The sequence below is a fragment of the Bacteroides sp. DH3716P genome (assembly GCF_025914115.1).
In the GTDB taxonomy this organism is placed as follows: domain Bacteria; phylum Bacteroidota; class Bacteroidia; order Bacteroidales; family Bacteroidaceae; genus Bacteroides; species Bacteroides ovatus.
Map to the genome: position 1 here is coordinate 748340 of NZ_CP083673.1, position 57671 is coordinate 806010.

50 protein-coding genes (2 of these 50 running past the window's edge) are annotated in these 57671 nt (G+C 41.3%); 38 read left to right on the top strand and 12 right to left on the bottom strand.

Features of this window, described 5'->3' with window-relative positions; genetic code table 11:
• From KQP79_RS02515 to tsf, 6 genes are all read left to right on the top strand, one after another.
• Window positions 1–2239: the 3' portion of a SusC/RagA family TonB-linked outer membrane protein gene (locus tag KQP79_RS02515; RefSeq protein ID WP_234120499.1), read on the top strand. The gene continues 977 nt to the left of window position 1, outside the view; the window shows 2239 of its 3216 coding nt (coding positions 978–3216); its start codon lies off the left edge, out of view; it ends in the stop codon at window positions 2237–2239.
• Between the two features lie 21 nt (window positions 2240–2260).
• Window positions 2261–3955: a RagB/SusD family nutrient uptake outer membrane protein gene (locus KQP79_RS02520; protein ID WP_061447557.1), complete on the top strand. Its 1695-nt coding sequence runs from the start codon at window positions 2261–2263 to the stop codon at window positions 3953–3955.
• Between the two features lie 202 nt (window positions 3956–4157).
• Window positions 4158–4619, top strand: a complete 462-nt coding sequence (gene rplM, locus KQP79_RS02525) for a 50S ribosomal protein L13 (protein ID WP_004297202.1) — start codon at window positions 4158–4160, stop codon at window positions 4617–4619.
• A gap of 6 nt (window positions 4620–4625) precedes the next feature.
• Complete coding sequence (rpsI, locus tag KQP79_RS02530) at window positions 4626–5012, top strand: 30S ribosomal protein S9 (protein WP_004297203.1); 387 nt, start codon at window positions 4626–4628, stop codon at window positions 5010–5012.
• Window positions 5013–5133: 121 nt separating this feature from the next.
• A complete protein-coding gene (rpsB, locus tag KQP79_RS02535; RefSeq protein WP_004297204.1) occupies window positions 5134–5970 on the top strand; it encodes a 30S ribosomal protein S2 in 837 nt (278 codons plus the stop codon).
• A 122-nt stretch (window positions 5971–6092) separates the two neighbouring features.
• Complete coding sequence (gene tsf, locus KQP79_RS02540) at window positions 6093–7085, top strand: translation elongation factor Ts (RefSeq protein ID WP_004297205.1); 993 nt, start codon at window positions 6093–6095, stop codon at window positions 7083–7085.
• A 204-nt stretch (window positions 7086–7289) separates the two neighbouring features.
• On the opposite strand, the gene KQP79_RS02545 is transcribed toward tsf, so the two are convergent.
• Both KQP79_RS02545 and KQP79_RS02550 read right to left on the bottom strand, forming a co-directional pair.
• Window positions 7290–7799 carry a TlpA family protein disulfide reductase gene (locus KQP79_RS02545; protein WP_004308652.1) on the bottom strand — a complete coding sequence of 170 codons (510 nt, stop codon included), beginning with the start codon at window positions 7797–7799 and terminating at the stop codon, window positions 7290–7292.
• 36 nt (window positions 7800–7835) lie between these two features.
• Window positions 7836–8186 (bottom strand): translation initiation factor, encoded by a 351-nt coding sequence (locus KQP79_RS02550; RefSeq protein ID WP_008020449.1) that lies wholly within the window; start codon window positions 8184–8186, stop codon window positions 7836–7838.
• Window positions 8187–8351: 165 nt separating this feature from the next.
• Between KQP79_RS02550 and KQP79_RS02555 the strand changes: the two genes are divergently transcribed.
• The 4 genes from KQP79_RS02555 to KQP79_RS02570 are packed head-to-tail and all read left to right on the top strand — an operon-like array spanning window position 8352 to window position 11163.
• Window positions 8352–9002 carry a redox-sensing transcriptional repressor Rex gene (locus KQP79_RS02555; RefSeq protein ID WP_004297208.1) on the top strand — a complete coding sequence of 217 codons (651 nt, stop codon included), beginning with the start codon at window positions 8352–8354 and terminating at the stop codon, window positions 9000–9002.
• Window positions 9002–9616, top strand: a complete 615-nt coding sequence (locus tag KQP79_RS02560; protein ID WP_004308655.1) for a fumarylacetoacetate hydrolase family protein — start codon at window positions 9002–9004, stop codon at window positions 9614–9616. The genes KQP79_RS02555 and KQP79_RS02560 overlap by 1 nt, the downstream gene beginning before the upstream one ends.
• 38 nt (window positions 9617–9654) lie before the next feature.
• Window positions 9655–10137 carry a 2-C-methyl-D-erythritol 2,4-cyclodiphosphate synthase gene (gene ispF / locus KQP79_RS02565; RefSeq protein WP_004308656.1) on the top strand — a complete coding sequence of 161 codons (483 nt, stop codon included), beginning with the start codon at window positions 9655–9657 and terminating at the stop codon, window positions 10135–10137.
• Between the two features lie 18 nt (window positions 10138–10155).
• A complete protein-coding gene (locus KQP79_RS02570) occupies window positions 10156–11163 on the top strand; it encodes a metallophosphoesterase family protein (protein WP_008641889.1) in 1008 nt (335 codons plus the stop codon).
• On the opposite strand, the gene KQP79_RS02575 is transcribed toward KQP79_RS02570, so the two are convergent.
• Window positions 11153–12016, bottom strand: a complete 864-nt coding sequence (locus KQP79_RS02575) for a hypothetical protein (protein ID WP_004309389.1) — start codon at window positions 12014–12016, stop codon at window positions 11153–11155. The genes KQP79_RS02570 and KQP79_RS02575 overlap by 11 nt on opposite strands.
• A gap of 110 nt (window positions 12017–12126) precedes the next feature.
• Here KQP79_RS02575 and mnmA point away from each other — a divergent pair, with 110 nt between their 5' ends.
• The 8 genes from mnmA (at window position 12127) to KQP79_RS02615 (ending at window position 19907) form a co-directional block, all read left to right on the top strand.
• On the top strand, window positions 12127–13212 hold the full coding sequence (gene mnmA / locus KQP79_RS02580) for a tRNA 2-thiouridine(34) synthase MnmA (RefSeq protein ID WP_004309388.1): 1086 nt from the start codon (window positions 12127–12129) through the stop codon (window positions 13210–13212).
• A gap of 24 nt (window positions 13213–13236) precedes the next feature.
• Window positions 13237–14592, top strand: coding sequence for a S8 family peptidase (locus KQP79_RS02585; RefSeq protein ID WP_004309387.1), 1356 nt, complete (start codon window positions 13237–13239; stop codon window positions 14590–14592).
• A gap of 12 nt (window positions 14593–14604) precedes the next feature.
• Window positions 14605–15837 carry an exodeoxyribonuclease VII large subunit gene (xseA, locus tag KQP79_RS02590; RefSeq protein ID WP_004309386.1) on the top strand — a complete coding sequence of 411 codons (1233 nt, stop codon included), beginning with the start codon at window positions 14605–14607 and terminating at the stop codon, window positions 15835–15837.
• A gap of 60 nt (window positions 15838–15897) precedes the next feature.
• Entirely contained in the window at window positions 15898–16107 is a 210-nt protein-coding gene (gene xseB / locus KQP79_RS02595) for an exodeoxyribonuclease VII small subunit (RefSeq protein ID WP_004314727.1), read from the top strand.
• Window positions 16108–16146: 39 nt separating this feature from the next.
• Window positions 16147–17178 carry a branched-chain amino acid aminotransferase gene (locus KQP79_RS02600; protein WP_255344217.1) on the top strand — a complete coding sequence of 344 codons (1032 nt, stop codon included), beginning with the start codon at window positions 16147–16149 and terminating at the stop codon, window positions 17176–17178.
• A 45-nt stretch (window positions 17179–17223) separates the two neighbouring features.
• A complete protein-coding gene (locus KQP79_RS02605) occupies window positions 17224–17841 on the top strand; it encodes a DUF975 family protein (RefSeq protein ID WP_004309383.1) in 618 nt (205 codons plus the stop codon).
• A 112-nt stretch (window positions 17842–17953) separates the two neighbouring features.
• Window positions 17954–18712 carry a tRNA (guanosine(46)-N7)-methyltransferase TrmB gene (gene trmB, locus KQP79_RS02610; RefSeq protein ID WP_004309382.1) on the top strand — a complete coding sequence of 253 codons (759 nt, stop codon included), beginning with the start codon at window positions 17954–17956 and terminating at the stop codon, window positions 18710–18712.
• 94 nt (window positions 18713–18806) lie between these two features.
• Window positions 18807–19907, top strand: coding sequence for an Mrp/NBP35 family ATP-binding protein (locus KQP79_RS02615; RefSeq protein WP_004309381.1), 1101 nt, complete (start codon window positions 18807–18809; stop codon window positions 19905–19907).
• Between the two features lie 287 nt (window positions 19908–20194).
• Here KQP79_RS02615 and KQP79_RS02620 read toward each other — a convergent pair whose 3' ends face one another.
• The 3 genes from KQP79_RS02620 to KQP79_RS02630 form a co-directional block, all read right to left on the bottom strand.
• Window positions 20195–22108, bottom strand: a complete 1914-nt coding sequence (locus KQP79_RS02620) for a TlpA family protein disulfide reductase (protein WP_015532294.1) — start codon at window positions 22106–22108, stop codon at window positions 20195–20197.
• Between the two features lie 192 nt (window positions 22109–22300).
• Window positions 22301–24118, bottom strand: a complete 1818-nt coding sequence (locus KQP79_RS02625) for a M56 family metallopeptidase (protein WP_015532295.1) — start codon at window positions 24116–24118, stop codon at window positions 22301–22303.
• Window positions 24119–24136: 18 nt separating this feature from the next.
• The gene (locus tag KQP79_RS02630; protein ID WP_004307829.1) at window positions 24137–24502 is read right to left on the bottom strand and encodes a BlaI/MecI/CopY family transcriptional regulator; all 366 of its coding nucleotides are present in this window, start codon (window positions 24500–24502) and stop codon (window positions 24137–24139) included.
• Between the two features lie 397 nt (window positions 24503–24899).
• Here KQP79_RS02630 and KQP79_RS02635 point away from each other — a divergent pair, with 397 nt between their 5' ends.
• Window positions 24900–25463 (top strand): porin family protein, encoded by a 564-nt coding sequence (locus tag KQP79_RS02635; RefSeq protein WP_004307830.1) that lies wholly within the window; start codon window positions 24900–24902, stop codon window positions 25461–25463.
• Between the two features lie 150 nt (window positions 25464–25613).
• Here the strand turns inward: KQP79_RS02635 and KQP79_RS02640 are convergent, their stop codons facing one another.
• The 5 genes from KQP79_RS02640 to mdh all read right to left on the bottom strand — a co-directional run bounded on the left by KQP79_RS02640 (window position 25614) and on the right by mdh (window position 31834).
• Window positions 25614–26873 carry an ABC transporter permease gene (locus tag KQP79_RS02640; protein WP_234120508.1) on the bottom strand — a complete coding sequence of 420 codons (1260 nt, stop codon included), beginning with the start codon at window positions 26871–26873 and terminating at the stop codon, window positions 25614–25616.
• On the bottom strand, window positions 26874–28055 hold the full coding sequence (locus tag KQP79_RS02645; protein WP_015532297.1) for an ABC transporter permease: 1182 nt from the start codon (window positions 28053–28055) through the stop codon (window positions 26874–26876).
• Between the two features lie 2 nt (window positions 28056–28057).
• Window positions 28058–29050 (bottom strand): HlyD family secretion protein, encoded by a 993-nt coding sequence (locus KQP79_RS02650; protein ID WP_008776703.1) that lies wholly within the window; start codon window positions 29048–29050, stop codon window positions 28058–28060.
• Window positions 29051–29156: 106 nt separating this feature from the next.
• Window positions 29157–30620, bottom strand: a complete 1464-nt coding sequence (locus KQP79_RS02655; protein WP_008776704.1) for a TolC family protein — start codon at window positions 30618–30620, stop codon at window positions 29157–29159.
• A 272-nt stretch (window positions 30621–30892) separates the two neighbouring features.
• Window positions 30893–31834, bottom strand: a complete 942-nt coding sequence (gene mdh / locus KQP79_RS02660) for a malate dehydrogenase (RefSeq protein WP_004297234.1) — start codon at window positions 31832–31834, stop codon at window positions 30893–30895.
• A 634-nt stretch (window positions 31835–32468) separates the two neighbouring features.
• On the opposite strand from mdh, the gene KQP79_RS02665 reads away from it, so the two are divergent.
• The 9 genes from KQP79_RS02665 (at window position 32469) to KQP79_RS02705 (ending at window position 48188) form a co-directional block, all read left to right on the top strand.
• Window positions 32469–33059, top strand: coding sequence for an RNA polymerase sigma factor (locus KQP79_RS02665; RefSeq protein ID WP_004297236.1), 591 nt, complete (start codon window positions 32469–32471; stop codon window positions 33057–33059).
• 144 nt (window positions 33060–33203) lie between these two features.
• Window positions 33204–34346: a FecR family protein gene (locus KQP79_RS02670; protein WP_015532299.1), complete on the top strand. Its 1143-nt coding sequence runs from the start codon at window positions 33204–33206 to the stop codon at window positions 34344–34346.
• Window positions 34347–34633: 287 nt separating this feature from the next.
• Complete coding sequence (locus KQP79_RS02675) at window positions 34634–37903, top strand: TonB-dependent receptor (RefSeq protein ID WP_234120510.1); 3270 nt, start codon at window positions 34634–34636, stop codon at window positions 37901–37903.
• Between the two features lie 6 nt (window positions 37904–37909).
• On the top strand, window positions 37910–39760 hold the full coding sequence (locus KQP79_RS02680) for a RagB/SusD family nutrient uptake outer membrane protein (RefSeq protein ID WP_008776707.1): 1851 nt from the start codon (window positions 37910–37912) through the stop codon (window positions 39758–39760).
• 20 nt (window positions 39761–39780) lie between these two features.
• A complete protein-coding gene (locus KQP79_RS02685) occupies window positions 39781–41241 on the top strand; it encodes a DUF3823 domain-containing protein (RefSeq protein ID WP_032849656.1) in 1461 nt (486 codons plus the stop codon).
• Between the two features lie 103 nt (window positions 41242–41344).
• The gene (locus KQP79_RS02690; protein ID WP_234120512.1) at window positions 41345–43558 is read left to right on the top strand and encodes an alpha-N-acetylglucosaminidase; all 2214 of its coding nucleotides are present in this window, start codon (window positions 41345–41347) and stop codon (window positions 43556–43558) included.
• Window positions 43545–45413 (top strand): hypothetical protein, encoded by a 1869-nt coding sequence (locus KQP79_RS02695; RefSeq protein WP_055235504.1) that lies wholly within the window; start codon window positions 43545–43547, stop codon window positions 45411–45413. Before KQP79_RS02690 ends, KQP79_RS02695 begins: the two co-directional genes overlap by 14 nt.
• Window positions 45414–45446: 33 nt before the next feature.
• Window positions 45447–47141: a hypothetical protein gene (locus tag KQP79_RS02700; protein WP_234120514.1), complete on the top strand. Its 1695-nt coding sequence runs from the start codon at window positions 45447–45449 to the stop codon at window positions 47139–47141.
• A gap of 174 nt (window positions 47142–47315) precedes the next feature.
• Complete coding sequence (locus KQP79_RS02705) at window positions 47316–48188, top strand: hypothetical protein (RefSeq protein WP_004315464.1); 873 nt, start codon at window positions 47316–47318, stop codon at window positions 48186–48188.
• 634 nt (window positions 48189–48822) lie between these two features.
• Here the strand turns inward: KQP79_RS02705 and KQP79_RS02710 are convergent.
• Window positions 48823–49692, bottom strand: a complete 870-nt coding sequence (locus KQP79_RS02710) for an NAD kinase (RefSeq protein ID WP_004307836.1) — start codon at window positions 49690–49692, stop codon at window positions 48823–48825.
• Between the two features lie 148 nt (window positions 49693–49840).
• Here KQP79_RS02710 and KQP79_RS02715 point away from each other — a divergent pair, with 148 nt between their 5' ends.
• The 10 genes from KQP79_RS02715 to KQP79_RS02760 form a co-directional block, all read left to right on the top strand.
• Window positions 49841–50557, top strand: a complete 717-nt coding sequence (locus KQP79_RS02715; protein ID WP_149944361.1) for a pyridoxine 5'-phosphate synthase — start codon at window positions 49841–49843, stop codon at window positions 50555–50557.
• A complete protein-coding gene (locus tag KQP79_RS02720) occupies window positions 50554–51270 on the top strand; it encodes a MotA/TolQ/ExbB proton channel family protein (protein WP_004307838.1) in 717 nt (238 codons plus the stop codon). Before KQP79_RS02715 ends, KQP79_RS02720 begins: the two co-directional genes overlap by 4 nt.
• Before the next feature lie 7 nt (window positions 51271–51277).
• The gene (locus tag KQP79_RS02725) at window positions 51278–51694 is read left to right on the top strand and encodes an ExbD/TolR family protein (RefSeq protein ID WP_008776714.1); all 417 of its coding nucleotides are present in this window, start codon (window positions 51278–51280) and stop codon (window positions 51692–51694) included.
• 6 nt (window positions 51695–51700) lie between these two features.
• Window positions 51701–52573, top strand: coding sequence for a cell envelope integrity protein TolA (locus tag KQP79_RS02730; RefSeq protein ID WP_008020484.1), 873 nt, complete (start codon window positions 51701–51703; stop codon window positions 52571–52573).
• A 27-nt stretch (window positions 52574–52600) separates the two neighbouring features.
• Complete coding sequence (locus KQP79_RS02735; protein ID WP_008020485.1) at window positions 52601–53152, top strand: DJ-1 family glyoxalase III; 552 nt, start codon at window positions 52601–52603, stop codon at window positions 53150–53152.
• A 7-nt stretch (window positions 53153–53159) separates the two neighbouring features.
• Complete coding sequence (locus KQP79_RS02740; protein ID WP_008776715.1) at window positions 53160–53819, top strand: 2-C-methyl-D-erythritol 4-phosphate cytidylyltransferase; 660 nt, start codon at window positions 53160–53162, stop codon at window positions 53817–53819.
• Window positions 53820–55916, top strand: a complete 2097-nt coding sequence (gene recG / locus KQP79_RS02745) for an ATP-dependent DNA helicase RecG (RefSeq protein WP_234120516.1) — start codon at window positions 53820–53822, stop codon at window positions 55914–55916.
• A gap of 223 nt (window positions 55917–56139) precedes the next feature.
• Entirely contained in the window at window positions 56140–56604 is a 465-nt protein-coding gene (gene ndk, locus KQP79_RS02750; protein WP_015532309.1) for a nucleoside-diphosphate kinase, read from the top strand.
• A gap of 19 nt (window positions 56605–56623) precedes the next feature.
• A complete protein-coding gene (locus tag KQP79_RS02755) occupies window positions 56624–57493 on the top strand; it encodes a peptidoglycan DD-metalloendopeptidase family protein (RefSeq protein ID WP_004307844.1) in 870 nt (289 codons plus the stop codon).
• Window positions 57494–57615: 122 nt separating this feature from the next.
• Window positions 57616–57671 carry the 5' portion of a DUF1599 domain-containing protein gene (locus KQP79_RS02760; protein ID WP_015532310.1) on the top strand. It continues 487 nt past the right edge of the window, so 56 of the gene's 543 nt are visible here — the first part of the coding sequence; the start codon lies at window positions 57616–57618; its stop codon lies off the right edge, out of view.

The window sequence follows — 57671 nt, forward strand, 5'->3', positions numbered from 1 at the left end:
CAACGGTGGCAATGATAAGTTGAACTACAATATGTCTTATGGTTACTTCAAGGATGAAGGTGCGATGGTATATAGCGGCAGCGACAAACATAACATTGCGCTTAGCGTGAAAAGCGAAGTGAATAAGCGGCTTTCCGTTACAGGACGTATCAACTTCGATTATCTGAAAGTGTATGGAGCAGGTGTTGCCGGAAACGGTACGAATGAAGGCGGAAGTAATGTAGATGCAAAGTTTAATAAAATGGTTCAGATTTTGCAATACCGTCCTACCATTGGTATACGTGGTAATGACTCGGATTTGTTGGCAGGAGAAGACCCTGTATTAAGCGATGCAGACGGAAACGTGATGCAGAATCCGTTGATTGCCGCCGCTGAAGAAAAAGATAATAAGGAAACACGTACTTTGCAAGCCAATGGCGGACTGACTTTCAAAATCATCAAAGGATTGACTTTCCGCAACAATACGGGTATGCGTTATCAGCTTTACCGCCGGGAGCTTTTCTATGGCGACCAATCTATTATGGGAAGACGCAGCGGTATTTACGGCTCTATCAGGAATACGGAGACCGGAAGTTTTCAGACCTCTAACGTCTTGACTTATGATAAACGTTTTCAGAAGAAGCATAAAGTGGTAGTACAATTGGGACAGGAATTTGTAAAACGCTGGACTCGTGTGCTCGAATCCGGTGTCAGTGGGTTGCCTACCGATGAGTTCATTTTGGGAGATATGAGTCTGGGTACTCCATCCGTTGCTTCGTCCGATGAAAACTATGATGATAATCTGCTCTCTTTTTTCGCTCGTCTCAACTATGACTTTACCGATAAGTATTTGTTTTCCGCAACGTTCCGTGCGGATGGCTCTTCTAAATTCGGAAAGAATAATAAATGGGGATATTTTCCTGCCGTATCGGCAGCCTGGCGTGTGAGTGAAGAGGATTTTATAAAGAAACTGAATGTTTTCTCCGACTTGAAATTCCGTATCGGATACGGTTTGGCGGGTAACAACAGAATCGGTAGCTATAACAGCCTTGCTTTGATGTCTTCCATCATCACAGCTATGGGAGATCAGCTTACTCCCGGTTATGCTTCCAAGCAGATACCGAATCCCGATCTGAAGTGGGAAGCGAACAAGACTTTTAATATGGGAGTTGATTTAGGTTTTCTGAATCAACGCATCACTGTTTCGCCCGAATTCTATATAAATAGGAGTAGTAATTTGCTGCTTAACGCCCAGCTGCCTTATTCTTCCGGTTATCAGAGTATGTTGATTAATGCCGGAGAAACGAAGAATGTAGGTGTGGAACTGACTGTGAATACTGTGAATTTCTCTACAAAGAAGTTTAGTTGGAACACTACACTGACGCTGTCGCACAATAAAAATTCCGTGAAAGCATTGACCGGTGAGGCGGTACAACTCTATGAAGCCAGGTTCGGCTTTAACCAAAACACTCATCGTATTGCTGTCGGAGAACCATTAGGACAGTTCTATGGTTACATCACCGAGGGGCTGTATCAGGTAGATGATTTCAATTATGATGCTTCTACGCAGACTTATACATTAAAAGATGGAGTACCTTATCATGGTGATAAAGGGCAGATTCGTCCGGGTATGTGGAAGTTTAAGAACTTGACCGGAGATGATAATGTGATTGATGAAAATGATAAAACGGTCATTGGTAACGCTCAACCGAAATTCTACGGAGGATTGAACAACTCTTTTACTTACAAAGGATTTGATTTAAGTATATTCCTGACTTTCAGCTATGACAATGAAGTACTGAATGCGACCAAACTGGTTACCAGTAAGGTGGGTAGCCTGAACTACAACGCATTGGACGTGATGAATAGCTCTAATCGCTGGATGACTATCAATTCGGATGGACAGAAAGTGACAGATCCCGGAGAACTGGCTGCTTTGAATGCAGGTAAAACCGTAGCCGCTTATCATGATGCTCAACAAGGAGACAATTATATTCATTCATGGGCAGTGGAGGATGCTTCCTATTTGAAACTAAGTAATGTGACTTTGGGATATACATTCCCTAAAAATCTGATTGCAAGGATAGGATTGAAGAACTTGCGTTTGTATGCCACCGGTAATAATCTCTTGACTTGGACCAAGTATTCAGGTTTCGATCCGGAAGTCTCTACGATGAAAAGCGGTTTGACACCGGGTGTTGACTTTGGGGCATATCCGCTTAGCCGTTCTTTTATTTTTGGTCTCAACGTAGCATTTTAATTCTTTAAATACATAGTAATCATGAAAAAGATACATCTATTATATGCCGTATTCGCCCTATTGGCAACAGGATTTTCCTCTTGTGAGGATTTGCTGACGGAAGAACCTAACTCAAAATATGACCGGGACCGCTATTTCGATTCGGAAGATAAAGCGGAAATGGCAGTGATGGGAATATATAGTTCATTGTCGGACTTTAATCATTATGGTTGGTACGAAATGGCCTCTCCCGCATCGGACGATACCTATTATACGGCTCGTACGCAGTCTGACAATCAGGTTCACGATATTGCACATTATCAGCTAAACTCCACGAATACGTGGATTGAAAGTATCTGGAAACTGAAATATGAGGGAATCGACCGGGCTAACCTCACCATTGACGGAATCTGTGGCATGACAGGATACGCAGAAAATACCCGTCTGAAAGCATTGGAAGCGGAAGCTCGCTTTCTGCGTGCTTTCCTCGCATTTGATTTGGTGAGATATTGGGGAGATGTGCCTTTCAAAACATCTTATTCATCATCCTACGAATCTGCTTTTGGTGAACGTGTGGACAGGGAAGTGATTTATGACGAGATTATATCCGACCTTACTTTCGCTAAAAACAATCTGGATTGGGCAACTGCTTCTTCCAGTCCCGAACGGGTGACGCAAGGGGCTGCCCGTGCATTGCTGATGCGTGTATATTTGCAACGTGCAGGATATAGCCTTCAATCGAATGGACAGTTGAAACGTCCGGAGGACAGTAAGCGGATGGAATATTTCGATGCAGTGATAAAAGAGTGGGAGGCTTTTGAAAAGAAAGGATACCATGATTTTTATGATGGTGGTTATGAGGCACTCTTTAAAAGCTACTCGCAGGGGGTACTGAATAATAAGGAGAGTCTTTGGGAGATTGCTTTCTATCATTCACAAGGACGTCGTAACGGTGGAGCATGGGGAATTTATAATGGTCCGCAGGTGGCGGAACCTACCGGAATTTCTGCATCTGAAGCAAATCAGTATATGGGACGTGCCAACGGTTTCTTTATAGTCGTTCCCGAATGGCGTAACTTCTTCGAAGCGAGCGATAAACGCCGTGATGTGGCGATTTGCACCTATCGTTATACCTGGAATGGTACTAAAAAAGAGCATGTAAAAGAAGAAAGAAGTGCAGGTAGCTGGTATGTAGGAAAATGGCGCCGGGAATGGATGCCGAAAGAGTCATGGAACAAGAATATCAATTATGCGGATGTGAACTATTGCCCTTTGCGTTATGCTGATGTGGTATTGATGGCTGCCGAAGCGTATAATGAAACAGGAACAGACAGACAAAAAGCATGGGATTTGCTGAATAGCGTACGTACACGTGCTGAAGCAACTTCTATTACAGAAGCGAATTATGATGAAATGATGAGCGTACGGAAAAAGACACATAACCTCACTTTCATCGATGATTCTACACCGGAAGGAAAGTTCCGTACAGCTCTTTACTGGGAACGTGGCTTTGAACTGGCTTTTGAAGGACAACGCAAATATGATCTGATACGTTGGGGAGTACTGGGAAAGGCTCTGAAACTGTTTGGTGAGATCAGTTCCGTCAATCAGAAAGAGAACAAACCATATCCGGCTTACCGGAATTTTATGGAGGGTAAACATGAACTTTTCCCTATCCCTCTGAAAGAGATACAAAGTAATCCGAAACTCAATGGAATGAATAATAACGGGTATTGAGAAGACTCTCAATAGAATAGGCGACTGGAAAAATATACAAAAATAGTTTGCCAATTCAAAGAAAAGCCGTACTTTTGCAAGCCGATTATTATCACAAAATGATAAGAGATTAATTCATAGCAAGTTAGTATTCCTTTGTCCGGGGAAGACTAATGAGTGGTGAAGAAATTTTTAGTAGTAACATTTAAAAAACAAAATTAGAGTGGATACTTTAAGTTACAAGACCATTTCTGCAAACAAAGCGACTGTAACCAAAGAATGGGTTATCGTTGACGCTACAGACCAAACATTAGGCCGTCTGGGAGCAAAAGTTGCAAAATTGCTGAGAGGAAAGTACAAACCAAACTTTACTCCTCACGTAGACTGCGGTGATAACGTTATCATCATTAATGCAGACAAAGTAAAACTGACTGGTAACAAATGGAATGACAGAGTTTATTTGTCATATACAGGTTATCCTGGTGGTCAGAGAGAAATGACTCCTGCCCGTTTGATCACAAAACCGAACGGTGAAGAGAGATTACTGAAAAAAGTAGTGAAGGGCATGCTTCCTAAGAATATCCTGGGAGCTAAATTGCTGAATAACTTGTATGTTTACGCTGGTAGCGAACACAAACAGGCTGCTCAGAACCCGAAAATGATTGATATTAATTCATATAAATAAGATATAATGGAAGTAGTAAATGCATTAGGCAGACGTAAACGTGCTATTGCACGCATATTCGTAAGCGAAGGTACAGGAAAGATTACTATTAACAAGAGAGACCTTGCAGAGTACTTTCCATCAACTATTCTTCAGTATGTTGTAAAACAACCATTGAACAAGCTGGGTGCTGCTGAGAAGTATGACATCAAGGTGAACTTGTGTGGTGGTGGTTTCACTGGTCAGTCTCAGGCATTGCGTTTGGCAATCGCTCGTGCACTGGTTAAGATGAACGCTGAAGATAAAGCCGCTCTTCGTGCAGAAGGCTTCATGACTCGTGACCCTCGTTCTGTTGAACGTAAGAAACCGGGACAGCCGAAAGCTCGTAGAAGATTCCAGTTCAGCAAGCGTTAATGTGCTGCCTGATAGAGGAATATGTTTAGTATCTAAACTACTGGGACTCTGCTCATAGACTACCCAGCGGTTGGTTTAGAAAAAACAAAAAAGAAAGTAAACGATTTAAAGAAAAAACAAGATGTCAAGAACAAATTTTGATACATTATTGGAGGCTGGTTGCCACTTCGGACACCTTAAGAGAAAGTGGAACCCTGCAATGGCTCCTTATATTTTCATGGAACGCAATGGTATTCATATCATTGACCTCCACAAAACAGTTGCAAAAGTAGACGAAGCTGCTGAAGCTTTGAAACAGATTGCCAAATCTGGCAAGAAAGTTCTTTTTGTTGCTACTAAAAAACAAGCTAAACAAGTTGTAGCTGAGAAAGCTCAATCTGTTAATATGCCTTATGTAATCGAACGCTGGCCGGGTGGTATGTTGACTAACTTCCCGACTATCCGTAAGGCTGTGAAGAAAATGGCTACTATCGATAAATTGACTAACGATGGTACTTACTCTAACCTTTCTAAGAGAGAAGTTCTTCAGATTTCTCGTCAACGTGCAAAATTGGACAAGACTTTGGGATCTATCGCAGACCTGACTCGTCTGCCGTCTGCATTGTTCGTTATCGACGTAATGAAAGAAAACATCGCAGTTCGCGAAGCTAACCGTCTGGGTATCCCTGTATTTGGTATCGTTGATACTAACTCTGATCCTTCAAACGTTGATTTCGTAATTCCTGCTAACGATGACGCTACTAAATCAGTAGAAGTTATCTTGGATGCTTGCTGCGCTGCAATGATCGAAGGTTTGGAAGAAAGAAAAGCTGAAAAGATCGATATGGAAGCTGCTGGTGAAGCTCCTGCTAACAAAGGCAAGAAGAAATCAGTGAAAGCTAGACTCGACAAGTCTGACGAAGAAGCTATCAACGCAGCTAAAGCTGCTGCTTTCATCAAGGAAGACGAAGAGGCTTAATATATAAAATGTGCCAATTTGCTAATGTGCAAGAGTATATTTATACGCTTGTATCTTGATTGGCAGATTGGCACATTTTTTTGTTTCGAAAATTATTATTCATTTAAATAAAGGAAATTATTATGGCTGTAAGTATGGCTGATATTACCAAGCTGCGCAAAATGACCGGAGCTGGTATGATGGATTGCAAAAACGCGTTGACTGAAGCTGAAGGCGATTTCGACAAGGCAATGGAAATTATCCGTAAGAAAGGACAAGCTGTTGCTGCTAAGCGTTCAGAACGTGAAGCTTCTGAAGGTTGCGTTTTGGCTAAAACTACCGGTGACCGTGCTGTTATCGTTGCTTTGAAGTGTGAAACTGACTTTGTGGCTCAGAATGCTGATTTCGTGAAACTGACTCAGGATATTCTTGATCTTGCTGTGGCTAATAAATGCGCTACTTTGGACGAAGTAAAAGCATTGCCGATGGGTAACGGTACTGTACAGGATGCAGTGACTGACCGTAGCGGTATCACAGGTGAGAAAATGGAACTGGATGGTTACATGACTGTAGAAGGTGTATGCACTGCTGTTTATAATCACATGAACAGAAATGGTCTTTGCACGATTGTTGCTTTCAACAAGGAAGTGAACGAGCAGTTGGCTAAGCAAATAGCTATGCAGATTGCTGCCATGAACCCGATTGCTATTGATGAAGATGGCGTTTCTGAAGAAGTAAAACAGAAAGAAATTGAAGTTGCTATTGAGAAGACAAAAGCAGAACAGGTACAGAAAGCTGTAGAGGCTGCTCTGAAGAAAGCTAACATCAACCCGGCTCATGTGGACAGCGAAGAACACATGGATAGCAACATGGCTAAAGGATGGATTACAGCTGAAGATGTAGCTAAAGCAAAAGAAATTATTGCTACTGTTTCTGCAGAGAAGGCTGCACACTTGCCTGAACAAATGATTCAGAACATTGCGAAAGGTCGTCTGGGCAAGTTCTTGAAAGAAGTTTGCTTATTGAACCAGGAAGATATCATGGACGGTAAGAAAACTGTAAGAGAAGTGTTGGCTGCTGCTGACCCTGAACTGAAGATTGTTGATTTCAAGCGTTTCACTTTGAAAGCTGAATAATCAATCAGATTCAAATTCTATGATGTGTCCTTAAAAACGGAACACGTTAACTTAATAGAGGTATTCATTAAGACTCTCTATTTGAAGATACAAGAAAGGCAACTAATTCATAACGAGCTAGTTGCCTTTTCTTTTGATTTGATCTTATCATTCTTTTCCTCAAGAAACTGCTATGTATAACATGAGGCACATTCTTGGGGAGGGTTATTTCAATGCTTTGTCTATTTCCTTCATCAGCTTGTCCATTTCTTCTTTTTTATAACCGACAGTGGCGGATATCACTTTCCCTTCTTTGTCGATTAAGTAACTTCTGGGAATGTATTGACTGGCAAACTTACCTGTGACTTCCCGTTTCGGGTCCGGGTAGAGAGGAAATGTAAACCCTTTGCGCTTGTTGTATTCCGTTAATTGATCGTCGGTATGTTCGCGTCCGATTACTAACATGCAGAAATCTTTGTTGTCCTTATATTTAGGCCAGAGTGTTTTTTGAACTTCAGCCAGTTCGCTTTGGCAAGGACCACACCAAGTAGCGAAAATATTGATTAATACAACTTTCCCTTTCAGGTCCTCGGAGCTTACAGTACCGTTCACTGTTGAATGAAGGGTGAAAGCAGGCATACTATCGCCTACCTTGACGATATCAGCATTGTTGTCTTGTGCAAATGACAACAGTGAGAATAACGCTGCTGCAAAGAATAATGTTACTTTTCTCATATCTTTAAAATTTCTAGTTACAAAATGCTATTTAGTTTAACCTCCTATACCTTTTGTTTTAGAGTATCCTTCTTTAATGAGCAGCTCTATGATTTTGGTTTTGAAATCTCCTTGTACCATAATCTCTCCGTCTTTAGCCGATCCGCCTACTCCGCATTTGCTTTTCAGTAGCTTACCCAGCTCTTTCAAGTCGTTTTCCGTACCTATAAATCCGGTAATTAATGTGACCACTTTACCGCCCCGGTTCTTTTTGTCAATGGAAACTCGCAGGTTTTGTTTGTTTTTGTCGAGAGTAACTTGCTCTTCATCGTTATCCATTTCATAGCCGAAGTCCGGATTCGTGGAATACACTACGTTTAATCTATCTTTCCAATCATTATTTTTCATACTCGTCATTTTTAATCCTTTTCAAAAGTATTAAACTTATGGAAAAGAGCAAAATTTGAACCTCTTTTCATTGTTTTGTTTAATCTCTATTAAGGTTTTCTGTTATAGGGTTGTCAGTCTCAAAAAAGATTGTACTTTTGCAAAATACCAAATTTAGTAAGAAGAATGAGCACATCTATACGAAAAGAGGCGGATAAAGTGCCGGAGCCTACCTTGCGCAGACTTCCCTGGTATCTGTCCAATATAAAACTAATGAAAGAAAAAGGAGAGCAGTACGTCTCTTCTACACAAATCTCTAAGGAAATAAATATTGACGCTTCTCAAATCGCCAAGGATTTATCCTACGTCAATATCTCCGGGCGCACGAGAGTAGGGTATAACATTGATGCGCTGATTGAAGTGTTGGAGAGTTTTCTTGGATTTACCAATATGCACAAAGCCTTCTTGTTTGGTGTAGGTAGCCTGGGGGCTGCTTTGCTTCGGGATTCAGGTTTGCATCATTTCGGGCTGGAGATTGTGGCAGCTTTTGATGTGAATCCGGAATTGGTGGGAAAAGACCTGAATGGTATTCCTATTTTTCACTCTGATGATTTTGAGGCAAAGATGAAAGAATACGATGTAAATATCGGTGTGTTGACCGTGCCTATTAATATTGCTCAGGAAATTACAGATAAGATGGTAGACGGAGGTATAAAAGCCGTATGGAACTTTACTCCTTTCCGAATCCGTGTACCCGAGAATATTGTGGTGCAGAATACGTCTTTATATGCTCATTTGGCTGTTATGTTTAACCGATTGAATTTTAACGAGAAATAATGAAGATTATTGCAGTAGGCATGAACTACGCCCAGCATAACAAAGAACTGGGACATACACAAGTAAATACGGAGCCGGTGATTTTTATGAAGCCTGATTCTGCTATTCTGAAAGATGGCAAACCGTTTTTCATCCCCGACTTTTCCAACGAGATACATTATGAAACGGAATTAGTAGTCCGTATCAACCGATTGGGGAAAAATATCGCTCCCCGTTTTGCTAACCGCTATTATGATGCTGTGACAGTCGGTATCGACTTTACAGCCCGTGACCTTCAACGAAAGTTCCGTGAACAGCGGAATCCCTGGGAGCTTTGTAAAGGTTTTGACTCATCGGCTGCTATTGGGACTTTTGTTCCGGTAGAGCATTATAAAGATATTCAAAATTTGAACTTCAATCTGTTGATCGACGGTAAAGAAGTACAGCGTGGCTGTACAGCAGATATGCTTTTCAAGATAGATGATATTATCGCTTATGTCAGTCAGTTTGTAACGTTGAAAATCGGTGATCTACTCTTTACGGGGACTCCTGTCGGTGTAGGTCCTGTTAGTATCGGACAGCGTTTGCAAGGTTATCTGGAAGAGGAAAAACTGCTGGATTTCTATATCCGTTGATCTTTTTTATTCATTAGTACTCATTTGTTATACAAAATATGAAGATAAGAGTAGGCTTTGGCTTCGACGTACATCAGCTGGTCGAAGGGCGTGAATTGTGGCTGGGCGGTATTCTTTTGGAACATACCAAAGGATTGTTGGGACATTCGGATGCTGATGTATTGTTGCATGCGGTTTGCGATGCTTTGTTAGGGGCAGCGAATATGCGTGATATCGGCTATCACTTTCCCGATACGGCTGGAGAATTTAAAAACATAGATAGCAAAATACTGCTGAAGAAAACAGTGGAATTGATTGCTACCAAAGGATATAAAGTGGGTAATATCGATGCAACCATTTGTGCCGAACGCCCGAAGTTAAAGGCACATATTCCTTTGATGCAAGAGACGATGGCAACTGTCATGGGAATTGATGCGGATGATATTTCCATTAAGGCGACTACTACCGAGAAACTCGGTTTTACGGGTCGTGAAGAAGGTATATCAGCCTATGCTACCGTATTGATAGAGAAGATTTCTTAACCCCTAAAACAAATAAATATGATTCGGCTCTTAAAAATTTACTTAACACTTGTCTTTTTGTTGGTAACAACTTTTGGTATGGCTCAAAAGAGTGAACTGAAATTTAGTAAAGATGGTAAATTCAAAATTGTGCAATTTACCGATGTGCATTTTAAATACGGCAACCGGGCTTCTGATATCGCTTTGGAACGCATAAATCAGGTGCTTGATGATGAACGCCCGGATTTGGTGATTTTTACCGGCGATGTTGTTTATTCTGCTCCGGCAGATTCCGGAATGTTGCAGGTATTGGAACCGGTAGTTAAACGCAAACTGCCTTTCGTGGTCACTTTTGGTAATCATGACAATGAACAGGGAATGACACGGGAACAGTTATATGATATTATCCGTAAAGTTCCCGGAAATTTATTGCCTGACCGGGGAACAGTCTTATCGCCGGACTATGTATTAACCGTGAAATCGTCTTCTAATGTTAAGAAGAATGCAGCTTTGCTTTATTGCATGGATTCTCATTCCTATTCTCCTTTGAAAGATGTGAAGGGATATGCATGGCTTACATTCGATCAGATAAATTGGTATCGCCAGCAGAGTGCAGCTTATAAAGCGCAAAATGGTGGACTGCCTTTGCCGGCTCTTGCCTTTTTCCATATTCCTCTTCCTGAATACAATGAAGCTGCCCGTTCAGAAAATGCGATTCTTCGCGGAACTCGTATGGAGGAAGCTTGTGCACCTAAATTGAATACGGGAATGTTTGCGGCAATGAAAGAAGCGGGTGATGTGATGGGTATGTTTGTAGGACACGATCATGATAATGATTATGCAGTGATGTGGAAAGGTATTCTTCTGGCTTATGGACGCTTCACCGGTGGAAATACGGAATATAATCATTTGCCTAACGGGGCCCGTATCATCGTATTAGATGAGGGGGCTCGTACATTTACGTCCTGGATTCGTCAGAAAGACGGAGTGGTGGATAAAATTTCTTATCCGGCAAGTTTTGTCAAGGACGATTGGACTAAACGTTGAGGCTTGCGAACTTCACATGGCTAAGGCGCGTGTACTTTGAACCATAGCTTTCGTATTGGCGTGATACTTTCGCCGATGCAATGTAGATAATATCTCCCAGTCGGTATTCATGTTCTATCCCTGATAGAGTGCATGAAACCGCACTGGGATTTTTTGATGGAATACTTATAATAACCAGGTTTCCACTGGCATCGGTTAAAGTTAGTATCTGCTTGACAAAAAACTGTGGGGTAGTGCCGTTCACTCTTGTTTTGTATGGATCGTCTTCCAGTCGTACGCGTGTGACTTTTAATTTTAAGTCAGTCAGTTTTTCCCCTAATTCTCCCAAATAGCGGCTTGATGAACGTTTCTCTCTCGACTTTCTGATCATGATATCCAAATGTATGGAATGATAAGCCTGTGCTATTTGGACGAAGCGTTCCTGTTTAGGTATTTTTGGGGTGAACTTGTAAGCTACCCAACTTAAATAGGCAGGATCTATCTTCAAAATTTCATGAAGAAAATGTCCCCGGTATTTTCCGAAAAAGATAAGGTCGTCACCGTTACTCTGCATTCTTTTCTCATTGTAATCCATGAGAATAAGGCAACGCCTTGAATAGTAAAACATCGTACTGGCTATTCGGAGGGATTCGTTAATGTCCGGTGACAGGTCATGTATATAAAGAATAGATTGCTTTTCGGGCAGGGGAGAGTACAGCCAAAGGGAATAGTTTGGTTTCCCCGGTCGGGGCAACACCACCAAGTAGACTCCTGCCTCTTTAAAAGAGGCTCTGCCTCGGTTGTACTCATTCAATTTGGCATACAATAAGGCTTCTTCGTTTTCGGAAATGCCCGGTAATCTAGGGTTAGCCATAATTGTTCTCGCTTTTGGTATATTTCAAATATAAGGATTTTCTTTCAGAAAAGCAACTTTTCTCTTTGAAATCTCGTACATTTGTAACCATGTAAATTTTCAAAATTCGAATGGAAGAACGAAACAAGAGAGTATTGGTAGGTATGAGCGGTGGCATAGACAGCACCGCTACTTGCTTGATGCTGCAAGAACAAGGATATGAGATTGTAGGAGTTACCATGCGTGTGTGGGGAGATGAACCGCAGGACGCCAGGGAGTTAGCTGAACGAATGGGGATTGAACATTATGTGGCAGATGAGCGTATTCCTTTTAAAGAGACCATCGTAAAAAACTTCATAGATGAATATAAGCAGGGGCGTACACCGAATCCGTGTGTGATGTGCAATCCGTTGTTTAAGTTCCGTGTTCTGACGGAGTGGGCGGATAAGTTGAATTGTGCATGGGTAGCTACCGGACATTATTCGCGATTGGAAGAGAAAAACGGAAACATTTATATAGTAGCCGGAGACGATGATAAGAAAGACCAGTCGTATTTTCTCTGGAGATTGGGGCAGGATGTGCTGAAACGTTGCATTTTCCCGTTGGGAGATTATACGAAGGTAAAGGTCCGTGAGTATCTTGCGGAGAAAGGGTATGAGGCAAAGTCGAAAGAAGGAGAAAGTATGGAAGTCTGCTTTATTAAAGGAGATTATCGTGATTTTCTTCGTGAGCAGTGTCCCGAACTGGATAGTGAAATCGGACCGGGATGGTTTGTCAACTCTGAAGGAGTAAAACTGGGGAAACATAAAGGAGCACCTTATTATACGATTGGTCAACGAAAAGGACTGGAGATTGCTTTAGGAAAGCCTGCTTATGTGTTGAAAATCAATCCGCAGAAAAATACAGTGATGCTTGGAGATGCCGACCAATTGGAAACTGAATACATGTTGGCGGAGAAGGATAAGATTGTGGATGAACGGGAACTGTTCGGGTGTGAGAATTTGACGGTACGGATTCGTTATCGCAGTCGTCCGATTCCCTGTCGGGTGAAAAGATTGGAAGACGGACGTTTGTTGGTACGTTTCCTCGAAACGGCCTCGGCCATTGCTCCCGGACAATCTGCTGTGTTTTATGATGGAAGACGGGTGCTGGGAGGAGCTTTCATCGCTTCCCAAAGAGGAATCGGGCTGGTGATTATAGAAAATGAAGAATTATGATTGATTAAAATAGAAAGATAACTTATGAAGAAGTTTATAGTATTGATTCTCGCTCTAAATATGTATCTGGGGGTATCTGCCCAATTTACTCCGGGAGATACCTTAAAATACCGGATTAGTCTGAAAGACAAAGCGGCTACGGACTATTCTTTGCAGAAACCGGAAAAGTATTTGTCTAAGAAATCTATTGAGCGGAGAAAAAAACAGGGATTGCCCATTGATTCTACCGATTTACCGGTTTGCAGGACGTATGTAGATGCCATACGAAAGACTGGTGTTCATGTACTTGTGACCGGGAAATGGGATAATTTCGTTACTGTTTCTTGTAATGACAGTACCTTAATCAGCGAAATAGCTCAACTGCCTTTTGTACGTTCTACAGAAAGGGTATGGAAAGGTATCACGCAAAGAGCATTTCAAAGAGACTCATTGATAAATAAACCGTTGCGCACCGATAGCCTTTACGGTCCTGCAATCACGCAAGCGGCTATGAGCCGCGTCGATCTCCTGCATGATGCAGGTTTTAAGGGACAGGGAATGACCATTGCTGTGATTGATGCCGGCTTCCATAATGTGGATAAGATTGATGCCATGAAAAATATCCGTATCCTCGGTGTGCGTGACTTTGTGAATCCGGAGGCAGATATTTATGCAGAAAGCAGTCATGGAATGTCTGTATTGTCCTGTATGGCTATGAACCAGCCGCATGTGATGATTGGCACTGCTCCTGAAGCTTCTTATTGGTTGCTGCGTAGTGAAGACGAATATTCGGAAAATTTGGTAGAGCAGGATTATTGGGCGGCAGCTATCGAGTTTGCCGATAGTGTAGGAGTGGATTTGGTGAATACATCGCTTGGTTACTACTCATTTGATGATCCTGCGAAGAATTATAGATATCGTGACTTGAATGGTCATTATGCATTGATGTCCCGGGAAGCAGCGAAAGCTGCCGATAAAGGAATGATAGTTGTGTGCAGTGCCGGAAATTCGGGTGCAGGTTCGTGGAAGAAGGTTACTCCTCCGGGAGATGCGGAGAATATCATAACTGTAGGAGCTGTAACAAAAAGAGGAGAATTGGCGCCGTTTTCTTCTGTAGGAAATACAGCTGACGGACGTGTGAAACCGGACGTAGTGGCTGTCGGTTTAAATTCGGATGTGATGGGAACGGATGGAAATCTTCGTCGCGCCAATGGAACCTCTTTTGCTTCTCCGATTATGTGCGGTATGGTAGCTTGCTTGTGGCAGGCTTGTCCGAAGCTGACGGCAAAGCAGATTATTGATTTGGTGCGTCAGTCAGGTGACAGAGCTGATTTCCCGGATAATATATATGGATATGGTATTCCCGATTTGTGGAAGGCATATCAATCAACTCAACGTTAACTGTTCTTTTTTATGGATTCTCTTTCTCTTTTAGAACTGAATTCACTCGTCCGCCGTAGTCTGGAGCAATGCCTGCCCGATGAATATTGGATACAGGCAGAGTTGAGCGATGTCCGTTCCAATACGACGGGGCATTGTTATCTGGAATTTGTGCAGAAAGATCCTCGTAGTAATAATCTCGTAGCCAAAGCACGGGGGATGATTTGGAATAATATCTACCGCTTGCTGAAACCCTACTTTGAGGAAAGTACCGGACAACTGTTTACCTCCGGTATTAAAGTGCTGGTGAAAGTAACTGTTCAGTTTCATGAGTTATACGGTTACAGTTTGACGGTGCTTGATATTGATCCTGCTTACACGTTGGGAGATATGGCTCGCCGTCGTCGGGAAATATTATTGCAGTTGGAAGAGGAGGGAGTCTTGACGTTGAATAAAGAACTTGAAATGCCAGTTCTTCCCCAACGTGTTGCCGTCATTTCTTCGGCTACCGCAGCCGGATATGGAGATTTCTGCCATCAGTTACAGCACAATCCGGGCGGATTCTATTTTTATACAGAACTTTTTCCGGCTTTAATGCAAGGCAATCAAGTTGAAGAGTCTGTATTGGCGGCTTTAGACCGTATCAATGCCCGCATCAATGAATTTGACGTAGTGGTCATTATTCGTGGCGGTGGGGCTACTTCTGATTTATCCGGTTTTGATACTTATCTACTAGCAGCTGCATGTGCGCAATTTCCATTACCTATCATTACCGGTATTGGTCATGAACGCGATGATACAGTGCTTGACTCTGTGGCTCATACCCGGGTAAAGACTCCTACGGCTGCTGCCGAGCTTCTGATTCATCAGGTAACGGAAGTAGCAGAGCATCTGGAAGAATTATCTGTACGTCTTCAACAGGGAGCTTATATGCTTCTTGAGCAGGAACAACGAAGATTGGAGGCGCTCCAAATCCGTATTCCCAATCTTGTTCACCGCAAACTTGCGGATGCTCGTTTTTCTTTGCTGGCAGCAAAGAAGGATTTGTCACAAGTGGCGAAAGCATTGTTGGCCCGTCAGTCTCACCGGTTGGAACTTTTGCAACAGCGGATAGCAGACGCCTCTCCGGATAAACTCTTGAGCCGGGGATACAGTATTACAATCAAAGACGGGAAAGCGGTGACGGACGCATCTTCGCTGAAACCGGGAGATCGCTTGACAACCCGGTTGCTGAAAGGAGAAGTGCAATCTGTGGTGGAAAAGTAACTATCCGTCGACTGTGTATTTGTAAGAACATTCATCATTAACCATTAAATATCAATCATCGTGGCAGCAAAAAAAGAAACATATTCCCAAGCAATGGAACGTCTCGAAAAGATCGTTCGCCAGATAGATAATAACGAACTGGATATCGACATTTTGAGTGAGAAAATAAAAGAAGCCAATGAGATTATTGCTTTTTGCAAGGATAAACTGACAAAAGCCGACCGGGAAGTCGAAAAATTATTGCAAGAAAAGAGGCTATCTGAAGAATAAAAGTTATTTTTGCGTTTCAATGCAATAGAAAATAAACTAATACATAACAATATGAAAGAAATAGACTGGGCGAATCTGTCATTCGGATACATGAAGACAGATTACAATGTGAGAATCAACTTCCGTAATGGTGCATGGGGAGAATTAGAGGTTAGTAGTGACGAACACCTCAATTTGCACATGGCGGCAACCTGTTTGCACTATGGTCAGGAAGCCTTTGAAGGGCTGAAAGCATTCCGTGGAAAGGATGGTAAAGTACGTATTTTCCGTTTGGAAGAAAACGCTGCCCGTCTGCAATCTACTTGTCAGGGAATTCTGATGGCAGAACTTCCGACAGAACGGTTTAAAGAAGCAATTTTGAAAGTCGTAAAACTGAATGAACGTTTTATCCCTCCTTATGAAACCGGTGCTTCTCTTTACATTCGTCCGCTGTTGATCGGAACAAGTGCCCAAGTAGGTGTACATCCTGCTGAAGAGTATATGTTTGTTGTGTTCGTAACTCCGGTAGGTCCATATTTCAAAGGTGGTTTCTCTACCAATCCGTACGTTATCATTCGTGAGTTCGATCGTGCCGCTCCTCATGGAACAGGTATTTATAAAGTAGGTGGCAACTATGCAGCCAGCCTTCGTGCTAACAAGAAAGCACACGATCTGGGTTATTCCTGCGAGTTCTATCTTGATGCGAAAGAAAAGAAATATATCGATGAATGTGGTGCTGCCAATTTCTTCGGTATTAAAGATAATACTTATATCACTCCGAAATCAACTTCTATTCTGCCTTCTATTACCAATAAAAGTTTGATGCAGTTGGCAGAAGACATGGGTATCAAGGTGGAACGCCGTCCGATACCGGAAGAAGAACTGGAAACATTTGAAGAAGCAGGTGCTTGTGGTACTGCCGCAGTAATCAGCCCGATTCAGCGTATCGATGATTTGGAAAACGGAAAATCATACGTTATCTCTAAAGACGGTAAGCCGGGACCTATCTGTACAAAATTGTACAATAAGCTGCGTGGAATTCAGTATGGCGACGAGCCGGATACACATGGCTGGGTGACGATTGTAGAATAACGATATATTATGAAATAACACATTTATCAATTAATATTATTCACTATGTTAAAACTAAACTCAGAACTGCGTGCTCAGGCGCGTGAGGCACTTCAAGGAAATTGGGTGATGGCGGCTGTAGCTGCCTTGATTTATTCGGCTATTGTCAGTGCAACAAGTTATTTACCTTTGGTAGGAACATTGCTTGTAGGATTGCCGGTGGCATACGGATTCACGATTCTCATGTTTAGCGTGATAAAAGGAGCAAAAGACATTGACTTGGGAATCTTGTTTGAAGGATTCAAAGACTACAGCCGAATCATGGGAACCGTAGTTTTAGTGTTTATTTATACTTTCTTGTGGTCGTTGCTACTAATTATTCCGGGCATCATTAAACACTATTCGTATGCGATGACACCGTATATTCTGAAGGAAGAACCCGAAATGAAAAACAATGCAGCTATCGAAAAGAGCATGGTTATGATGGATGGCAATAAGATGAAGTTGTTCATGCTTGATTTGAGTTTCATCGGTTGGGCTATCCTTTGCCTCTTTACTTTCGGTATCGGATTTTTCTTCTTGCAACCTTATATGCAGGCTTCTCATGCTGCTTTCTATGAAGATTTGAAAGCACAACAAGGTGGAAATGTAGAAGTAAACGTTGAGGTGAATGTTGAGATTTAATAACACGAATCATTCAATATTATAGAAGAATGGAGCATAGAGAAATCTGTGCTCCATTTCTTTTTGTCGGTTGCGTCAAAATCAGTACCTTTGCGACCTAATCAGGATTGATATGGGAAAGAATAAATTAGAAAAGTTTGCCGATATGGCGAGTTATCCACACGTGTTCGAATATCCTTATTCGGCAGTAGATAACGTGCCTTTTGACATGAAGGGGAAATGGCATAAGGAGTTTTTTAAAAACGATCATCCGATTGTGCTCGAACTAGGCTGCGGACGTGGTGAGTACACCGTCGGCTTGGGTAAAATGTTTCCCGAAAAGAACTTTATAGCAGTTGATATAAAAGGTGCCCGTATGTGGACGGGAGCAACGGAATCATTACAGGCCGGAATGAAGAATGTCGCTTTCCTGCGTACCAATATTGAAATCATTGAACGTTTTTTTGCCGAAGGCGAAGTAAGTGAAATATGGCTTACCTTCTCTGATCCGCAAATGAAGAAAGCAACCAAGCGATTGACTTCCACCTATTTTATGGAACGGTACCGTAAATTCTTGCAGCCGAATGGCATTATCCACCTGAAAACGGACAGCAACTTCATGTTTACCTATACAAAATACATGATTGAAGCGAACCGTCTTCCCGTTGAGTTTATGACCGAAGATTTATATCATTCCGATTTGGTAGATGATATTCTCGGTATCAAGACTTATTATGAACAACAATGGCTCGATCGTGGTTTAGCTATTAAGTATATCAAATTCCGGCTTCCGCAGGAAGGTCAATTGCAAGAACCGGATGTAGAAATAGAACTTGATCCTTATCGTAGTTACAATCGTAGCAAACGTAGCGGATTAAGTACAAGTAAATAGTTTTGTGCAGTAACAATCGCCCTTAAAGTGAACTGACACTTAATCGAATGGTGATTTTAAATTGTAAATAGTAAATCGTCAAATAGTAAATAAAATGACTCTCTATCCTAAATTGATATTAGATGCATTGGCAACGGTGCGTTATCCCGGTACGGGAAAGAATCTGGTGGAAGCGGAGATGGTTGCCGATAATCTCCGTATTGATGGCATGACTGTCAGCTTCTCATTGATCTTTGAGAAACCGACTGATCCGTTTATGAAATCAATGTTGAAGGCTGCGGAAACAGCTATCCATACGTATGTCTCTCCTGATGTGCAGGTAACGATCACAGCGGAAAGTAAACAAGCTGCCCGTCCGGAAGTTGGCAAGCTCCTTCCGCAAGTGAAGAATATAGTCGGCATATCTTCCGGTAAAGGTGGAGTAGGCAAGTCTACGGTGTCTGCGAATCTGGCTGTTGCTTTGGCTAAATTAGGTTATAAAGTAGGTTTGCTTGATGCTGATATTTTTGGTCCTTCTATGCCGAAGATGTTTCAGGTGGAAGATGCACGCCCTTATGCTGAACGTATCGACGGTCGTGACATGATTATTCCGGTAGAAAAATATGGAGTGAAATTATTATCTATCGGCTTCTTTGTCGATCCGGATCAGGCAACTTTGTGGCGTGGTGGAATGGCTAGTAATGCGTTGAAACAGTTGATTGCTGATGCAGCTTGGGGAGAGTTGGATTATTTTCTGATAGACCTTCCTCCCGGAACCAGTGATATTCATTTGACAGTTGTTCAAACGCTGGCCATGACAGGGGCGATTGTTGTCAGCACTCCGCAGGCAGTGGCTTTGGCAGATGCCCGTAAGGGAATCAATATGTTTACCAATGATAAGGTAAATGTACCTATCCTTGGTTTGGTTGAAAATATGGCTTGGTTTACTCCTGCCGAACTTCCCGAAAATAAATACTATATCTTCGGAAAAGAAGGCGCAAAGAAACTGGCTGAAGAGATGAATGTTCCTTTGTTGGGACAGATACCTATCGTACAAAGCATTTGCGAAGGGGGGGATAATGGTACACCTGTTGCGTTGGATGAAGATTCCGTAACCGGACGTGCTTTCTTATCCCTGGCTGCCAGTGTCGTTCGCCAAGTAGATCGACGGAATGTAGAGATGGCGCCGACTCAAATCGTGGAAATGCATAAATAAGTGGAATCTGGAGTTGGATAGCTTTGCAGTAAGTTATCCATAGGATATAAAACGAGCCTCTGTAGTCTTTTCAAAGACTATGGAGGCTCGTTTATTTATTGATTTTTAGGATTACGTATTCTTGCAAAATAATCTTATATTATAATCCGCGTAATCCGTGCCTAAATATATTATATAAACTAATTATGATGACATACTTATGTAGCAATTGTTGTTGGCGGATTTTCCTCTATAAGATAGTGACGGTATCATTATCATATACCGTCACTATCTTTTTAACGTTCGAATTACTTGTTCAAAGCTTTCATAAGCTCTTTTTTCATGGTGTCTACTCCGGGAAATCCAGTTTGTTTGAAGGTGATATTACCCTCCGGATCAACAATAAAATAAGTGGGAACTCCCCGGATATTGAAGCTGGACATCAGAAAACTCCATTGTTCATTTGTCACACGGAAATGCTCACCATGAATGTCGGTAATCATATTTTCCCAGGTGGCTTTGGGTGAAGTTTCGCCTGTGATGTAGAGGTAGATAATATCCTTGTCTTTTAATTCCTCTTTCATTGGAGTAATGGCTTTATTGGCTGTGCGACAAGGGCCACACCAAGTTGCCCAAAAATCGACTAACAACGTGTGTCCACGGAATTTAGAGATAATGGATGGGAATAAGTCCTCATTGGAGACTTGTCCCGTCTCGTTTACAGTGAAGCCTGTCTTTCTTTTGTTTAATTCTATTTTCTTTATTATTTCTTTGTTCGTTTGAGTAAGCATCTCTGCGTATGCCGGGGAAGAAAAAGTTTTTAGTTCGGCATTCTGCTCTGTTGTTAACGGGGTAAAATCCTTTATGGATTGATACAGCTTATTAAATTTAATGTTATCGAATAAGGGTCCCTGTCCCGTTCCCAGTGTCTCTTTAAGTACATCTAAAGAATTTGGCAGAAAACTTATCAAGTATATTGTTGATGCGTAATATTTACCGTATAGCGCTTTCAGAGTGTTGATAGAAGTGAACTCTTTCAATGTGTCATAGTATTCTGTAGGAATATCAATGCGGGTATTGTAGAAATAGTCGTCAGTCTGTTCTTTATTCAGTTTATTAACAGCGATATATGCTGATTTTAGTTCTCTCTCCGTCATGGCGATTTTACCAGTCGCTGCCAGATCTACCTGAATATTTAATAGCTCTTTACACGCATTGCTGTATGGGGATTGTGCAATTTCTTTTCGAATGGATGGAAGACGCTCCAATACATAAGCCTTGTATTCATCTGCGCTTTTCCCGGCAATGTCGTTATACATATCCATGTAATAAACTCTTTTCAACACAATATCTATATCTACGGAAGCTAATTCTTGTTGCAGACTAGCCAGATAACCATTAAAGTATACAGGTTCTCCATACGTTTTATCCTTTTTTTGCAGATGCGCCTGTCTACGGCATAGTTCCTTTGTATTGATGATGAGCGATGTCTCTTCGTTGGGAGCTATCAGACACTCGATCCAGCCAAAAGGAAGTTCTAATGATACACTTGTAACGGACGTTATTTTGACCTCCGCCTGAAAAGTGCCGTCTTCTTTGATCTTTATGATATTCTGTTCGTTGTGGACATTCAATGCAGGGCTTTCTATATGCATCTTCATTTGTTGCATCATCTCTTTCTGATAGTCCAGCATTTTCCCTTTGAGTGTAGCAGTCCCATAAACCAACTTTGGAGTAGGCAATATCGCTTTCTTGTTTATTTTGTGTACGACTGCTTCTTTGGGAAGTTTTTGTTTATAGAATGTATCTTTGTCTAATTGTATTCCCCATATCTTATAGGCCCCGTCGAAGTCCCCTTCCGAGAAATCCAGACTGGTTACATTTTCAGGTATTGGGGGAAATAAGAGTTGAAACTCCGCTTCTCCCGATTCCGGCATCCAGAATTCCTTATCCAATGTGATTCCAACTCCCTTTCGGATAGGATAAAGCATTCCGTTATTATCTTTCAGAAAACTGCCCGTTGCTATTTTAATCCAGTATTTCGGACGATAAAAAGCCTTTATATACACTGTTGTCACGGTATCACTCATGACAATTTTATCAATCTCAATACTATTGGAGCTCCATGCTAGAAAAGGAGGCCGCTCGATAACTCTGTCTTTGGCTTGTATGGTGCAGATTGTGCAGAATATTAAACCAATAATCCATGCGAATCTTTTCATGTGAATAATGTTTTATTACACGAACAAATATAAGGATCTTTTTATAACTATCCTTGCAAAAAGCTGAAAAAGAAATGACTTTTTACGGCACCGGGGAAAGATATGTCCGGCACCGGGGAGGAGAAGGTTCCCCCACCGATGAACGCCCCGTTCCTCACCGATGAGGAAAGGGAGCGGTATCGGGGAAGTTATTTATTGTAACCGGAACGTGATAGGGAGGGTATACTTAACAGGAACAGCCTGTCCTTTTTGCATTCCCGGTTCCCATTTAGGCATGTTGCCCACTACACGGATGGCTTCTGCATCCAGTGACGGAGATACGCTACGTAATACTTTTACGTTTGACAAACTACCGTCTGTTCCGATAATCATTTGTATGATTACCCTGCCTTGTTCTTTGTTTTTTTGAGCAATGACAGGATATTTGATACTTCTAGCAAGATAACGCATCAACCCGGCTTGTCCCTCCGGGAATTTGGGCATTGTTTCTACTACAGTGAAAGCCTGATCTGCGTTTTCTCCTTTCACACCTACTGCACCGGGAGTTGAATCTTCCTGTGGACCGTATCCCACTACAACTACTTCGTCCAGATCAGACTGTTTGATCTCTTCGGCCTTGGGTGGTTCTGGATCGGATAGTCTGAAAGCAACGGGAACTGTAAATCTTACATTTACTGCTTCCCCTCTTTGTTTGCCAGGTTGCCATTTAGGCATGGCAGCAATGACACGCATGGCTTCTTTGTCGAGATACGGATTGACACTTCGTTCTACTTTTGTGTTGGCTATACTTCCGTCCTTTTTAACGGTAAAGCTTACAATTACACGTCCTTGTATGCCATTTTCATGTGCTTCAGCCGGATATCTGACATTCTTCGACAAGTAATCCATCAATGCCTTCATCCCTCCCGGAAAATCCGGCATTTCTTCTACAACCTGAAAGACAACTGAATCCGGTACACTCTTGATTTGTGTTTCCGTTACTTCCTTTCCTTTTGTACCTTGCGGAAGAGTGATTTTTTGAATTTCTCTTGTAGAAAGTTCGGGAATATTTGTGGTTTCAGCTTGCATGGCAACTTCTTCCGTTATTTGTCCCATCATTTCTTTTGCAAATTTTTCAGTAGTACGTGCTACCATTTCGATGTTACTGACAATCATCAAGATGGCAGCCAAGGGAAGAAACATCAGATATTTTGTTCTTCCTATTTCTTTCGTTCTTCGTTTATTCATCATTTTAATACGATTTTTGAGTGGTAAAACATTGAAACTATTTGATAAATTTGCTGCAGCCTTGTGATGTGCCAGTCCCAATAAGTGGTACTGGTATGATTTACTATCATGTCCCGTCTCTAATACACGATGGTCTGCCATGTATTCGAGGTTTCCTCTGACTTCTCGTTTCATTAACCAGATAAATGGGTTGAACCAGCAGAATATGCACATTATTTCGCTGAAAAGTACATCCACCGAATGGTATTGACGGGCATGTGTCTCTTCATGCGTAATGATTTCACTGATTTCAGATTCCGTATGTGATTGCGGGTGTATGAATATCCAGTGGAAAAAAGAAAAAGGACCTGTTTCTTTTTTTAATAGATGTACGCGTACTCCTTGTATATTGCTTTTTGAGCATTGGAAATGCAATCGGATGATGCTACCCAGTTGTACGAAGAAACGTGCGGTAAGTAATAACATTCCGCTCCAATAAATAATTTTAGCGAACTGTATGATAACCTCTTGCCAATTTATGACAGTCTCTTGTGTAGGAGTCACAACTTGCTCCGGAAGCAGGATGGTTGCATAAAGATCTGCCATTGCCACCATCGGTTCGTGAGCTTTTATCCATCCCTGGATATTCAGTAGAGGGTAAAGCAAAGAGATGGCAAAGAAACATAACAAAGCCATTCTGCGCCAATGGAAGAAGGTGTCTTTGTGAAAAAACAACCGATAGAATGCGTAGAACAGTGCTATCGCTACATTTATCTTTAGAAAATAAGCTAGTTCCGGAGTCATGATGATGAATGTTTTCTATTAATCTTCTTTTCCTTTTTCAATAAGATCGATAATATCTTTGAGATCATCGGCCGAAATCTTCCGGTCTTTGGCAAAGAAAGAAACCATTTCTTTGTAAGAGTTCTCAAAGTAGTTACGAACTACACCGCTCATGAAATGACGTTTATATTCATTTTCACGAATGGCGGGAGTATATTGGTAGGTATTACCCACACGTTTCGGCGTGACATATCCTTTCCGCTCAAGGTTCTTTACGATAGATGCTACTGTGGTATAAGGAGGTGCCGGTTGCGTATACTTTGCAACAATGTCTTTTACGAAACAGCATTGTAACTCCCAAATGTAGATCATTACTTCTTCTTCTTGTATAGTTAACTTTTCCATGGAGATGTTGTTTAATTACGAATACTTCGCAAATCTACGAATATTTCGTAAATACGCAATAGTTAGTCGGTTAATAATTGTAAATGTATAAATCTTGCAAGAATATTTTAATTGTGATATGATCCTGAAAATATTTAGGCATAAAAACAGACCGGATGAGCATTGTTTTTGCCTAAATAGTCACACTTTAATAACATTTATGCAAAAAAGAGAGTATCTAGGATTTTTTTATATAAAATAAATGAAATATATTTGCGGCTACAAAATATACGTTAAATGTGGAAGGGTGCGTTTCAATGCTTTAACCGGTTGCGAATAATTCCCCGCACTTAAAACAAAACTATTAACTAACAATGCTAACCAGAGGGAAGAGGAAGGCAACTAAAAAATGAATGATATGAAAAAAGGTTTGATTTTTGTGCTATTTGCACTTGTTTCTATCGTTTCTTATTCTCAGATTTCTTGGAATGCCAAAGTAGGTATGAATATGAGTAATCTTACAGGTGATGTAGACACAGACATGAAGATTGGTTTTAATGTTGGTGTAGGTGCAGAATATGCATTTACGGAAATGTGGTCTGTTCAACCATCTTTGATGTTTACTTCTAAAGGTTATAAAGCTGATGGTGTGAAGTGTAATCCAATGTATTTAGAATTGCCGATATTGGCAGCAGCAAGATTTGCCATTGCTGATAATCAGAATATCGTGGTAAAAGCAGGTCCTTATTTTGCATTTGGTGTTGCAGGTAAATATAAATATGATGGAGTTGATGAAAAGGATGATGTTTTTGGAGATGATGGGTGGAAGAGATTTGATGCTGGTCTCGGTGTAGGCGTTGCTTATGAAATTAATAAATTCTTTATTGACTTATCTGGAGAATTTGGATTAACTAAAATTGCTGATGGTGACGGCGCTCCGAAGAACATGAACTTCTCTATCGGTGTAGGTTACAAGTTCTAAACTTATTATACTCTCTTTATAATATCTCTAAAATCCCTCGTTCTATACTCTCTTGGAACGGGGGATTTTTATATTCTTATTCGAAAAAAAACGGCATACCCTCTATGGAAAGGATACACCGTAAACTCTCTCTCTTGTAATTTTCACTCATTAATCACTTATCTGCTTGGATAAGTTTTCTTTCTCTTTTAATTCTTTGTATCGCTCTATTGCATGTTTGCGGCTCATTAGTATTTGCCAGCGGTATACCCAACAGGTGGTAAGGAAATAAATGCCGGCTTGCAACCATAAAGCTTTATATTCAAAAGCTACTTCACTAAGAGTAGCTCCCATATTATTGATTTTTACAAAGCCGTTAATTCCAAAGGTAGAGGGGAAGATGTAAGATACATACTTCCAAAACGGGGGAATAGCTGCTCCCGGCCAAGAGATTCCGGAAATAAATAACAAGGGGACTGACGTGAATACAAAAATCAGCATACACGTCTCCCGGTTGCGGATAGCAATGGAAGCTGTCATGGCAAAGAAAATACAAGCCGCAAGGTAGGGGACAACAAATAATACTAATGAACTGGGTTGTCCGATCTGGTTGAGGCTAAATAATCTTGGGACCACATAAAGTACGTAGAAAGCTACCAATATATAGACCAAGAAATAACTCAAGCCTTTTCCTAATACAATTCGTAGCGTTCCGTTGTAATGACGGTTAATAGGCACGAGATCCTTAAACCTGTTATTTTCACGAGCTGTTCCCGCAGCGAGACCGATACCAAGTAATAATGTTTGTTGGATAATTAATACTAGTACTGCAGGAATTAGGAAAGCAGCGAATCCGGTAGTCGGGTTGAAGATAGAGATTTCTTCATATTCGATCGGATAAGCGGTGATTTCATCCTGCCGGTCGGTTGTATTTCCACTGCGTGCAATCTTGATATCCTTATTCATATTCAGAGAAACCGCTGTGTTGGCAAGAAGCATCGATTTATAATACAACAATCCGCTCATGTCGCAATAGATGCTCACTTGTGTCTGTTTTCCTTTGGCAATATTGTCACTAAAATCCGAAGGGATATAAATGATGCCGTATGCATGCCGGTTTTTCAGCATTTGTTTGGCCTCTTCCATATCGGCACAGTAGGAGACGATTTTAACATCGGGCGTAGCATCTACCTTGCGGAGATATTCGCGGCTAAGAGATGAATGTGAATCGTCAACAACAACAGCAGGAACTTCACGCACTACTTCGTTATCATAGATGAAACTATATAGCAACGGATAACCTAACGGGACGAGTATAAAGAATATCAGTACCCCCTGGTCGCGGAAAGTTGTCTGAAACTCCCGTTTCCAGATATAAAACAGGTCATTGATGCCTTGAGCTATCTTATCTTTTAATTTTATATCTTTCATTTAGGGTATATATTTATAGTAAACCAATGCTTCCTTCAGGCGGTGAACCACGAAGAAGGGGAGCATCATGAATATTAATAGTGCCATATAGTTGGTCCATGAGTAAGCCATACTATATCCGTTGAGCGCCTGATCCACGTAAATAAGGAAATAGTGCCGCAACGGGAATAGATTGCTCAAAGCCTGTAAAACAGGATGCATAGCCATGACCGGGAATGAAAATCCGGAAATGGAGAACGATATGACTCCCCACAGGGAAGCAAAACTTAATCCGAGTCGTAGAGTCGGCAGGGTTCCTATCATGACAATACCACAACATTGGGATGCCAGTACAAGACAGAGCGTGGCAAATATCATCGGAAATATACCGCTGTTGCAAGGAAAATGCAGGAATCCATACAGGTATACATTATAGAATATACCCATAATGAAAAAGACTACAGTGTGGGGAAGCAACTTCCCGGCCAATGCAATATAAATGGAGTTGTTACTCATTCGTAACCATTCGCGAGCCGTACGATCTTTGATTTCTACACCGATTGAATAGACAGTTACCATAAATATTAATAGCATGAGTACTCCCGGTATCAGTGTATTGCATAAGTATACCGAATAGTTTAGCCACGGATTATTCAGTGGGTGTGTATCGATAACAATCGGTTGCAGATATGCCATAGCCTGATCCTCTGTTGCACCTTTGGCATATAACATGGTCCTTGCAGCGGCTCCTGAGGTGAGTTCTCCCATCATTTTCATATCCCTGAACAATAGAGAGCCTGCAATCAGGTATGAGTAATTGGTATAGAAAGAGATCGTTGGCTGCCGTTGGCTTTGTGCCTCTGCCGATAAACCCTTGGGGAGATAGAAGAACCCGTAGATTTTTCCCTCCTGCATGGCAATACGCGCATCTGTTACATTGCTGTAATGAGCTACAACCCCTGTCTGCGAAAAAGCATCCAGATTGCGGACAATATTACGGGAAGTAGACGAATCATCCATGTCCACCACTCCCGCAGGAAGATCCTTGGGAAGCCCCGAATCCATTAAAGTGGTGAAGAATATATAACAAAACAGCGGGGCAATGACCATACAGAAGAGATAGAGCGGGCGTGATACCAATCGCCGGCACTCTCTTTGCATAACCTGCCACAAAGCTATATATTTCTTTTCTCTCTCTTTCATGGTTACTTGTCAATGATAACAGACATACCCGGACGGAGATTTTCCACTTTCTCTACCGGAGAAGCTTTCACCTCGAATGTTTTCAGATCAAATTGTCCGGTCGTTTTGGTTGCTTTCCAGGCAGCATAAGTGCCTAAGTCTTTCAGATAATATACTTTGAGCTGGATCTTTTTATTATCCAGAGCAGGAATGATAGCTTCGAACTCCGACCCCATCGTCAGGTTCTTGAGCAAATCTTCGCGTACATTGAATGTTACCCACATATCGTTGAGTTCAGCGATATTCATGATGGGAGCACCAGTACCTACCAATTCGCCTACCTTCGGGAAAATCTCTGAAACTTCTCCGGCAGCCGGAGCTATGAGATAAGTCTCCTTTATGTACGATTCTACTTCGGCAACAGCACCTTTTGCCCGGTTTACCAAAGCTTCCGCGGCCATCTTGTCTTCACGTTCCGCTCCGTTCTTTGCCATAGTATATTGCGCTTTGGCTGCTTTCTCTGTAGCAATGCTTGCATCCCGTTGCGCAGTGACTTCATCCAATTTCTGTGCAGGCATTACTCCCTGCTCATAGAGGTTCTTTACACGTTGATATGATTTTTCGGCAATGGTGACGCCTGCTTGGGCTTTTTGCCACATTTCGTATGCTGCCTGGATTTGTTCCTCACGCGCGCCTTTGATTGCTTTTGCGTTTTGTGCCTGTGCGGCAGCTTCGGCAGCACGTGCCTGTTCCATTTTTGCCACTACGTCAGGAGCTTCCAAAATAGCCAGCGTATCTCCGGCATTGACACTTTGTCCTTCTTTCACGCGAAATTCCAATATACGTCCCGGAACTTTGCTCGAAACGCGATACTCGGTAACTTCAGCCTGTCCCTGTATAATTTCAGGACCTTTGCGAAGCATGAAGAAGCCAACGACTGCAACGATTGCAATAACTCCAAGTAGAGTAAGGAATGCAAGCAGCATATTGCTGTTTTGTGATTTTATAGGTGCCATATGATTTATGAATTATGATTTATGATTTATGTTTTATGGATTGTGAGTTGGTTAGGGATTGGGTTGTTTCTGATTGGGTTCTTTACTTTATTTTTCTGCTTTTTATTTATTTCAGTGTTCCCAGAGATTTCTTCAGATAGATTTCTGTTAACTTCACATCTATTTGTGCGTCAATCTTTTCTGAATGAGCGGACAGCCATGCCGTTTGTGCTTCAAGAACATTACTTGTGGCAATCACTCCCTCTTTAAAACCAAGCGTTGCATAGCGCAGATTCTCTTCCGCTTTTTCCATGTTTTTGGAAGACATAACCAGTTTCTTACCTGCTTCTTTTACCTTGAAAGCGGCTTGATTGACTTGCAACTCTATTTTTTCGCGTGCGTCCTGAAGCTGGTATTGTGCAATGCGGGCTTCGGCTTTTGCCGCTCTCGTTTTATAAATACCTTCTCCCCAGTGCCATATAGGTATCTGTACCATCACTCCCACATTCCACATGCCTTTGAATTTGTTTTCAAAGCTGTTGAAGACAGAAGGGTTGGTTACCATATAATTCCCCATCAATGCGATAGAAGGAAGATGTTCGGCACGGGTTACGTTTACTTTCTGTTTATAAATCTGTGTCGCTAATTCGAGACTACGTATTTCCGGACGATTCTCATAAGCGGTAGATAAATCGAAATGAGGGTCTGTTGTCAGTAATGGAATATCTTCCATATTTTCATCTGCTAGCGTGATGGGGGAGCTAAGATCAATACCGCATAGTTGGCACAGCAACATTCGGGCAAGGCTCAATCCATCTTCCACTTTGGTGAGTGTCATTTCTGCTTCATTCACCTTGACGCGTACAGACAAGCCATCCGCTTTGGTGGCTACTCCTTCATTAATCATTTTTTCCACATCACCGTCCAGCTGTTGCAAGAGCTTTAAATAACCTTCCGCCAACTTCTTCTTATTAACCAGCGAAATAACTTGCCAATAAGCCTGGTCTGTACTCATGATTACTTCCTGCATGCCACCGTGGTGTTGTTCTTGAGCCAACTCTTCGGCATACTTTGTTATTTTGTTGTACGCCCGGATTTTTCCACCCATATATAAAGGCTGTGTCAATGTAAGAGCACCTGCATAGACATTCCTGGTGTCTGTGCGGAGCGCATCCACTAAAGAGTTTCCCGCTTGGTCGAGAGCAGGCAGAGCCGCTCCTAGTTTTCCGCTTAAGGAAGCAATAAGTGGTTTTAATTCAGGATGTGCTGTTGCAATCTCGGTTGCAGCCTGTTGGATAGGGCCTGCCAGATTAGTTCCTAGTCCTGAAAGCGCAGCTTTCTGGTCGTTGTTTAATAATGAAAACTCTTTCTGGTTTCTCATGTAAGCTCCGGTTGCCGAGAAATTGGGAAGATAATTCGTAAATGCAGCTTTCCGTTGATAATGAGCAGCATTTATCTTCTCATTGCTTATCAACAAATCTTTGTTGTTGGCAAGAGCTAATGCGCGGCAACTATCCAGACTTAGAAAGTTCTGCGCTTTTCCTATGAAAGTGAGACTTAGCAGAATTGTCAGAAGAAATACTTTTTTCATCGCATCTTGCATATTAATAAGGTGATACTTCTATATTTAATAACCCGGTTCTTATGTAATTTGTTTATTGAAGTAGTCTGTTTTTTTGTACTTGTTTACTTAAACAATAATTGCATAAACAACGATGCAAATGTATGTGCTTTCTGTGAGAACTCAAAACGAATTAGCTTTTTTTAGAAATATAGTGGGGATGGATTCTGTTGAAAAGAAAGAAGGCTATTCCTCATGGCGAGGAACAGCCTTTCTTGATATATAAAGTAAGGGGATTTTAATTACAGAGCACCTACTTCTTTCAAAGCAGCGTTAGTTCCGTGAACAGCTTTTGCGCTAGCTGCGAACTTAGCTTTTTCGTCTTCGTTCAGGTTCAGTTCAACGATCTTTTCGATACCGTTCTTGCCAAGGATTACAGGAACACCGATGCAAAGATCTGATTCGCCGTATTCACCTTCCAATAATACAGAACAAGGAACCATCTTCTTTTGGTCGTGAAGGATAGATTCAACTACGAATGCTCCTGCTGCACCCGGTGCATACCATGCAGAAGTACCTAGCAATTTAGTCAGCGTAGCACCACCTACCATAGTAGCAGCAGCAACTTCTTCCAATTTCTCTGCAGAGATGAAATTAGCTACAGGCATACCTTTGTAAGTAGCGAAACGAGTCAAAGGAATCATCGTAGTATCACCGTGACCACCGATAACCATACCTTCTACTTCGTTAGCGTTGCAACCGATAGCTTGAGACAAGAAATATTTGAAACGAGAGCTATCCAGAGCACCACCCATACCGATCACACGGTTTTTCGGCAAGCCCAGAGCTTTCAATGCCAAATAAGTCATTGTATCCATTGGGTTGGAGATAACAACGATGATAGCGTTAGGAGAATATTTCAACAGGTTTTCTGCTACCGATTTAACGATACCAGCGTTCACACCGATCAGTTCTTCACGAGTCATACCCGGTTTACGAGGAATACCTGAAGTAATCACAACAACGTCAGAGTTAGCAGTTTGAGCATAGTCGTTCGTGCAGCCTACCAATGTAGTGTCGAAACCCAACAATTGAGCTGTCTGCATCATATCCATTGCTTTACCTTCTGAAACGCCTTCTTTAACGTCCAGCATTACTACTTCGTCTGCTACTTCATTAAAAGCAAGTACATTTGCACATGTAGCACCTACGTTACCTGCGCCTACTACGGTTACTTTTGACATAATACTATATATTTAAAAAGTTGATAATTTGTTTTATCTTTTAGCGCGACAAAATTACAACGATAATCCTAATTAAAGAAATTTTTCCGTAATAATTTTAGTTAAAGGTCGAAGTTCCCGATAATATATAGGTATGATAAAAAGTTTGGGTGGAAGAAGCTGTTTTTTGCATGGTTATATACAGAATGTAGCTGCGTAAGAATGTACTATTATGGCAAATGATTCATTCAGCTATTTTTTTATAATTGCTTGTCTATTCGGAGTTACTTCGTTCGCTACTATTATTTCGTTCCACTATAGTGTTCCGCAAGAATAACTATAGTGTCCCTTACGGATAACTATAGTTGAACGCAAGAGTAACTATAGTGGAACGAAGTAATAATAAGCAATGAGATTAATAATATTAGGCAGAGAAAGAAATAACGATAGTATCTTGATGGAGAATTTTTGGCAATACCTTTCAACCGTATGCTTGATTCATTTTTGTATGGAAAAAGAAGATACCAGTTAAAGTGGCAGGGAACCTGGCAAGTTTTTTAAATAATGAACGAATAAAGTCCGAAAGCTTATTATCTTTGTGCCAATCTGTTAATTGAAAGTTTAATGAACTGCTGAAAATATCGAAAATATCAAAATGAAGTTCTGGGAATCAAATCATCAATCTGTTCAGGAAGGGGATATGCAATTTATTGCACTTTACAAATTCTACTATCAAGATTTGTATGCTTATGGAGTGAGTTTGGGGTTCAATACCGAAGATGTGAAAGATGCAATTCAAGAAGTATATCTAAAATTGTATTTCAATGAGCGCCTGTGTATTGATGAGAAGAAAATAAAATTTTATTTGTTGCGTTCGGTTAGGAATCAGCTGATTGATTGGGAGCGTACAAAGAAAGATACATCTTCTATAGAAGAAGAGGAAAGGAGTTTTAAATTATCCGTATCCGTTGAAGAAAGCTTTATTTCTGATGAAGAAGACTTATTACTGAAAAAAAGGGTGAATAGAATTCTTGATTTGCTGACAGATCATCAGCGGGAAATAGTCTATTTACATTTTATAGAGGAAATGCCTTATGAAGAGATTGCGGTAATGCTGGATATGAAAATTCAAACGGTGCGCGGACAAGTCTTTAAAGCGATGGAGAAATTAAGAAAACTGGATTCAAAAGATTATTTTCTGTTTTTTCTTATCTTATACCTGCATGGCGTTTCTGTCTTTAAATAATTGAAAAAGAGTATTGTATACGGAAGGTGGGGAGCGTAAACCTATACCTCTCTGCTTTTTTATTTATTTTTTTGAGGAAAAAAGGAGATGAAAGGCATACGAATCTCGTATATATAGTAAACAGGTCTTTAATTGAAATAAATAATGAAAGAATATTCATCATATACTACAGCCGATTTTTTGAACGATGATTTATTTCTTTTCTGGTATTATTCCGGAGAAGGAGATTATTATCGAAAAATCATTGCCGATTGTCCCGATCGTGAGCCGTATTTAAAAGAAGCGATGGAGAGACTGGCGGCGTTGAAGTGGGAAAAGCCGGTTTTACCCCCAAAAGAAGTGGATAATGCTTGTTTGAAACTGGAACAAGCCATTCAAAATCGGAAAATGTCTCAACGTAAACATCGATTGTATAAGATGAGATGGTGGAGCGCTTCAGTTGCGGCAGCTATTCTTATCCTGTTTGTTTCGGTAGAGGTTATTTGGAAAAGTGCTCCGGCAATTGATTATCTAGCTTTGTTGCAAGTGAATGACTCTGTGTTTATGAGTGGTAAAACGCAGCTTTTTGTTGACGATCAGTTGAAAGAAACTTTTGAAGGTAATCCGGATTTGGCTTACGATCAAATGATGACAGATGCTGGTGAAGGGGAATTTAATAAATTAGTTGTTTCGTATGGCAAACGTGCCCGTGTCACTCTTTGCGATGGTACGAAAATATGGGCGAATGCAGGAACGGTGCTTCTATATCCAACACATTTTGAGGATAAGAAGCGTGAAATATATGTAGATGGAGAAATATATATTGACGTGACTCCTAATCCGGAGAAACCTTTTATTATTAAGACGTCGGATATGGGAGTAAAAGTGTTGGGAACTTCTTTCAATGTTTCGGCTTATCGGGAAGATGTAGAGAAAAGTGTTGTGCTGGTTACAGGTAAAGTGGAGGTAACAGCATCTAATGGAGAATCTGTACGTATTTTACCCAATGACCGGTTCAGGCAATCCACTGATAAATATGTGGTAGATAAAGTGAATGTGGAGGATTATGTGTCGTGGAAGGAGGGACGATTATCGTTTAAAAACACAGAGCTTGGCGGAATACTCAAACAACTGTCCAGATACTATAACGTAAGAATTGATTATGATAAACAACAACAAATCACTTGTAGCGGAAAACTGAATTTGGACGATACGATCGAACAGATATTGAATACTATCACAGAAACGGCTCCTGTGGTAATAAGTAAGGAAAACAATGTTTATAAAGTAACAATAAAGAAAAAATAGCCTATGATTAATATGTGAAAAACCATACTCTAATTTATCCTTTTGAGAGGGAAAGGATACCAGCCAGTTTTATTCGTAATAGAATAGCCTTAAAATATTGAAGTATAATTTTAATTCTTAAACAGATGAATGAAAAACATCAAAAAAAGAATCACACTTGCCTAAGTGTGAGAAGGCCCTTTATATGCTTTTTTCTAGCATTGGGTGTGTTTCTGCTATCCGCTTTTCCTACTGAATTGTATGCCCAGAAGAAAACAATTACTTTGGACTATAAAGAGTTGGGACTAATGGAACTTTTTAAGAAGATAGAAGAAAAGAGTGATTATGTCTTTTTCTACTATGACGTATTGATAGATAAGGATGTGAAGGTTCCTGCACGTTTCAAAAACATGACAGTAGAGCAAATTCTGGATAAAGTTTTTGCTAACATGGAGCTTGCCTATAGCATTAATAAAAAACAGATAACTATTAAAAAGAAAGTATTGCAGGAAAAAACGAAGAAAGAAGGTCAAAGCTCTATTGTAAAAGGAGTGGTATTCGACCAGTCTCGTGAACCGTTGCCCGGAGTTAGTATTGTAGTGCAAGGTACTAATATCGGGACCGTCAGTGATCTTAATGGAGCTTATTCCATTCATGTGCCTTCGGATGATTCGAAGATTATTTTCTCCTATATAGGTTTCGCTCCTGTGACTTATTCGGCAAAAGAAATGAATAAGCTGTCAGAAGTGGTGTTGGTTGAAGATACAAAAACAATTGATGAAGTGGTTGTGGTAGGATATACGACCCGTACACGTGAGAAATTAATCAGTTCCGTCTCGACTATAAACAATCAGGAATTAGTCAAGTCCACAGTCCCCAATCTGGAGAATGCGTTGACAGGGCGTGTGTCCGGAGTCTTTTCCCGTCAGACTAGTGCTGAACCGGGTTCAGATGGTGCCGATTTGAAAATTCGCGGTTTTGGTTCTGCTTTGGTGGTAGTAGATGGTATTCCGGGAAGAAATTACAGTGATATCGATCCTTCCGAAATTGAGTCCGTTTCCGTATTGAAAGATGCATCGGCTGCCGCTGTTTATGGGATGCAGGGAGCAAATGGAGTTATTCTTGTAACGACTAAAAGAGGAGGAAAAAACAAACCGACGACATTGGATATCAATACGCGCTTCGGATTGCAAATGCCTCATAACTATCCACAGCCTGCATCAACCTCGCTGTGGCAGACATTAGTCGGTGAATATTATGCTAATATGAAATTAATTAATGATAAGAACGCGGTAATTACTCCCGCTGATATGGCTACACGTGACTATGCTTATAATACCAATTGGTATGAGGAAATGATAAAGAACGCTCCCATCACCCAGTCCAATATCAATATTTCGGGAGGCACAGATAAAGTCAGTTATTTTATTTCAGCCGGCTATTTATATCAGGGAGGTATTTGGTCAACAAATTCTACTGATAAGAATCGTTTCAATTTCCGTAGTAATTTGGATGCGGATATACTGAAAAACTTGAAGTTATCTGTCGGAGTGGGAGCTGTCATTAACAGTCTGAATTATCCGAGATCCGCTTCGTATGAGATAGCCCGCAAAATGAAAGATATGGCTCCGAATATTCCGGTAAAGTGGCCGGGGCATGACGACTATTATGCATTTGGTGGGGAAGGTACGGTGAATCCGATGGCATTGGCGGATAAAGAGGCATCCGGATATTCCAAGAAAATAGCCAAGAATCTGAATGTGGATTTTTCTTTAGAGTATAAGGTTCCCTTTGTAGAGGGGCTTTCTTTGAAGGCTACAATGGGATATACGCAATCTGATTCGTGGAATAAGAACTGGAATATGAATATCGTTTATATGGGCTATCGGGAGGATGCGCAGGAATATTATGAGAGTGCTTCCGCCTCTAATGCCAATAAAGCAAGTTTGAGTTTGGAAGATGGTTTTTCCTATAATATAACCGGACAAGGTTTTATCAATTATATCCGCTCGTTCGGGAATCATAATATAAACAGCGGACTGGTCTTTGAATTCTCGGATGCGGAAAACCGTTCTACTGTTACGTCTCGTGGAGAATTTCCTTCTACTGTGTTGGATATGATGGCGGGTGGAATTGCCAATAAACAAGTGACAAATAGTGAAGTTTTCCGTAAATACAGGACGGCTTCTTTCATCGGTCGTTTCTCTTATGATTATCGTTCCAAGTATTTTGTCGATTTCAACTTCCGATATGATGGTGCCCAGTATTTTGCCGATAAGTGGGGTTTCTTTCCCTCTGCCTCTGTAGGATGGATGCTGACAAACGAAGAGTTTATGAACCCGTTGAAGAAAGTTTTGAATGAGTTTAAAATTCGTGCCTCCTGGGGAGAATTGGGTGACTTGTCGGCTGCCAGTCAATATTATGCTAATAATGAGCAATACTATTTTCAAAGCGGATATCAATATCCGGGTACTCCGATGAATTTTGGTGACCGCACCATTTATGGATTAAATCCCACCTTGAATCCTAATCCGGATTTTACATGGGCTACCTCGTCAATGATAAATGCGGGTGTTGATTTTAAGTTGTGGAATGGCTTGCTTAGCGGATCGGCAGATGTGTTCTATCGTCAGCGTAAGGGACTTCCGGCACAAAAGGCCAATGATAATGCAGGAGCATTGGCTACTTGGTATAACTTAGACCATGACAACACCCGCGGTTTTGAGTTCTCATTGAATCATCAATATAAAATAGGAGAAGTCAACTATTTTGTCGGAGGAAACATGTCGTGGTCCAGAACCCGGAAAGGGAACATTGAGCACGGAAGATTTACAAGCGGTTATGACGAATGGAAATGGAACACTGAAGGACATTGGAATAACGTACGTTGGGGATATAACTGTATTGGACGTTATCAGTCGTATGGAGAAATAGCCAATGCACCCATGCATAATAATTCGAATAATAACAGTGCCATATTGCCGGGTGACTTAAAGTATGAAGACTGGAATGGCGATGGCTATATTGACAATTATGATCAACGTCCTATCGGAAGAAATGCTTATCCGGAGTTGGTATATGGTATTAATCTGGGACTTTCCTGGAAGGGAGTTGATTTCTCCATGTTCTGGCAGGGAGGGGCATTGTCGGACTTCCAGATCGGTGCTTTCGATATGGATGCTTTCCAGGAAGGAGCTACTAACTTGAACACTTGGGAATATTTTGGCGATCGTTGGCATCGTGCCGATTATACTGATCCGAATTCTGAATGGATACCCGGGTATTTTCCGGCAGTCCGAGATTTTACATCAGTAACGATCAATCGTCTAAGTTCTAATTTTTGGATGTGGAATGGAAGTTACATTCGTCTGAAAAACGTGGAGTTGGGATATACTTTGCCACAACGAATTACCCAGAAAGCTAATATCAAACAGTTGAGGATTTATGCGAATCTTTATAACTGCCTGACCTTCTCCTCACAGAAATTCTTTGATCCGGAACAGCTTGAAAGTCAGTATTCGTTTGCCAGCTATCCGCAAATCATGTCATTTAATGTAGGTATAAATCTTAAATTCTAACAGGTTATGAAAGTAAAATCTATCATATATATGGTATTGGCATTGAGCTTGTGCTGTGGATGTAGCGATTGGCTTACTGTCGATTCGAAAACCATTCTTAGTGAAGAGGACATTGCCAAATATCCCGAACTGGCAGAAGCACAGTTCTTATCCAATTATGCGGAATTACGTAAATCAATCCATTGTATCGGTGACGGAGCAATGTCGTACAGGCAACATCATCTGGATGCTTTTACCGATGATGGAGCGAGCAATATTACGTACGAGAATGGGGTTATGAGAAATAACACTCCGGGTACTGTTTTTGGAGGAGTCTTTTCTCAAAGCAAAGGTGAAATATTTGAGGCGGTATGGAATTATAAGACAATCAACATTGTTAATAAGTTTATCGCCACTTATAAGAATTCGGATAATGAAGGGGTGTTGAGTACAGTCGGTGAGGCTTATTTTATTCGTGCTTATCTGTATTTTGAGATGGTGAAACGATATGGGGGCGTGCCTTTGTATTCAAGTCCGTTGGATGATGTAAGCTCCATCAACAATCGTTCTACAGAGGAAAAATCCTGGGATTATATAAAAGATAACTTGGACTCGGCTCTTGTATTGCTTCCGAAAGTACAGCGTATTGCATCAGAAGATCGTGACCGTGCCAATCGGTATACAGCTTTGGCGTTGAAGTCGAGGGCTATGTTGTATGCGGGGACTATTGCTAAGTATGGAAAAGTTTCAAATAATAGTTTCCAGGGAATCCGCAAAGAAATGGCGAAAACATATTTATTGGAAGCGGCAAAAGCAGCAAAGGAAATCGTTGATGATGGTAAGTATGCGCTCTCTACTGAATTTGGCGATTTGTTTAATGGAAAAGATGAAAATAATAATGAGATAATTTTCCGTTTTGCTAATGTTGCCAAGACAGGAGTGGCTGTATATGAGGATTACTGGTATCAGTCTTATCGTATTAAACGGGCCGGTTACTGTGCCTTTATGGTTCCTCCTTTAGATGTTGTCGAACAATTTGAAACATTAGACGGTAAGATTCAGCCATTGGATTATGCCGCTTCAAAGAATAATCCCGAAGATTTTTTTGCAAATCGTGATAAACGTCTGGATGCCACTGTTATTTATCCGGGAGGAGAGTTCTTGGGAGAACGTTTCTCTATTTACCGGAAAACACTCGTAAAAAGGACAGATGGAACTACTGAAGAATATTCTTATGAAAAATCTGAAGATTGGATGGGAGCGGGGAAAGTGCCCGGTCACGAAAAATACATGAAAAGTGGAGCAGATGGTATCTTCTTGAACCTTTCCGCCGCAGGAACTACTAACTGGGGATTTTTTCTGAAAAAAACACTGTATGGAGTGAAGAGGTTGGATGATTATCTTATACAAGAAAACGATCAGGATGCTGTCGTTATTCGGTATGGCGAGGTTATTTTAAATTTGGCTGAAGCTGCCGTTGAGCTTTCAACCTATGGAGTGAATGACTATTTAGCGGTTGCCCAAGTCGCTTTTGACCTATTGCGTAGTATACATGGAGGATTGCCTGCCAAAACGATGGACTTGGAGGTTGTACGGCATGAACGCCGGATAGACTTGATGTATGAAGGATTCCGTTATTGGGACTTGAAGCGTTGGCGCATTGGGGAAGAAAAGATGCACAATAAAACGTTGAAGGCTCTCTATCCCATTCTTCATATCGATGAAACAACTTCTCCTGCCTCCGTTTATTATACGTTGGAGAAAGTAGAAGCACCGGATTTGGCTACGAGAGTGAAATGGTTCGAGGAAAGAGACTATTATTGTCCGCTTCCTTTAAGCAAAAGCCCGGGTATCGTGCAGAATGACGGTTGGAATTGATAACCCTAAAAGAAAAGAATATGAATAGAGCTAGATTATATATAAATATCAAACTGTTACTTTTAGCAGTGTTAACACTGAATCTGTCAGGGTGTGAACTTGACGAACGTGTGGATGACTTGACCGGTGGCTACGAAGGCGCTTTTATTGACAGGCTGACCGGTGAAAAGGTGGCTACCGAATATTATGGAGCTAAATTAAAGTTACTTGATCTGGAGTATGGAAATGTAGCGGTTCCCTTGGAGTATAACACACTTCCTGAAGGAACATATCGCAATACCAAAGTATACCCTTCCCGCTATAAAGTATGGGCGAACGGACCGTTCTTTGAGTTGGATACCATTTATGGTGATATTCGTAGTTTTAAGAAAATGGACTTGATTGTTACCCCCAACGTAACATTGAAAATTAAGAAGGTGGAAGTGTTGTACGGCATTACAGCGAACGTCACTTTTACTTATCAGGTAAATGACGAACGCTCCAAGAATCAGGAAATAGGATTGGTATATGGCAAAGAGCAATATCCCGGACAACGTACGGCTATGAATGAAAGCGAAAGCGGTTCACATACTTACAAACGAATAAAGAAGAATTTGACAGAATTGTCGGGAGAATTTACGGAGACTCTGTTCTTAAACCCTAACAGCACATATTATCTAAGAGCTTTGGGACGTACGGAATCAGCAGGAGATTACTGGAATTATTCAGAACAGACTGTGATTAATACGGCAGATATTGATTTGTCTTCCTTACCGATTGAAGCCGCTGTCGGAGTAAGTAGTGCCACTTCTGCTGTTTTGCAGTGGGCATTTCCTCCCGTTGTTGACGAGATAAAGGTTTCTTATACGGATCGGGATGGTGAAGAGGTGATGGATAAATTTAAACCTACGGATTATTCATACGTTGCCAATTTACCTCATAATCAAAAGAGTACAATCAAAGTACAACTTCTGGCGAAAGGAGTTGCCGGTCCGGAACAAACGATTGAAATACAGACTAAATCTTTGACGGATAAATATGTACCTGCCTCAAACACTCGTCCGGAAAATGTTCCTTTCTACAATGATTCGGAATTTAAAAAATCATTATCCGGTGAATGGGCATTGATATATGGTCCTACAATCGGCGAAGACTGGTCCACTACCGATTTACGTTTTGAATATTTCGATTGGTGGGACACATGGTTGATAGGATTTGCCGACCGTATGCCTGCTTGCCAGGATATAGAGAACTTTAAATCACTGACGATTCAGGGAGAAATACAAACGTTGGTTGATATTTTACCTTTTGTTAATCTGGAAACACTTTCTATCATAAAGGGTAAAGGTTTCTCGGTGGATAAAACGATTAATCCGAAAGTTGACCTGACAGTTCTGAAGAAACTGAAGAAACTTAACACAGTTATTATAGGACCGGATGTGCCGCTTACTAAAAAGAATTTTGATGATGCGGGACTTACACATCTGACGATTACCAACTAGGTCGGTAATCACACTACTCCCTTTGACAAGCGAATGTGTCTAGTGGGTAACATCGGATACATTCGTTTTTTTAAAGAAATATATAAATGAAAATATAAATAGTATGTGTAAGATTAAATGTTTATTTCTACTGATGTTGATCGTATTGTGTTCTTCCTGCAAAGAAAGTACAGAAGATGAAAAAGCGATGCAACAGATGGTGGAACGTTTATTTCCGGAGTATGCTTCCCAATTTAGTTTTGAACAATCGGAAAAGATTGATAAAGATTGGTATGAAATAGAAGCGCAAGGAGGAACAGTACGAATACGGGGAAATAACGCAAATTCGATGGCTGTAGGGCTGAACTATTATCTGAATCATTACTGCCTTACCTCTGTTTCCTGGTATGTGAATGATACGGTGGAGATGCCGGAAGTATTACCCATGCCACCGGCAAAAATAACTTCGACTGCCCGTTGCAAGAACCGATTCTTTCTTAATTACTGTACCTTCGGTTATACAATGCCATGGTGGACATGGAAGGATTGGGAACGGTTGATAGACTGGATGGCTTTAAATGGAATCAATATGCCTTTGGCAATCACCGGACAAGAATCTGTCTGGTATCGCGTATGGACGAAATTAGGATTGACGGATGAGGAAATACGGAACTATTTCACAGGGCCTGCTCACTTGCCTTGGCATCGTATGTCTAACTTGGATTATTGGCAGGGGCCTCTGCCTAAAGAATGGCTGGATACACAAGAAGCATTGCAGAAACAAATCGTAGCCCGTGAACGTCAATTTAATATGCGCCCCATACTTCCAGCATTTGCCGGACATGTACCGTCGGAACTTAAAAGAATCTATCCGGAAGCTAAGATTAGCCGGATGAGCTCTTGGGGAGGTTTCGAGGATAAATACAGAAGCCACTTTCTGGATCCGCTTGACCCATTGTTTGCAACCATACAGAAAGAGTTTCTGGAAGAACAAACTAAGTTGTTCGGAACAGACCATATTTATGGGGCAGATCCTTTTAATGAAGTAGCCCCTCCAAGTTGGGAACCGGAATTTTTAGCCAATTGCTCGAAGCATATTTATCAATCGATGACGCATGTCGATCCGGATGCTACTTGGTTACAAATGACATGGTTATTCTATATTGACCGACATTTATGGACAAACGAACGGGTAGAAGCTTTCTTGAAAGCAGTCCCTCAAGATAAACTGTTGCTACTGGACTATTATTGTGAGAATACTGAAGTCTGGAAGCAGACAGATCGGTATTTCGGGCAACCATATTTATGGTGCTATTTAGGAAATTTCGGAGGAAATACAATGCTTGCCGGAAACACCAAAGAAGTGGGGAAACGAATCGAAAATGTATATACCAATGGTGGAGAAAACTTTTCGGGACTGGGTTCTACTTTGGAGGGGTTTGATGTAAATCCTTTCATGTATGAATATGTTTTCAGTAAAGCATGGGATTGTAATCTGCCGGACTCTGTATGGATAGAACAACTGGCAGACAGGCGAATTGGCTTGAGAAACCAACAAATGCGTCGGGCATGGAAATTGCTTTATGACAGTATTTATACAGCACCAGCTGCTTTGGGACAGGGGACATTGATGAATGCGCGTCCTTGTTTAAAAGGAAATGGCAATTGGACGACTACGTCTACGGTAGCGTATTCCAATGAAACTTTGTTTGAGGTATGGGAGATGTTGTTGAAAGCCGGAGAACATCGACATTCTGCTTATGAATATGATGTTGTTAATATAGGAAGGCAAGTGCTGGGGAATTATTTCGGGAAGCTTCGCGATGAATTTGCGGAAGCTTATTCCCGGAAGCAATTACCGCTATTAAAACAAAAAGGAGCTGAAATGAAACAACTACTGCGTGATGTTGATACTTTATTAAGTACACAATCTTCTTTTTTACTGGGAAAATGGATTGAAGATGCCCGTTCATTAGGTACAGACGGAGCCTCTAAAAATTATTACGAAGAAAATGCCCGTACTATCGTTTCAACCTGGGGAGATAAAGATCAAAGTTTAAACGATTATGCAAATCGTACTTGGGGAGGTTTGGTATCGGGATATTATGCGCCTCGTTGGGAAATGTTTATAGATGAAGTTATTCGCTCTGTTTCTAACAAGCAGCCGTTTAATGCTGATGCTTTTCATCAAAGAGTGACGCAGTTTGAAATTGACTGGGTCAAGTCACATGAATGTTATCCTTCCGAACCGGTTGGTAATACTGTTGAGATTGCTACTTTATTGATGAATAAATACAAGGATTCAATTTTAAAAGAAAAACACAATGAGAATAATTAGTTATATTTCAAGTATAATCATCACTTTTTCTGCATTGGCTATCATGAGCGGATGCAAAGATTCGGAAGTTGTTGATGACGGCTTTCGTACAACAATGGCTAAAGCCTCTGATGTGAAATTAAATAAAGTTGCCTATTGGCCGGGAGATCCTGTAAATTGCTCTTTTACCTTGAAAAATGAAACGAACTATCCGATGGATATTCGTGAAGTAAAAGTGGTGATTCAGAACTTGGATGATGGAGGGTGTGTATTGACAGAAAAGTCTGTTGCTTCCCATATTCAAATAGAACCGGGACAATCTGTTCCTGTGGATGCCGGGACACTGTATACCCTTCCAGCTGCATTAAAGCCTTCTTCCTTTTGTGCTGTCAAGTTCCTGTTAGATTTTGAAGATGGGATAACCACTACAATTGACGGAACATATTTCAGAGCTGTCAACGAGCAGTCGCTGTTGACTTACGATATTCAAAAGTTAGATTATCAGGGACTTCCTGTTTATCGTCAGATAGGAGATATGAGTGCCGGGTTCGGTGTGTTAAAAACGATGGTTGCTTTCGATCAAGGAATGGCTGCCACCATGGAGGAGGCTCCGCAGGGTGGTACTTATCCGGTTGCGCCTACTCCGGAGTTTTTGCAACGTTCCGTTCGCAAAACTGTTGAGCTTTACAATTCGGAGATCGGGGCTGCCACAAAGATAAAGAGAGTGGTGGTTGGAACGGGGATCGCATCTGTTTCTTACTTTGCAACAATGATGGGGGCAGCCTATTTACCTATTCATTATCTGGTATCGGCTAATTCTGCTTCTGAAGTACAAGCTATACTCGATTATTCCAATCAAAATGGATATGCCTCTTATGCCACATTGGGTTATGACGGTTCTATGCCCGGAGTGGGAGTTGCCTGGATAAAATTATTGGATTTGCCGGAAGAATATAAGCAATTTATAAAAGATCATCAGGTGGAAGAAGTTTATATTTATGGAGTAGGTCAGGAAGGACATGGAGAGTCTTATTCCCGAAGGGTTTTGACGCAGAATACAATTACCGATGAATATGCGCCTGGTTCTTTATATATATTGTATACTAACTTTGGTTCGGATGCCGATATTGACGCACTGAAACATCGGTTGTATGACTATAATCAGTTAAAATTGGGTGAAGGACAATATATCTCTGATTGGGAAAGTGGAATTGTCGATGATCAGATAGCCAATATATCCGGCTCTGCGCAAGCGATGGCAAATGTGAAAGCTTATACGATTGAGACTGATGATATGATGGCTTTGTACAATATATCTTCTTTCCTGACGCTTCAATATATAAAAAAGAATCAAAGCAAGTTGCAGGCACCTTTTGTGAATGGAGTTATTTTTAACGAGTATCTTACGAATCACCCTCAATATGAAGCGTTTGTTGGATATGTACCTTTATTATATTGGCAATTTAATTCGGCGGCTTCTACAGTAGAACGTATTGATGGTTATCTGAAGCCAGCTATTGCCGGGTATTTTCCTGATGTTGTCGATCATCTGTATGAGGGATCTTTTTATCTGAATTCTAATATGAGACGCTATGAGTTTTATGACGAGCTGATAGCAAGAGGTGTCACTTCGGAGAATATTAGAATTAGGCAGAGTGTAGATAAATGGAATCCGGAAGATGATGGAGAAACGGAAGAGTATTTGGGACGCATTAATCATAAAATAGGTTCGGCTGAAGAATTTGCTTATGATATAATTGAACGTATTGGAGTGCAGAAGTATCGGAATACGGTTAAGTCGATGGAGTACCTGACATTGGAGGAGCTTCGTACTATTTGTGCACAGGTTGGAAATATGAGATTAGTAGAACATTGATATAACATCGGATTTAAGATTTAAACTAACGAAATGAATATAAAACAATTGATGGTAACTTTCTTCATTGCACTATTGGCAGGAGGAGAGATTGGAGCTCGTGTGCTGACGGATAAATTCGTTTATTCACAAGGGGAGAAGGTTGTGTTTACTTTTGATGGGAAGTCAGAAGGTAAAACGATTATACTGAAATATCTCTCCAAGAAAGGAGAACCGGTTCTTGCGGAGATTGGTGGAGAACCATTTGTTTGGGAAGTTCCTTCAGAATTTACGCCTGCAGCCGTAGGTGTTTATCAAAAAGAGGAGGGACAGTTGACATATTCTTCTTATTTTAGGGTGGTAATTCCCGGAATGTTGACTACCTATCAGATCGCTAAAGAGGAATATAAAGGTTTGAATGTGTTTATGCTCGATGGTGGGATGAGTGCGGAATATGCTGTCCAAAAATCTTTAGCTAATCTGACGGCAGGTGTGAGCCATACATGGCAGATTGGTCCGGGAGGAGGTCCCAAACCGGTATGGGGGACACCTGATTTCCTTCAACAATCCGTTCAGCATACAGTAGATTTATATAATGAGTATTTGGGTAAGTCGAAGAAACTTAAAACTGTGATAATAGCTACGGGAGTACCGACGGTACCTTATCTTTCTGCAGCTATGGAGGCTCCTGTATTGCCATTACATTTTTTGGTTTCTGTCAATTCTACCAAAGAAGTTTCTTCCATATTAGAATATTCCTCGCAAGCTGGAGTACCCTGTTATGCGACATTGGGATATGATGCTTCCATGGATGATGTCGGAGTTGCCTGGATAAAATTATTGGCTTTGCCTGATGAATATCGGAAGTTTATAATAGAACATGAAGTAGAAAATGTAATTATCGCAGGCATAGGGGAAAACGTGAAAAGTGAATCTTATTGTCGGAAACTTAGTAAAACCGGAGTGGATGGTCAGGAGTATGCAGACGGCTCTCTTTATATTTTATATACCCAATCCGGTTCAGAGCATGACATTAAAACAATATCAAGAAATGTCGTGGACTATAATACGTTATCTCTTGAAAAAGGTAAGGACTTGGCCGATTGGGAGAGCGGTGTTGTCAACAGGCAGATTGATAATATATCAAAAGGTATTTGTGAACATACTCCGGCACAAGTTTATTCTTTGATTGCTACTCATGATATGATGGATATGTATAATCTCGGTGCAAATATGGGTATGTATTTTATGTATAAGAATCGGGAGCAAACAAAGGTTTCCGTACAGGGGACTTATTTAAATGAATATTTAATATCACAACCTTTGTATGAGTTGACTCAAGGATATATTCCATTATTGTTTTGGCAGTTTGTCCCTCCTGTATCAACGATCGACAGGATAAAACGTGATATACAGAAAGTGGTGGATGTTTATGAAAAAGGTGTTCTCCTAGAGAATAAAACCGTACATGTGAATGCACGTATCGGGAAAGAAGAGTTGGTGCAGGAACTAAAGAAAAGGGGATTTCGGTTTGTTACTAAGCGCAAAGATAATGTGGAAGAATTGTGGAACCTATCCGATGGAATAAATTCTCCTTGTGAAGAGGTTGTACAGAATATAGTGGAACAGATTGGGGTAAAACAATATCAGACTCAATGTAAGAATGCATTGTATTTAAATATGGGTGATCTTAAACTAGTAACGAATAATATTCCGGGACTTGTCTTTCATTCTTTTAAGAAAAAGTAGCAAGATGTTTATTGGTTACAGTAGTAACACCTGCTGAACTGAATAAGTTAGCAAGCAAATAAGTTAAAATTGTATGGATTAGCAGAGGGTTATCAAAAAACTCTCTGCTTTTCTGCTTGACTTCTGTTGCGAAATGATTACTTTTGCGCACGTTATCAATTCACAACTGAAACTATGAGTAAAAAAAGCCTTCTTATTGCGGCCGTGGCTATCTTGGTGATAGCTATTATTGGTATTACTTATTTATTGTTTACCGAAAAAAAAGCTAATCGGGAGTTAGTGCAGGAATTCCAATTGGATAAGGAAGATCTGGAAAACGAATATAGTCGTTTTGTGCAAGAATATGATGAATTGAAGTTTAAGGTTACTAATGACTCATTAGGAGTATTGTTAGAACAGGAACAGTTAAAGACCCAACGTCTATTAGAAGAACTTCGTACTGTGAAGAGTTCGAATGCAACAGAGATTCGTCGTTTAAAGAAAGAATTGGCTACCTTACGTAAAGTAATGGTTGGTTATATTAATCAGATTGATTCACTAAATAAACTGGCTGCACAGCAGAAACAGGTCATTGCAGAAGTAACACAAAAATATAATCAGGCTTCACAACAAATCAGTAACCTTTCCGAAGAAAAGAAAAATCTGGATAAGAAGGTGACGTTAGCCGCACAACTCGATGCAACTAATATTCGTATCGAACCACGCAATAAACGCGGTAAAGTGGCGAAGAAAGTGAAAGACGTGGTGAAATTGGCTATCAGTTTCACAATCGTGAAGAATATAACTGCTGAAAACGGTGAACGTACCATCTATATACGTATTACCAAACCCGATAATGATGTACTGACCAAGAGTGCATCCAATACTTTCCCTTATGAAAACCGTACATTGGTTTATTCAATTAAGAAGTATATTGAGTATAACGGAGAAGAACAGAATATCAATGTGTTTTGGGATGTAGAAGAGTTTCTATATGCCGGAAATTACCGGGTAGATATTTTTGAAGGCGGGAACCTGATTGGTTCGCAGTCGTTTACATTAAATTAATATCGGGGTATTATTTTTCTCTACCGATATTTTAATTTTCTTCTATATTAACTAACCCGATGGTCTGTTTTTAATATTTCTTCGGGTAACAGCTGTTCTTTTATGGATGAACTGGGGAAAGAACTGCATAAATAATTGCAATAATATACAGAAAATAGGGTGAATGTAGCATGAATTTGCATACAATATGCGGCTTTTTAATCGTAGAAGCCTTCGTTGGATTAAAATCAACGAGATGTCCCTCACCGAGGAAGGATAAGTTCTTCGGTGAGGGACAACTCTTTTCTCGGTGAGGAACTCATATGGGAATGATTGGAAGCAGTTTTTCTCTCTAGTTTGTATGCGAATAAAGATAAGGAGAAATTGATAAAATGAAGGACTGTTGTCTATAAAAGAATGATTTGTAAATGCAATCAGTATAATTTTAATCTTATTGAGTAAATATAAGGGGAAATCATGTTAATCTAATTTCTGAAGATAGTAAATCCCGGCCCTTTTTCTCTTTAGTTGGAATCTATGCCCAATTTGTTGCATTCCCAACAACTTGAATGTCCCTTTTTTTAGAAGTTCTATTTTTAAGTACCGTATAGTTGAATCGGGTGATGAGGAATAACGGTTGCATAATGTGAACTGCTTACCGTCTTCCGTCAGCTCCCCACATCATTTTGCTGCGGAGTGTATCGAAAAAAATGTGATTAAAACGTTTCACTACCTTTATGCTGTAATCTGCCCGACGGATGGTTAGTTGAGTCGTTTCTTTGCAAGTCTCGCTCCTCCCGTCGATGGCGACGAGGAAGTTGTGACTTCTGCTTTCTACATCTAATGTAATCTCCCAGTCATCCCGAATAACGATAGGGCGGACGTTGAGACTATGTGGAGCCACCGGAGTGATGGCAATAGTGTTGGAATGAGGGACGATGATCGGGCCTCCTACACTCAAAGAGTAGGCTGTGGAACCTGTTGGAGTGGCAATTACTAACCCGTCAGCTTGATAAGTATTCAGATACGCGCCATTAATAGCTGTCCGGATACTAATCATTGAGGAGCTGTCTCGTTTGAGAATAGCTATTTCGTTGAGGGCATAAGGAGAATCTTGGAGATGTTTGTCGTTGCAGATCAACTGAAGTACGCTCCGTTCCTCCACACTATATCTGCCGTTTTGGATTTCATCAAATGTTTCCTCCATTTCCTCCGGCGAAATATCTGCCAGAAATCCTAAACGTCCTGTGTTAATTCCCAAAATAGGAATCCCTTTTCTTCCTACGCGGCGGGCAGCTTTCAGAAATGTTCCGTCGCCTCCGATGCTGATTACCATATCGGCAGTAAAATCATCACCATCAAATAATTGATCTGCTTTAATATCCATATTTTCAGAAACTAGGAATTGATAAAATTCCCTGCACATACCAATCTCTGCTCCCTGTTTCTTTAAAAGTTTAAACAAGGTGACAGCATGAGAAGACTTTTTAGCCTGATAAGTATTTCCGAAAATGGCGAATTTCATAAGCAATATCATTAGTTCAGGATGCAAATTTGGCATTTTTTCTTGGATTTCTACTTTAAATAACCAAAAAAGAACCCATAATGCGTTTCGTATTATTAGGCAACTAATAATAATATTTGTATTTTTGCGGCAAATATAACGTAGAACTATGACTAAATTAAGTGTAAACATAAACAAGATTGCTACGCTAAGGAATGCTCGCGGAGGAAATGTTCCCGATGTAGTAAAGGTAGCGCTTGATTGTGAATCTTTTGGTGCAGACGGTATCACTGTTCATCCTCGTCCCGATGAACGCCACATTCGTCATTCAGATGTATATGATTTGCGCCCTTTGTTGCGCACGGAATTTAATATCGAAGGTTATCCCGCTCCGGAATTTATTGATCTGGTGTTGAAAGTCAAACCTCATCAAGTAACTTTGGTTCCCGACGATCCTTCACAGATTACTTCTAATTCCGGTTGGGACACCAAAGCAAATCTGGAATTCCTGACTGAAGTGCTCGATCAGTTTAACAGCGCCGGTATTCGTACTTCCGTTTTTGTGGCAGCCGATCCTGAAATGGTGGAATATGCGGCAAAAGCGGGAGCGGATCGTGTCGAACTGTATACCGAACCATACGCAACGAACTATCCGAAGAATCCGGAAGCTGCCATCGCTCCTTTTATCGAAGCCGCAAAGACTGCCCGTAAACTGGGTATCGGATTGAACGCCGGACACGACTTGAGTCTGGTTAATTTAAATTATTTCTATAAAAACATTCCTTGGGTGGATGAAGTCTCCATCGGACATGCGTTGATTAGCGATGCGTTGTATCTGGGACTCGAACGTACCATTCAGGAATATAAAAACTGTCTACGCTCATGAATGCAATGATCTTGTTAGCCCAAGGGGCTATGAATATGGCCGACTCGCTGGCTACTGCCAACCCCGTATTGACGGAGGTGAATGCTCCTGAAATGAACATGCTTGATATGGCTATCAAGGGTGGATGGATTATGATTGTGCTGGGTGTATTGTCGGTTGTCTGTTTCTATATCCTGTTTGAACGTAACTACATGATTCGTAAGGCAGGAAAAGAGGACCCGATGTTTATGGAGCGGATTAAAGACTATATTCATAGCGGTGAGATCAAAGCGGCTATTAACTATTGCCGTACGATAAACACCCCTTCGGCACGTATGATAGAAAAAGGGATCAGCCGTTTAGGACGTCCTATTAACGATGTACAGGTAGCTATTGAGAATGTAGGTAATATTGAAGTGGCAAAGCTGGAAAAAGGATTGACTGTAATGGCAACTATTTCCGGAGGTGCTCCGATGCTCGGATTCCTCGGTACGGTGACCGGTATGGTACGTGCATTCTACGAAATGGCGAATGCCGGAAGCGGAAACATTGATATCACTTTGCTTTCTGGTGGTATCTATGAAGCTATGATTACTACGGTCGGTGGTCTGATTGTCGGTATCATTGCTATGTTTGCCTACAATTATCTGGTGATGCTGGTAGACCGTGTGGTAAATAAAATGGAGTCTCGTACAATGGAGTTCATGGACTTGTTGAACGAGCCGGCAAAATAATAGGCTGATGGGATTAAAAAGAAGAAATAGAGTATCGCCCAATTTTAGCATGGCTTCCATGACGGACGTCATCTTCCTGTTGCTGATATTCTTTATGATAACCTCTACGGTGGTGTCGCCCAATGCTATCAAAGTCCTGTTGCCGCAAGGCAAGCAGCAGACTTCGACCAAACCGCTGACAAGAGTGGTTATCGATAAAGACTTGAATTTCTATGCCGCTTTCGGCAATGAAAAAGAGCAGCCGGTGGCGCTGAACGATCTGACTTCATTCTTGCAGAGTTGCGCAGAGAAGGAGCCGGAAATGTACGTGGCATTGTATGCAGATGAATCGGTACCTTACCGTGAGATCGTAAGGGTATTGAACATTGCAAACGAGAATCATTTTAAGATGGTGTTGGCTACACGCCCGCCTGAAAATAAATAAGAAACAATGGACAGAAGAAAAAAGGGTGAATACATAGGAGCGCTGGGTGCACTGTTGGTGCATGTGGCAGTGATTGCTCTTTTGATTCTGGTGAGCTTTACTGTCCCTCAACCGGATGAAGATGCAGGCGGAGTGCCTGTAATGATGGGAAATGTAGACGCAGCGAGTGGCTTCGATGATCCCTCTCTGGTAGACGTGGATATCATGGATGAAGATGCGGCAGCACCCGCGGAAACAGCACCGGAACTTCCTTCGGAACAGGATTTATTGACGCAGACTGAAGAGGAAACAGTAACTCTGAAACCTAAGACGGAAGAACCGAAAAAAGAAACGGTGAAACCTAAAGAGGTGGTCAAGCCGAAAGAACCGGTGAAGAAGCCGGAGAAAACGGAAGCCGAAAAAGCTGCGGAAGCGAAACGGCTGGCAGAAGAAAAAGCGGAACGTGAACGTAAGGCTGCCGAAGAAGCTGCCAGAAAGAGGGTGTCCGGTGCGTTTGGAAAGGGAGCGCAAATGACAGGAAATAAAGGAACAGCGGCTAGTGGTACGGGAACCGAAGGTAGCAAGGAGGGAAACTCTTCTACCGGAGCGAAGACCGGAACCGGAGGTTATGGAACATTTGACCTTGGCGGACGTTCTTTAGGTACGGGCAGTTTGCCGAAGCCTGTATATAATGTGCAGGAAGAAGGACGTGTAGTGGTGAATATCACCGTGAATCCTGCAGGGCAAGTGATATCGACCAGTATTAGCCCTCAAACGAATACGGTAAATTCCACTTTGCGTAAGGCAGCGGAGGACGCAGCGAAGAAAGCCCGTTTTAATACGATAGATGGGGTGAATAACCAGACAGGGACAATCACCTATTATTTTAACTTGAGATAGTATCATTAACCAAATATATAAAGGATTATGGGAACTGTATACGCTTTTTTTGCAGATGGTTTTGAAGAAATTGAAGCCTTTACTGCTATTGACACGTTGAGACGTGCCGGACTTAATGTAGAAATCGTATCCGTTACACCGGATGAAATTGTAGTGGGAGCACATGACGTATCCGTCCTTTGCGATATCAACTTCGAGAATTGCGATTTCTTCGATGCTGAACTGTTGTTGTTACCGGGAGGAATGCCGGGAGCTGCCACACTTGACAAGCACGAAGGGTTGCGTAAATTGATTCTTGATTTTGCCGCAAAAGGTAAACCTATTGCGGCCATTTGTGCTGCTCCGATGGTATTGGGTAAACTGGGACTGCTGAAAGGAAAGAAAGCTACCTGTTATCCGAGTTTTGAACAATATCTGGATGGTGCAGAATGTGTAAATGAACCCGTCGTACGTGATGGAAACATCATTACCGGTATGGGACCGGGTGCTGCCATGGAATTTGCTTTGACAATCGTTGACCTGTTGGTAGGTAAAGAAAAAGTAGACGAACTGGTAGAAGCGATGTGTGTTAAACGCTAAACCGTCCATGAAGAAATATGTAATCATTGTCGCCGGTGGAAAGGGCTTGCGAATGGGAAGTGACCTCCCGAAACAATTCCTTCCCATGGGTGATAAACCTGTGTTGATGCATACCCTGAAAGTATTCAGGAGATATGACGAAACACTTCAAATCATAGTAGTGCTTCCACGGGAACAGCAGGACTTTTGGAAGCAACTTTGCCAAAAACACAGCTTTGCGGTGGAACATACCCTTGCCGATGGAGGCGAAACACGTTTTCACTCTGTAAAGAACGGTCTGGCACTGGTGCAGGAGCCGGGACTGGTAGGGGTGCATGATGGAGTACGTCCGTTTGTGTCGGTAGAAGTGATTCGCCGTTGTTATGACTTGGCAAAAGTGCAGAAAGCAGTGATTCCTGTGGTGGATGTGGTAGAGACACTTCGCCATCTGACAGATGCCGGAAGTGAAACGGTCAGCCGGAATGATTACAAGCTGGTGCAAACACCGCAGGTTTTCGATGTAGAGTTGTTGAAACAAGCCTATGCACAAGAATTTACTCCCTTCTTTACAGATGACGCTTCCGTTGTCGAAGCAATGGGAATACCTGTGTATCTGGCGGAAGGTAACCGTGAAAATATAAAAATAACGACTCCTTTCGATTTAAAAGTAGGGAGTGCTCTTTTATAAATGTTCGATTTAGCCACACGCGACATAAAATTTATCTCCGGTGTAGGCCCTCAAAAAGCCGCTGTATTAAATAAGGAGTTGGAAATCTACTCCTTGCACGATTTAATTTATTATTTCCCTTATAAATATATTGACCGGAGCCGCATCTATTACATTCACGAAATAGATGGCAATATGCCGTATATCCAGTTGAAAGGAGAAATTCTCGGTTTCGAAACCATTGGCGAAGGACGTCAACGTCGTTTGACGGCGCACTTTTCGGATGGTACGGGAGTCGTGGATTTGGTGTGGTTTCAAGGCATTAAGTATATCTTAGGTAAGTATAAACTGCACGAGGAATATATCATCTTCGGCAAACCGACTGTTTTCAACGGACGTATCAATGTGGCGCATCCCGATGTAGACAAGCCGGAAGATTTGAAACTTTCTTCGGTGGGATTGCAACCTTATTATAATACGACAGAGAAGATGAAGCGCAGTTTCCTCAACTCTCACGCGATTGAGAAGATGATGGCAACGGTGATTCAGCAAATACAGGAGCCTCTGCCTGAAACACTTTCTTCCAAATTGCTGGCGGAATATCATCTGATGCCTTTGACGGAAGCTCTCCGGAATATCCACTTTCCGACCAATCCCGATGTGCTTCGCAGGGCGCAATATCGCCTTAAGTTCGAAGAACTGTTTTATGTTCAACTGAATATCCTCCGCTATGCCAAAGATAGACAAAAAAGATATCGTGGATATATCTTTGAGAAAGTGGGAGATGTGTTCAATACATTTTATACAAAGAATCTTCCTTTTCAACTGACAGGTGCACAGAAGCGGGTATTGAAGGAAATACGGAACGATGTCGGCAGTGGCAGGCAGATGAACCGCCTCTTGCAGGGAGATGTAGGAAGCGGGAAAACACTGGTTGCTTTGATGAGTATGTTGTTGGCGTTGGATAACGGTTATCAGGCTTGCATGATGGCACCCACCGAAATCTTGGCGAACCAGCATTATGAAACGATCAAAGAACTGCTTTTTGGCATGGACATTCGTGTTGAGCTACTGACAGGTTCTATTAAAGGAAAAAGGAGAGAAGCAATTCTGGCCGGATTGCTGACAGGAGATGTGCAGATATTAATAGGAACACATGCCGTTATTGAAGATACTGTCAATTTCTCTTCTTTAGGCTTCGTTGTGATTGACGAACAACATCGTTTTGGCGTGGCGCAACGTGCCCGTCTTTGGAGTAAGAATGTTCAACCTCCGCATGTGCTTGTAATGACTGCCACTCCCATTCCCCGTACGTTGGCGATGACTTTGTACGGTGACTTGGACGTGTCTGTTATCGATGAACTTCCACCCGGAAGAAAACCGATTACTACCATCCATCAATTCGACAATCGCCGGGAAAGTATGTACCGTTCGGTGCACAAACAAATTGAAGAAGGACGTCAGGTCTACATTGTCTATCCGCTGATTAAAGAAAGCGAAAAGATTGATTTGAAGAACCTTGAAGAAGGATATCAACATGTTCTGGAAGAGTTTCCGAAATGTACGGTTTGTAAAGTGCATGGCAAAATGAAACCAGCCGAGAAGGATGAGCAAATGCAGCTTTTTGTTTCGGGCAAAGCGCAGATCATGGTGGCTACTACCGTCATTGAAGTCGGAGTGAACGTCCCGAATGCTTCGGTGATGATTATTGAAAATGCAGAACGTTTCGGGCTTTCGCAGTTGCATCAGTTGCGTGGCCGGGTAGGACGTGGAGCGGAACAGTCTTATTGTATTCTGGTGACGAATTATAAGTTGACGGAGGACACCCGGAAACGATTGGAAATCATGGTACGCACTAATGATGGTTTCGAAATAGCCGAGGCCGATTTGAAATTGCGTGGCCCCGGTGATCTTGAAGGTACGCAGCAAAGCGGCATCGCTTTCGATTTGAAGATTGCGGATATTGTACGCGACGGGCAACTGTTGCAATACGTTCGTGCCATAGCTGAAAGTATTGTGGAACAAGACCCTGCGGCACAGAATCCCGAGAATGAAATCTTGTGGCGGCAACTTAAAGCCTTGCGGAAAACGAATGTTAACTGGGCTGCCATAAGTTGAAAAACGGTTAAACATGCAGTTTATTTGCGTAAATGTGTTGCAAAACATATTTTGTCCCTATTCTCCCTATTTATAGGAGTTTAACGGCTCAATTGTTCCCTCTTTTTGTACTAAGCATCTGAAAAATAGTTAATAACTCTCTTGCCTTTTCATAGGAAAATACTACCTTTGGGGGAATTTTTTTAGTAAATGTATTGTTTAACCATTTGCAAAGTCGAGTATTATGCTTGAAAAAACGCTGGTCATTTTAAAACCATGTACCCTTCAACGGGGATTGGTTGGTGAGATTACTCATCTCTTTGAACGTAAAGGATTACGGTTGGCCGGCATGAAGATGATGCAACTGACTGATGAATTGTTAAGCGAACATTATGCCCACCTTAGCGGCAAACCTTTCTTTCAGCGTGTGAAAGATTCGATGATGGCAACTCCTGTCATTGTTTGTTGTTTCGAAGGTGTGGATGCTATTCAAACAGTCCGTACGTTGGCGGGACCGACTAATGGACGTTTAGCTGCTCCAGGCACCATTCGCGGGGATTACAGTATGAGCTTTCAAGAGAATATCGTTCATACATCCGATTCTCCGGAGACTGCAGCTATTGAATTAACGAGATTTTTTAAACCGGAAGAAATATTCGATTACAAGCAGGCTACATTTGATTACCTGTATGCAAACGACGAATATTAATTGAATTGACAAAGAAGGAATGAATTTTAGCATTATTAAAACAGGATTGGTCGCTGTTGCGGCTATGGTCAGTCTGAGCTCTTTCTCGCAAGACTTGATTGCCCGCCAAGCACCGATAGACAAGAAATTAAAATCAGTAGACTCTTTGGCCTTGCAGAAGCAAATCCGTGCCGAACAGTCCGAATATCCCGCCCTAAGTCTTTATCCAAACTGGAACAACCAGTATGTGCATGCTTACGGAAATGCTATTATCCCTGATACGTATACAATCGACCTGACAGGTTTCCACATGCCAACTCCAAGTACAAAAATTACTTCGCCTTTCGGTCCTCGTTGGAGAAGAATGCATAATGGGTTGGACTTGAAAGTGAACATAGGTGATACTATCGTAGCTGCTTTTGACGGTAAAGTACGTATCGTAAAATATGAGCGTAGAGGATATGGAAAATATGTTGTTATCCGTCATGATAATGGATTGGAAACTGTGTATGGCCATTTATCAAAACAATTGGTTGAAGAAAACCAATTAGTGAAAGCCGGAGAAGTAATCGGTTTGGGTGGTAACACCGGACGTTCTACTGGTTCGCATCTTCATTTCGAAACCCGCTTCCTGGGGATTGCAATTAATCCGATTTATATGTTCGACTTCCCGAAACAAGATATCGTTGCCGATACTTATACGTTCCGCAAAGCAAAAGGCGTGAAGCGTGCTGGTTCTCATGATACTCAAGTGGCTGACGGTACCATCCGTTATCACAAGGTGAAGAGTGGCGATACATTGTCCCGCATTGCTAAATTGCGTGGCGTATCAGTCAGTACACTTTGCAAACTGAACCGTATCAAACCGACTACTACTTTGCGTATCGGACAGGTTTTGCGTTGTTCATAAAAAATATAGCTTATAAAACAGTAATACAATATCTTTAGAAGAGGGCACTTTAATATAATTTAGAGTGCCCTCTTTCTGTTTTTACTTAATTATTGTTACCTTTGCGCACTATTTGGAAGAAGATGAAAGATACCAAGCAACAATTTGAACATGTCATCGCTTTGTGCCGTGACTTATT

Bases quoted from the DNA above. Each gene is read 5' to 3' on its own strand.
- KQP79_RS02640 (WP_234120508.1), bottom strand. From the start codon at position 26,873: ATGAAAGATATAAAATTAAAAGATAAGATAGCTCAAGGCATCAATGAC.
- KQP79_RS02755 (WP_004307844.1), top strand. From the start codon at position 56,624: ATGAATTTTAGCATTATTAAAACAGGATTGGTCGCTGTTGCGGCTATG.
- KQP79_RS02585 (WP_004309387.1), top strand. From the start codon at position 13,237: ATGAAGAAGTTTATAGTATTGATTCTCGCTCTAAATATGTATCTGGGG.
- KQP79_RS02625 (WP_015532295.1), bottom strand. From the start codon at position 24,118: ATGACTCCGGAACTAGCTTATTTTCTAAAGATAAATGTAGCGATAGCA.
- KQP79_RS02730 (WP_008020484.1), top strand. From the start codon at position 51,701: ATGGACAGAAGAAAAAAGGGTGAATACATAGGAGCGCTGGGTGCACTG.
- KQP79_RS02695 (WP_055235504.1), top strand. From the start codon at position 43,545: ATGAGAATAATTAGTTATATTTCAAGTATAATCATCACTTTTTCTGCA.
- KQP79_RS02645 (WP_015532297.1), bottom strand. From the start codon at position 28,055: ATGAAAGAGAGAGAAAAGAAATATATAGCTTTGTGGCAGGTTATGCAA.
- KQP79_RS02685 (WP_032849656.1), top strand. From the start codon at position 39,781: ATGAATAGAGCTAGATTATATATAAATATCAAACTGTTACTTTTAGCA.
- KQP79_RS02575 (WP_004309389.1), bottom strand. From the start codon at position 12,016: ATGGCTAACCCTAGATTACCGGGCATTTCCGAAAACGAAGAAGCCTTA.
- KQP79_RS02715 (WP_149944361.1), top strand. From the start codon at position 49,841: ATGACTAAATTAAGTGTAAACATAAACAAGATTGCTACGCTAAGGAAT.
- ispF (WP_004308656.1), top strand. From the start codon at position 9,655: ATGAAGATAAGAGTAGGCTTTGGCTTCGACGTACATCAGCTGGTCGAA.
- KQP79_RS02680 (WP_008776707.1), top strand. From the start codon at position 37,910: ATGAAAGTAAAATCTATCATATATATGGTATTGGCATTGAGCTTGTGC.
- KQP79_RS02670 (WP_015532299.1), top strand. From the start codon at position 33,204: ATGAAAGAATATTCATCATATACTACAGCCGATTTTTTGAACGATGAT.
- mdh (WP_004297234.1), bottom strand. From the start codon at position 31,834: ATGTCAAAAGTAACCGTAGTAGGCGCAGGTAACGTAGGTGCTACATGT.
- KQP79_RS02605 (WP_004309383.1), top strand. From the start codon at position 17,224: ATGTTAAAACTAAACTCAGAACTGCGTGCTCAGGCGCGTGAGGCACTT.
- KQP79_RS02555 (WP_004297208.1), top strand. From the start codon at position 8,352: ATGAGCACATCTATACGAAAAGAGGCGGATAAAGTGCCGGAGCCTACC.
- KQP79_RS02520 (WP_061447557.1), top strand. From the start codon at position 2,261: ATGAAAAAGATACATCTATTATATGCCGTATTCGCCCTATTGGCAACA.
- KQP79_RS02740 (WP_008776715.1), top strand. From the start codon at position 53,160: ATGAAGAAATATGTAATCATTGTCGCCGGTGGAAAGGGCTTGCGAATG.
- KQP79_RS02735 (WP_008020485.1), top strand. From the start codon at position 52,601: ATGGGAACTGTATACGCTTTTTTTGCAGATGGTTTTGAAGAAATTGAA.
- KQP79_RS02675 (WP_234120510.1), top strand. From the start codon at position 34,634: ATGGAACTTTTTAAGAAGATAGAAGAAAAGAGTGATTATGTCTTTTTC.
- KQP79_RS02615 (WP_004309381.1), top strand. From the start codon at position 18,807: ATGACTCTCTATCCTAAATTGATATTAGATGCATTGGCAACGGTGCGT.
- KQP79_RS02705 (WP_004315464.1), top strand. From the start codon at position 47,316: ATGAGTAAAAAAAGCCTTCTTATTGCGGCCGTGGCTATCTTGGTGATA.
- KQP79_RS02665 (WP_004297236.1), top strand. From the start codon at position 32,469: ATGAAGTTCTGGGAATCAAATCATCAATCTGTTCAGGAAGGGGATATG.
- KQP79_RS02725 (WP_008776714.1), top strand. From the start codon at position 51,278: ATGGGATTAAAAAGAAGAAATAGAGTATCGCCCAATTTTAGCATGGCT.
- KQP79_RS02690 (WP_234120512.1), top strand. From the start codon at position 41,345: ATGTGTAAGATTAAATGTTTATTTCTACTGATGTTGATCGTATTGTGT.
- KQP79_RS02635 (WP_004307830.1), top strand. From the start codon at position 24,900: ATGAAAAAAGGTTTGATTTTTGTGCTATTTGCACTTGTTTCTATCGTT.
- KQP79_RS02620 (WP_015532294.1), bottom strand. From the start codon at position 22,108: ATGAAAAGATTCGCATGGATTATTGGTTTAATATTCTGCACAATCTGC.
- KQP79_RS02550 (WP_008020449.1), bottom strand. From the start codon at position 8,186: ATGAAAAATAATGATTGGAAAGATAGATTAAACGTAGTGTATTCCACG.
- KQP79_RS02710 (WP_004307836.1), bottom strand. From the start codon at position 49,692: ATGAAATTCGCCATTTTCGGAAATACTTATCAGGCTAAAAAGTCTTCT.
- KQP79_RS02650 (WP_008776703.1), bottom strand. From the start codon at position 29,050: ATGGCACCTATAAAATCACAAAACAGCAATATGCTGCTTGCATTCCTT.
- trmB (WP_004309382.1), top strand. From the start codon at position 17,954: ATGGGAAAGAATAAATTAGAAAAGTTTGCCGATATGGCGAGTTATCCA.
- KQP79_RS02720 (WP_004307838.1), top strand. From the start codon at position 50,554: ATGAATGCAATGATCTTGTTAGCCCAAGGGGCTATGAATATGGCCGAC.
- KQP79_RS02570 (WP_008641889.1), top strand. From the start codon at position 10,156: ATGATTCGGCTCTTAAAAATTTACTTAACACTTGTCTTTTTGTTGGTA.
- tsf (WP_004297205.1), top strand. From the start codon at position 6,093: ATGGCTGTAAGTATGGCTGATATTACCAAGCTGCGCAAAATGACCGGA.
- xseA (WP_004309386.1), top strand. From the start codon at position 14,605: ATGGATTCTCTTTCTCTTTTAGAACTGAATTCACTCGTCCGCCGTAGT.
- KQP79_RS02655 (WP_008776704.1), bottom strand. From the start codon at position 30,620: ATGAAAAAAGTATTTCTTCTGACAATTCTGCTAAGTCTCACTTTCATA.
- rpsI (WP_004297203.1), top strand. From the start codon at position 4,626: ATGGAAGTAGTAAATGCATTAGGCAGACGTAAACGTGCTATTGCACGC.
- recG (WP_234120516.1), top strand. From the start codon at position 53,820: ATGTTCGATTTAGCCACACGCGACATAAAATTTATCTCCGGTGTAGGC.
- KQP79_RS02630 (WP_004307829.1), bottom strand. From the start codon at position 24,502: ATGGAAAAGTTAACTATACAAGAAGAAGAAGTAATGATCTACATTTGG.
- KQP79_RS02700 (WP_234120514.1), top strand. From the start codon at position 45,447: ATGAATATAAAACAATTGATGGTAACTTTCTTCATTGCACTATTGGCA.
- KQP79_RS02545 (WP_004308652.1), bottom strand. From the start codon at position 7,799: ATGAGAAAAGTAACATTATTCTTTGCAGCAGCGTTATTCTCACTGTTG.
- mnmA (WP_004309388.1), top strand. From the start codon at position 12,127: ATGGAAGAACGAAACAAGAGAGTATTGGTAGGTATGAGCGGTGGCATA.
- rpsB (WP_004297204.1), top strand. From the start codon at position 5,134: ATGTCAAGAACAAATTTTGATACATTATTGGAGGCTGGTTGCCACTTC.
- ndk (WP_015532309.1), top strand. From the start codon at position 56,140: ATGCTTGAAAAAACGCTGGTCATTTTAAAACCATGTACCCTTCAACGG.
- KQP79_RS02560 (WP_004308655.1), top strand. From the start codon at position 9,002: ATGAAGATTATTGCAGTAGGCATGAACTACGCCCAGCATAACAAAGAA.